Source organism: Diplocloster modestus, from assembly GCF_019042245.1.
Taxonomy (GTDB): domain Bacteria; phylum Bacillota; class Clostridia; order Lachnospirales; family Lachnospiraceae; genus Diplocloster; species Diplocloster modestus.
This window is the reverse complement of the sequence record NZ_JAHQCX010000014.1, coordinates 1-57671: the sequence shown is the minus strand read 5'-3', so window position 1 is coordinate 57671 and position 57671 is coordinate 1. Positions and strand designations below refer to the sequence as shown.

At 49.2% G+C, this 57671-nt stretch carries 49 protein-coding genes and 1 riboswitch (1 of these 50 running past the window's edge); of the genes, 36 read left to right on the top strand and 13 right to left on the bottom strand.

All coding sequences use genetic code 11. The features are described from left to right. Together KTH90_RS17740 and KTH90_RS17735 are read left to right on the top strand one after the other, a co-directional pair. Positions 1–319: the 3' portion of an RNA polymerase sigma factor gene (locus KTH90_RS17740; protein ID WP_238727167.1), read on the top strand. Its footprint begins 143 nt before the window's first position; 319 of the gene's 462 nt are visible here — the last part of the coding sequence; the start codon falls outside the window, past its left edge; the stop codon is at positions 317–319. A gap of 16 nt (positions 320–335) precedes the next feature. Then, positions 336–1889 carry a hypothetical protein gene (locus KTH90_RS17735; protein ID WP_238727166.1) on the top strand — a complete coding sequence of 518 codons (1554 nt, stop codon included), beginning with the start codon at positions 336–338 and terminating at the stop codon, positions 1887–1889. Between the two features lie 34 nt (positions 1890–1923). Here the strand turns inward: KTH90_RS17735 and KTH90_RS17730 are convergent, their stop codons facing one another. After that, positions 1924–3342 (bottom strand): MATE family efflux transporter, encoded by a 1419-nt coding sequence (locus KTH90_RS17730; RefSeq protein ID WP_238727165.1) that lies wholly within the window; start codon positions 3340–3342, stop codon positions 1924–1926. A gap of 437 nt (positions 3343–3779) precedes the next feature. Between KTH90_RS17730 and KTH90_RS17725 the strand changes: the two genes are divergently transcribed. From KTH90_RS17725 to KTH90_RS17710, 4 genes are all read left to right on the top strand, one after another. After that, entirely contained in the window at positions 3780–4670 is an 891-nt protein-coding gene (locus KTH90_RS17725) for an AraC family transcriptional regulator (RefSeq protein ID WP_238727164.1), read from the top strand. Between the two features lie 327 nt (positions 4671–4997). After that, the gene (locus KTH90_RS17720; protein ID WP_238727163.1) at positions 4998–6188 is read left to right on the top strand and encodes a coenzyme F420-0:L-glutamate ligase; all 1191 of its coding nucleotides are present in this window, start codon (positions 4998–5000) and stop codon (positions 6186–6188) included. A 125-nt stretch (positions 6189–6313) separates the two neighbouring features. Further along, positions 6314–7606: a glutamine-hydrolyzing GMP synthase gene (gene guaA / locus KTH90_RS17715; RefSeq protein ID WP_238727162.1), complete on the top strand. Its 1293-nt coding sequence runs from the start codon at positions 6314–6316 to the stop codon at positions 7604–7606. A gap of 312 nt (positions 7607–7918) precedes the next feature. Continuing rightward, a complete protein-coding gene (locus KTH90_RS17710; RefSeq protein WP_158353418.1) occupies positions 7919–8797 on the top strand; it encodes an AraC family transcriptional regulator in 879 nt (292 codons plus the stop codon). A gap of 91 nt (positions 8798–8888) precedes the next feature. Here the strand turns inward: KTH90_RS17710 and KTH90_RS17705 are convergent, their stop codons facing one another. After that, entirely contained in the window at positions 8889–12293 is a 3405-nt protein-coding gene (locus tag KTH90_RS17705; protein ID WP_238727161.1) for an EAL domain-containing protein, read from the bottom strand. 423 nt (positions 12294–12716) lie between these two features. Here KTH90_RS17705 and KTH90_RS17700 point away from each other — a divergent pair, with 423 nt between their 5' ends. Next, positions 12717–13430, top strand: a complete 714-nt coding sequence (locus KTH90_RS17700; protein WP_238727160.1) for an XAC2610-related protein — start codon at positions 12717–12719, stop codon at positions 13428–13430. 34 nt (positions 13431–13464) lie between these two features. Here the strand turns inward: KTH90_RS17700 and KTH90_RS17695 are convergent, their stop codons facing one another. Next, a complete protein-coding gene (locus KTH90_RS17695; protein ID WP_158353412.1) occupies positions 13465–14118 on the bottom strand; it encodes a trimeric intracellular cation channel family protein in 654 nt (217 codons plus the stop codon). Positions 14119–14267: 149 nt separating this feature from the next. On the opposite strand from KTH90_RS17695, the gene KTH90_RS17690 reads away from it, so the two are divergent. Beyond that, entirely contained in the window at positions 14268–15572 is a 1305-nt protein-coding gene (locus tag KTH90_RS17690) for a Na+/H+ antiporter NhaC family protein (RefSeq protein WP_238727159.1), read from the top strand. 9 nt (positions 15573–15581) lie between these two features. Here KTH90_RS17690 and KTH90_RS17685 read toward each other — a convergent pair whose 3' ends face one another. The 3 genes from KTH90_RS17685 to nagB are packed head-to-tail and all read right to left on the bottom strand — an operon-like array spanning position 15582 to position 18644. Beyond that, complete coding sequence (locus tag KTH90_RS17685; protein ID WP_238727158.1) at positions 15582–16730, bottom strand: M20 family metallopeptidase; 1149 nt, start codon at positions 16728–16730, stop codon at positions 15582–15584. 20 nt (positions 16731–16750) lie between these two features. Beyond that, positions 16751–17872: an N-acetylglucosamine-6-phosphate deacetylase gene (gene nagA / locus KTH90_RS17680; protein ID WP_238727157.1), complete on the bottom strand. Its 1122-nt coding sequence runs from the start codon at positions 17870–17872 to the stop codon at positions 16751–16753. Between the two features lie 40 nt (positions 17873–17912). Next, entirely contained in the window at positions 17913–18644 is a 732-nt protein-coding gene (gene nagB, locus KTH90_RS17675) for a glucosamine-6-phosphate deaminase (protein WP_158353404.1), read from the bottom strand. A gap of 201 nt (positions 18645–18845) precedes the next feature. Between nagB and KTH90_RS17670 the strand changes: the two genes are divergently transcribed. The 7 genes from KTH90_RS17670 (at position 18846) to KTH90_RS17640 (ending at position 26165) form a co-directional block, all read left to right on the top strand. Beyond that, positions 18846–19832, top strand: coding sequence for a sugar phosphate nucleotidyltransferase (locus tag KTH90_RS17670; protein ID WP_158353402.1), 987 nt, complete (start codon positions 18846–18848; stop codon positions 19830–19832). Between the two features lie 7 nt (positions 19833–19839). Next, positions 19840–20856 (top strand): UDP-glucose 4-epimerase GalE, encoded by a 1017-nt coding sequence (gene galE / locus KTH90_RS17665; RefSeq protein WP_238727156.1) that lies wholly within the window; start codon positions 19840–19842, stop codon positions 20854–20856. A gap of 71 nt (positions 20857–20927) precedes the next feature. Further along, entirely contained in the window at positions 20928–21803 is an 876-nt protein-coding gene (locus KTH90_RS17660; protein WP_158353398.1) for a hypothetical protein, read from the top strand. 140 nt (positions 21804–21943) lie between these two features. Continuing rightward, positions 21944–22042: riboswitch (SAM riboswitch) on the top strand. 218 nt (positions 22043–22260) lie between these two features. Then, positions 22261–23448, top strand: coding sequence for a methionine adenosyltransferase (gene metK / locus KTH90_RS17655; RefSeq protein ID WP_158353396.1), 1188 nt, complete (start codon positions 22261–22263; stop codon positions 23446–23448). Between the two features lie 266 nt (positions 23449–23714). Next, a complete protein-coding gene (locus tag KTH90_RS17650; protein WP_158353394.1) occupies positions 23715–24188 on the top strand; it encodes an RNA polymerase sigma factor in 474 nt (157 codons plus the stop codon). Further along, on the top strand, positions 24185–25291 hold the full coding sequence (locus KTH90_RS17645) for a hypothetical protein (RefSeq protein WP_238727155.1): 1107 nt from the start codon (positions 24185–24187) through the stop codon (positions 25289–25291). Before KTH90_RS17650 ends, KTH90_RS17645 begins: the two co-directional genes overlap by 4 nt. A 157-nt stretch (positions 25292–25448) precedes the next feature. Further along, entirely contained in the window at positions 25449–26165 is a 717-nt protein-coding gene (locus tag KTH90_RS17640) for a type I phosphoribosyltransferase (RefSeq protein WP_238727154.1), read from the top strand. Positions 26166–26184: 19 nt separating this feature from the next. Here the strand turns inward: KTH90_RS17640 and KTH90_RS17635 are convergent, their stop codons facing one another. From KTH90_RS17635 to KTH90_RS17625, 3 genes are all read right to left on the bottom strand, one after another. Further along, positions 26185–27057 carry an SIR2 family NAD-dependent protein deacylase gene (locus tag KTH90_RS17635; RefSeq protein WP_238727153.1) on the bottom strand — a complete coding sequence of 291 codons (873 nt, stop codon included), beginning with the start codon at positions 27055–27057 and terminating at the stop codon, positions 26185–26187. Positions 27058–27100: 43 nt separating this feature from the next. Next, positions 27101–27883 (bottom strand): protein-ADP-ribose hydrolase, encoded by a 783-nt coding sequence (locus KTH90_RS17630; RefSeq protein WP_238727152.1) that lies wholly within the window; start codon positions 27881–27883, stop codon positions 27101–27103. 569 nt (positions 27884–28452) lie between these two features. Then, positions 28453–29133 carry a Crp/Fnr family transcriptional regulator gene (locus KTH90_RS17625; RefSeq protein WP_158353385.1) on the bottom strand — a complete coding sequence of 227 codons (681 nt, stop codon included), beginning with the start codon at positions 29131–29133 and terminating at the stop codon, positions 28453–28455. A 393-nt stretch (positions 29134–29526) separates the two neighbouring features. On the opposite strand from KTH90_RS17625, the gene KTH90_RS17620 reads away from it, so the two are divergent. The 7 genes from KTH90_RS17620 (at position 29527) to asrC (ending at position 37539) form a co-directional block, all read left to right on the top strand. Continuing rightward, positions 29527–31020 carry an SLC13 family permease gene (locus KTH90_RS17620; protein WP_158353383.1) on the top strand — a complete coding sequence of 498 codons (1494 nt, stop codon included), beginning with the start codon at positions 29527–29529 and terminating at the stop codon, positions 31018–31020. Positions 31021–31278: 258 nt separating this feature from the next. Further along, a complete protein-coding gene (locus KTH90_RS17615; RefSeq protein ID WP_158353381.1) occupies positions 31279–32202 on the top strand; it encodes an NAD(P)/FAD-dependent oxidoreductase in 924 nt (307 codons plus the stop codon). 144 nt (positions 32203–32346) lie between these two features. Then, positions 32347–32658 carry a thioredoxin domain-containing protein gene (locus KTH90_RS17610; RefSeq protein ID WP_158353380.1) on the top strand — a complete coding sequence of 104 codons (312 nt, stop codon included), beginning with the start codon at positions 32347–32349 and terminating at the stop codon, positions 32656–32658. A 51-nt stretch (positions 32659–32709) separates the two neighbouring features. Next, a complete protein-coding gene (locus KTH90_RS17605) occupies positions 32710–34575 on the top strand; it encodes an aryl-sulfate sulfotransferase (RefSeq protein ID WP_238727151.1) in 1866 nt (621 codons plus the stop codon). A gap of 62 nt (positions 34576–34637) precedes the next feature. After that, positions 34638–35672, top strand: coding sequence for an anaerobic sulfite reductase subunit AsrA (asrA, locus tag KTH90_RS17600; protein ID WP_238727150.1), 1035 nt, complete (start codon positions 34638–34640; stop codon positions 35670–35672). Positions 35673–35691: 19 nt separating this feature from the next. After that, a complete protein-coding gene (asrB, locus tag KTH90_RS17595) occupies positions 35692–36483 on the top strand; it encodes an anaerobic sulfite reductase subunit AsrB (protein WP_238727149.1) in 792 nt (263 codons plus the stop codon). Positions 36484–36501: 18 nt separating this feature from the next. Continuing rightward, entirely contained in the window at positions 36502–37539 is a 1038-nt protein-coding gene (gene asrC / locus KTH90_RS17590) for a sulfite reductase subunit C (RefSeq protein ID WP_158353372.1), read from the top strand. A gap of 144 nt (positions 37540–37683) precedes the next feature. Here asrC and KTH90_RS25510 read toward each other — a convergent pair whose 3' ends face one another. Together KTH90_RS25510 and KTH90_RS25505 are read right to left on the bottom strand one after the other, a co-directional pair. Then, on the bottom strand, positions 37684–37767 hold the full coding sequence (locus KTH90_RS25510) for a putative holin-like toxin (protein ID WP_408626298.1): 84 nt from the start codon (positions 37765–37767) through the stop codon (positions 37684–37686). Between the two features lie 266 nt (positions 37768–38033). After that, entirely contained in the window at positions 38034–38117 is an 84-nt protein-coding gene (locus tag KTH90_RS25505; RefSeq protein WP_408626298.1) for a putative holin-like toxin, read from the bottom strand. A gap of 540 nt (positions 38118–38657) precedes the next feature. Between KTH90_RS25505 and KTH90_RS17585 the strand changes: the two genes are divergently transcribed. From KTH90_RS17585 to KTH90_RS17575, 3 genes are read left to right on the top strand one after another with little or no spacing between them, the layout of a single operon-like run. After that, complete coding sequence (locus tag KTH90_RS17585) at positions 38658–39719, top strand: ADP-ribosylglycohydrolase family protein (protein WP_158353370.1); 1062 nt, start codon at positions 38658–38660, stop codon at positions 39717–39719. Continuing rightward, positions 39716–40756, top strand: coding sequence for an ADP-ribosylglycohydrolase family protein (locus KTH90_RS17580; protein ID WP_238727148.1), 1041 nt, complete (start codon positions 39716–39718; stop codon positions 40754–40756). Before KTH90_RS17585 ends, KTH90_RS17580 begins: the two co-directional genes overlap by 4 nt. A gap of 58 nt (positions 40757–40814) precedes the next feature. Then, positions 40815–41741 (top strand): carbohydrate kinase family protein, encoded by a 927-nt coding sequence (locus tag KTH90_RS17575; protein WP_238727147.1) that lies wholly within the window; start codon positions 40815–40817, stop codon positions 41739–41741. On the opposite strand, the gene KTH90_RS25145 is transcribed toward KTH90_RS17575, so the two are convergent. Next, positions 41713–43011: a winged helix-turn-helix transcriptional regulator gene (locus KTH90_RS25145; RefSeq protein WP_330656076.1), complete on the bottom strand. Its 1299-nt coding sequence runs from the start codon at positions 43009–43011 to the stop codon at positions 41713–41715. The genes KTH90_RS17575 and KTH90_RS25145 overlap by 29 nt on opposite strands. Positions 43012–43261: 250 nt before the next feature. Here KTH90_RS25145 and KTH90_RS17565 point away from each other — a divergent pair, with 250 nt between their 5' ends. The 4 genes from KTH90_RS17565 (at position 43262) to KTH90_RS17550 (ending at position 47946) form a co-directional block, all read left to right on the top strand. After that, a complete protein-coding gene (locus KTH90_RS17565; protein WP_238727146.1) occupies positions 43262–44302 on the top strand; it encodes a BMP family ABC transporter substrate-binding protein in 1041 nt (346 codons plus the stop codon). 88 nt (positions 44303–44390) lie between these two features. Further along, complete coding sequence (locus KTH90_RS17560) at positions 44391–45938, top strand: ABC transporter ATP-binding protein (protein WP_238727145.1); 1548 nt, start codon at positions 44391–44393, stop codon at positions 45936–45938. Then, the gene (locus KTH90_RS17555; RefSeq protein ID WP_158353359.1) at positions 45913–46992 is read left to right on the top strand and encodes an ABC transporter permease; all 1080 of its coding nucleotides are present in this window, start codon (positions 45913–45915) and stop codon (positions 46990–46992) included. Before KTH90_RS17560 ends, KTH90_RS17555 begins: the two co-directional genes overlap by 26 nt. Then, positions 46993–47946: an ABC transporter permease gene (locus KTH90_RS17550; RefSeq protein WP_158353357.1), complete on the top strand. Its 954-nt coding sequence runs from the start codon at positions 46993–46995 to the stop codon at positions 47944–47946. A 578-nt stretch (positions 47947–48524) separates the two neighbouring features. On the opposite strand, the gene KTH90_RS17545 is transcribed toward KTH90_RS17550, so the two are convergent. Continuing rightward, a complete protein-coding gene (locus KTH90_RS17545) occupies positions 48525–49319 on the bottom strand; it encodes a sirohydrochlorin cobaltochelatase (RefSeq protein WP_158353355.1) in 795 nt (264 codons plus the stop codon). 111 nt (positions 49320–49430) lie between these two features. Between KTH90_RS17545 and hemA the strand changes: the two genes are divergently transcribed. The 7 genes from hemA to KTH90_RS17510 all read left to right on the top strand — a co-directional run. Then, on the top strand, positions 49431–50660 hold the full coding sequence (hemA, locus tag KTH90_RS17540) for a glutamyl-tRNA reductase (RefSeq protein WP_238727144.1): 1230 nt from the start codon (positions 49431–49433) through the stop codon (positions 50658–50660). Between the two features lie 115 nt (positions 50661–50775). Beyond that, on the top strand, positions 50776–51240 hold the full coding sequence (locus KTH90_RS17535) for a precorrin-2 dehydrogenase/sirohydrochlorin ferrochelatase family protein (protein ID WP_158353351.1): 465 nt from the start codon (positions 50776–50778) through the stop codon (positions 51238–51240). 88 nt (positions 51241–51328) lie between these two features. Beyond that, positions 51329–52219, top strand: coding sequence for a hydroxymethylbilane synthase (gene hemC / locus KTH90_RS17530; protein WP_158353349.1), 891 nt, complete (start codon positions 51329–51331; stop codon positions 52217–52219). Beyond that, a complete protein-coding gene (gene cobA, locus KTH90_RS17525; RefSeq protein ID WP_238727143.1) occupies positions 52216–53748 on the top strand; it encodes a uroporphyrinogen-III C-methyltransferase in 1533 nt (510 codons plus the stop codon). Before hemC ends, cobA begins: the two co-directional genes overlap by 4 nt. A 79-nt stretch (positions 53749–53827) precedes the next feature. Next, entirely contained in the window at positions 53828–54811 is a 984-nt protein-coding gene (gene hemB / locus KTH90_RS17520; protein ID WP_158353345.1) for a porphobilinogen synthase, read from the top strand. Next, positions 54811–56088, top strand: coding sequence for a glutamate-1-semialdehyde 2,1-aminomutase (gene hemL, locus KTH90_RS17515; protein WP_158353343.1), 1278 nt, complete (start codon positions 54811–54813; stop codon positions 56086–56088). The genes hemB and hemL overlap by 1 nt, the downstream gene beginning before the upstream one ends. A 412-nt stretch (positions 56089–56500) precedes the next feature. After that, a partial coding sequence (locus KTH90_RS17510; protein WP_275061431.1) for a pyruvate formate lyase family protein occupies positions 56501–57671 on the top strand: 1171 nt, incomplete at its 3' end.

Genomic DNA, 57671 nt, shown 5'->3' with positions numbered 1-57671 from the left:
GAATCAGTTAAAAAATCCGGATAAGTTCCGGCCGTGGATCATGAAAATCGTCGTTCATGAGTCATACAGAATAGCCAGGAAACGGGGAAGGACTGATTATCTGGAGGATGCGCCCGGTACCGATATCCCTGCCGAAGATTCCCACTATGAGCTGTGGGATTTGGTAAATACTCTGGATGAAGAATTCCGGGTGGTTACGATCCTCTTTTACTATGAAGACCTGAGCATAAAGGAGATCGGTATGATCCTGGACATTCCCGTTGGAACGGTGAAATCACGTCTGACCAGGGCCAGAGCGAAGCTAAAACGCCTTATTTAAGAAAGGAGAGGTTCTCATGCAGGATAGTTTAGATAAAAAGATAAAGGATATGGCGTCCAGAGAATCCATACGGGTTCCTAAGGGATTTGATGAGCGTATGGAGCGGATCAAAGTGAGCCTCCCGCAGGAACGGAAGGGTCAAAAGACGAAGAGGTTTCCGCTGCGGGCAGCTGTGATTTTGGCTGCGGCATTGGTTCTCTGTCTGTCCATCCCTGTGGTAGCGGATCAGATTAATCTCAATCAAATATTTAAAAATATATTTATGAAGCCGTCAGAGGAGCAGAATCCGGCTCCGGACACAGCCGCAGGTGGTTCCCCGACTCCAGCAATGGAACCTGTGGAGGCAGATAATCCGTTCCTGACCCAGGCGGGAAGCATTCTGTTCCAGATAGTGGAGAACGCGGGGTTATCCTATACGGCCAGAGGGATCGTCGGCGATGGGAATTCCCTGTATCTGGCTTTTGATGTGGAGACGCTGGACGGACAGCCGTTTGAGGGAGAGACCGCGGAAGAGATAAAACAGTTCCAGTTCGGAGAGATCTTCCTGCAGCTGGACGGTGCTGCCATGGGTCAATATTGCGGAGCTGCCAGGATCGATGACGGCAGTGTCCCCGGGAAAGCAACATTCCTGATCAAGGAAACCCTGAGATTTGAAGGGGTTGATTCCGTGGCGGGACATCAGTTGAAGATCAGTATTCAAGACCTGAGGGTTTCGGACGATTCCATGAAAGTATTTGATATGGAGGATCTGGCTGCCTTGAGCAAAAATTTCAATGAGGTTACACCGGATGACTACCTGGAGTGGGGCGCGACAGAGTCGGAAGGAGCCGACGGCGTCAGAGAACAGCACAATATTTATCTGCTGAAACGGACTGGAAAGAAGTTGAAGTTCAGTGATACCTATCCGGAGATGGAGATAGATAATATGGCGTTTATCGAGGGCGACCTGTATTTGAACCTGAATCTGAACGGGGCTGTCGATCCGAACGATGTGTCAGATATGAATATAGTGAACAGGAAAAATGGAGAGATCCTGAGTGTCCATGGCAGCGGTTATAACGCCATCAATCTGGATACTTTCGAGGGGATAGATCCTACGGCGGGATCTGATTATGTGAATGGGGAACAGATCGGGACCCGTATGCAATTCATCGGCCTGGGCAGCCCGGAGAAGTTAAAAGATGCAGTCCTGGCACTGGGCGGGGCGGGTTCCTACCGCACAGCTTATCAGGGAAGCTGGGAATTCGAGTTCCCGCTTGACTATGAAGATACCAGTGTCGTCTATGAGGACATGAATCAAACATTGGCGAATGGAATCGAGGTAGTACAGATGACCCTGTCGCCGATCTCTATGAAACTTACGATGAAGACAGAGGTAGATTCCTTCCATGATATGGCGCTGGAGCTGGATGACGGCAGCAGGATTACGTTAGATGACCTGCAGTGGGATGGGAAAGACGGAACCGTACAACTCCAGGCCATGTACCCGGCTGTCGTGGATATCGACCGGATCAGCGCAGTGATCATCAATGGAGAACGGCTGGCTCTATCCGCAGAGAAAGCTAAATAATACAGAAAAATATCGTTTATTCATCTGCCGGCAGTCAGGATACACTGTCCGCCGGAATACCTTGTTCTGCAAGACAGTCCTGATTCAGTTTTTTCATCTCATAGATGATAAAGACCAGGACGATCACCGCGGAGGTAAAGTCTGCCACCGGCCCCGCGTACAGCACCCCGTCCAGTCCGAAAAACATGGGCAGCAGCAGAATCAGAGGAATTAACAGCAGAAGCTGCCGCAGCATGGACAGAACTGAGGCCTTCATGGGCTGCCCGGTGGACTGGAAATAACTGGTTGAGACCACCTGGAAACCGGCGGTAAATATGCCCAGCATATAGATGCGCATACACTTAATGGCAAATACGGTAAAGTCGGTATTACCGGTACCAAAAAGCCTCAGGATCACATCCGGGATCAACTGGCAGGCAGCCCAGCCGATCACGGATGCCGCTGTGGCGGCGGCGATGGCGTACAGGTAAGTTTTGCGGATCCGTCCGGGATGATTGGCCCCTTTGTTAAAGCCCAGGATCGGCTGTGAACCGATACCGACCCCGATACAGACCGACAACAGGATCATACTGATTTTGGATACGATTCCCATGGCGCTTAGAGCCACGTCCCCTCCGATCGCGGTTCGGTTTCCGTAAAAAACCAGGGAGTTGTTGAGGACTACCTGAAGGATGGTTGCCGCGCTCTGGGTGATCCCGCTGGATACCCCCAGCGCAGTCATTCTGCCGCAGATCGGTCCCCGCAGCCGGAAATTGGCAGTCTTCAGCCTCATATTACTGAAGCGGATAAAATATACGGTCAGCACCACTGCAGAAATAATCTGAGAGGTAATCGTAGCGATAGCGGCTCCCACGACGCCCCAATGGAACACGAAGATATAGATCGGGTCCAGAATCGTATTCAGGACAGCGCCGATCACCATACTGTATGTGGCCAAGGTAGGATTCCCGTCAGTCCTTGCCATATTGCTCAGGATTACGCCCAGCATATTAAAAGGCGCGCCGATCAGCAGGATAGAAGTGTACTGCCTTGAATATTCCATGGTATTTTCTGTTGCGCCGAACAGCTTTAACATCGGATCTAAGAATATCAACCCCAGGACCAGCACGATGATCCCCATGACGATTCCCAGAATAAATACATTTCCCAGGCACTTTTCGGCGGTCTCCTCCTGCTTTTCCCCCAGTTTTATGGCCGCGAACGCGCTGGCGCCGGCGCCCAGAAGCGTGGATACAGCCAGGATAATCGTTACAATAGGAAATGCGATGGTAGTCGCGGCATTTCCCAGATACCCGATTCCCTGTCCGATAAAGATCTGGTCAACAATGTTATACAGCGAATTTACCAGCATGGAGATAATCGCGGGCAGCGCGAATCTCATGAGCAGCCGACCGATAGGCTGATAGCCCAACGGATTTTCCTTTTTCGACATAATCTGAACTTGTTCTTCCATAATAAAGCCTTCCTTTCTTTTGTATCTTTCGAAGTATTAAAATCTTTTAATCGAGTTTATGCGCAGATAATATAGCCGTCGGACAGCTATTCCGGGTGCGTTCCCAGAAGTATGGACTAATGAAGTGAAACTTCTAATAAACCAGATAGATCCCAGATACCTTTGAAAAACTAATCACTATTATAGCAATTTTTGGTTGCATATGCAACTGTGAATTTTTCATAAGTTATGGACACTGTGAATTTTTCATGGTTAAAATTTTCAATGAGAGTATGGTTACGACAGCTTATTTCAGTCATTTGACAGAGACGGAGTGAGCAGGTAGAATCGTAGTGTATTATGATTTGTGCATGTATGCATATTCGGACAATATTGTTCTTGAAATGACAGGAATTATTTCTTATTAAATACTATCATAAAGACAGGAGGTGAGAAAAATGGGCTGGACAGAAAGTTTACAGTTCGCAATCCGGTATATGGAAGATCATCTTCTCGACGATATCCGGACGGACGATATTGCGAAAACGATCTACATGTCCCCCTTATATTTTCAGAAGGGATTCAAGATTATGACCGGGTACTCCCCATCGGAGTATATCAGAAACAGGAGACTTTATCTGGCGGCACTGGATGCGATATCCGGAAATGAGAAGGTGATTGAGCTGGCATATAAGTACGGCTATGATACTCCTGAGAGTTTTACCAAAGCGTTCACGCGGTTTCATGGACTGTCTCCGATGCAGATCCGCAGTCAATTCGGAAGAATCAAAACTTTCTTACCTCTGAAAATAAGAATATCCATACAAGGAGGAGACGAGATGAATTACACAATTGAAAAGCTGCAGGGATTACAGGTGATCGGTTTTGAGAGGATATTTTCTTTTGAGACGTCTTATCAGGAAATACCGAAGTTCTGGGATGAGTTTTGCGGTCAGTATATGCAGTACCTCACGGGACAGGTAAAACCTGCGGATGCGATACAGAAAGCGGTATGGGATGATAAGATCGGTGAATATGGAATCTGTATCGATGATGTAGGTGAGGAAGGGAAGTTCCGGTATCTGCTGGCCGGGGCGTATACAGGAGGTGATGTGCCGGAGGGGCTGACTGTATATCGCTTTCCGGATATGGAGTGGGCGAAGTTCAGATGTGACGGACCGATGCCTGCCGCTCTCCAGACTGTAAATACGAAGATCTTTAAAGAATGGCTTCCGAACAATGCTGAATTTGAGATCGCGATGGGTGCAAACATCGAGTGGTATTCGAAAGGGGATATTACCGCTCAGGATTATGAAGCTGCGATATGGATTCCGGTTAAAAGGAAATAAGAGAGGGGACTGGCACATTCCGGCCAGAAACGTATTTGTTCAAAAAAGTTAGAGAGGAAGGGGCCTGTCCCCGGAAGCTGGCTTGAGCAGAAGGTACCTGTCTGAAGGACAGGGATTGGGCTTAAGCCGGCATCCTGGGACAGTCCCCTTTCTCTCTTGTTTGCTTGCAGGGTTTGTAATCTACCGAAAGGGGACAGTCCCCTCCCATCGCGAAAAATGTTGTAAAGAATCGAGAAAGTTTTTTACTTATGGAATGATTTATATTATAATGTCTTTGTGAGCCTAAATTTGAATACTCAAAATCTTAAAATAAGCGAGGGAATACAAATGGAAAGAAAAGTAGGGACAGTGTCCAGAGGAATTCGTTGTCCGATTATCCGTGAAGGGGATCAACTGGCTGATATTGTAGTGGAAAGCGTATTGGACGCGGCAAAATCAGAAGGGTTTGAGATACGCGACCGGGATGTCATCTCCGTCACGGAATCCGTAGTGGCGAGAGCCCAGGGGAACTACGCGCCCATCGAGGCCATCGCAAAGGATGTGAAAGCCAAACTGGGAGGCAAAACGATCGGCGTAATCTTTCCGATTCTGTCCAGAAACCGTTTTGCGATCTGTCTGCGAGGAATTGCCATGGGAGCGGAGAAAGTGGTTCTGATGCTGAGCTATCCCAGCGATGAGGTGGGGAATGAGCTGGTGACCCAGGATCAGTTGGATGAAGCCGGCGTGAATCCTTACAGCGACGTTCTGACATTGGAAAAATACAGAGAGCTGTTCGGCGAGAACAAGCATCAGTTTACAGGAGTTGACTATGTGGATTATTACAGCGGCCTGATCAAAGAAATGGGGGCCGATGTGGAAGTGATCTTCGCCAATAATCCCCGGGTGATCCTGGATTATACGAAGAGAGTGCTGAACTGTGATATACATACCAGAGCCAGAACCAAGAGAATCCTGATGGCAAACGGCGCAGAGGTCGTATGCGGGATGGACGATATTCTGAACGCGCCGGTGGACGGCAGCGGCTGCAATGAAAAATACGGCCTGCTGGGCTCGAATAAGTCCACAGAGAACACCATTAAGCTGTTCCCCAGAGACTGTACGGATCTGGTGATGCAGATCCAGAAACAGATGCTGGACAAGACAGGAAAGCATGTTGAAGTTATGGTTTACGGTGACGGAGCATTCAAAGATCCGGTCGGCAAGATCTGGGAGCTGGCGGACCCCTGCGTATCGGTTGCGAATACCCCGGGGCTCGAAGGGACACCCAACGAGGTGAAGTTAAAATATCTGGCGGACAATGATTTCAAGGATCTAAACGGCGAGGCGTTGACGAATGCCATTTCCCAGAGAATCAAGGAGAAAGATGATAATCTGGTCGGTAATATGGCCTCCCAGGGAACCACTCCCAGAAGACTGACGGATCTGATCGGTTCTTTATGCGACCTGACCAGCGGTTCGGGAGACAAGGGAACCCCGGTTATACTGGTTCAGGGATATTTCGATAACTTTACCAATTAACCCGGTATCGGCTGTATGACAGAGCGGATGGGTACGGCTTATGGAATGCGGCTAAATGAAGCAGGTAAAGGAAACAGGTAAAGAAGCTAAGAGAACGGAATGTTATAAATAAGGAGCAGGATAAGATGAAACAGGATATGATTGTAATATTGGACCTGGGCAGCACCCGGAATCCGGAGCTGGCCCGTGAGATCCGGGATCTGGGAGTATACAGTGAGATTTATCCCCATGATATCACGGCGGATGAGCTGAAATCGCTGGAAAATGTAAAAGGCGTGGTCTTAAACGGCGGGGAAAACAGAGTCGTAGACGGTATGCCGGTGGATATAGACACGGATCTCTACGGATGCGGCCTGCCCATGATGGCGGTGGATCATCCGGGAGCTAAGTGTGAGCTGGTGTATGATGCTCTTCCGGAAAAGGAAGTATTGAAGAGCTTTGTATTTGACACCTGTAAGGCAGAGGCCAACTGGAACATGAAGAATTTTATCGAGGACCAGGTAGAGCTGATCCGCCGTCAGGTGGGAGAGAAGAAGGTCCTGCTGGCGCTGTCCGGCGGTGTGGATTCTTCCGTGGTGGCGGCTCTGCTGTTAAAAGCTATCGGTTCCCAGCTGGTATGTGTCCATGTGAATCACGGCCTGATGAGGAAAGGCGAATCGGAAAGCGTCATCGAGGTATTCAAGAACCAGCTGAACGCCAACCTGGTCTATGTGGATGCTATCGAACGTTTCCTGGGAAAACTGGAGGATGTGGCTGATCCGGAGCAGAAACGGAAAATTATCGGCGCGGAATTCATCCGTGTCTTCGAGGAAGAGGCCAGAAAACTGGACGGCATCGAATTCCTTGGACAGGGCACGATCTATCCGGATATCATCGAGAGCGGAACGAAAACGGCCAAGATGGTGAAGTCCCATCACAACGTAGGCGGTCTGCCGGAAGATCTGCAGTTTGAACTGGTAGAACCTCTAAAGCAGCTGTTCAAGGACGAAGTCCGTGCCTGCGGTATCGAGCTGGGCCTGCCGGGCAGCATGGTTTACAGACAGCCGTTCCCCGGCCCCGGGCTTGGTGTGCGCTGCCTGGGCGCGATCACCAGAGAACGCCTGGAAGCCGTGAGGGAAGCGGATGCGATCCTGCGGGAAGAGTTTGAAAAAGCGGGACTGGATAAGAAGGTATGGCAGTATTTCACAGTGGTACCGGATTTTAAGTCTGTGGGCGTGAAGAATAACGCCAGATGCTTTGAATATCCGGTGATCATTCGGGCGGTGAATACGGTAGACGCCATGACTGCTACGATTGAGCAGTTAGACTGGCCTGTCCTGTTAAAGATCACGGACCGGATCATGAACGAGGTGGCGAATGTGAACCGGGTGTGCTATGATTTGTCACCGAAGCCTACGGCTACCATTGAGTGGGAATAAGAATGCTAAGTAGAAATAAGAATCGTCTTTTGATACTGATTTGATACTAACTCTTATACCAAAGTAATATTTAGATAGCGTGAAAACTCCCGTTTGAACCGTAAAGCTCAGACGGGAGTTTTTCATCGCTGCAAAAGACTGCCCGGGTCGCCGCCGGGATACGAACCGCCTGTAAGCCTGTGTTTCCGTGGAAGGGAAGGCGAAGACACACAAGAGTAAGACAAGATGGAGGGTAACATCAGACCGCACATAATATCATGAAGCCAGTCATGATTTCGTCTATTATGAACTTATGCGGAAAGGAGCGGACCAATGGAGTGGATCAAAGGAATACAGCGAGCGTTAGATTATGTGGAAGCCCATATTACGGAAACCATTGATTATGAAGAGGCGGCGAAGCAGGCCTATTCGTCCAGTTTTCATTTTCAAAGGATTTTCAGTATCCTCTGCGGTTTCACCTTAGGCGATTACATCCGGATGCGGCGGCTCTCCCTTGCGGGAAATGAGCTTGCGTCGTCGGATATCAAGGTGATCGACGCCGCGCTAAAGTACGGATATGATACCCCTGAGAGCTTCAGCCGCGCGTTCACCAAATTCCACGGGGTAACACCCTCCCAGGCGAAGCACGGCGGCGCAGCCCTCAAATCATTTTCTCCTCTTTCCGTAAAACTAAGTTTAGATGGAGGAAACACGATGAATTACAGAATCGAGACTCTGGGAGCATTCCCTATTATCTGCAAAAAGAAACAGGTATCCAGCAAGAAGGAGCTGACTACGGAGGAAATCTCCCGCTTTTGGCAATCCTGCGGCACAGACGGCACGATCATGGAACTTTGTAAGTATATTCCGGAGAACAACATTTTTCAAAACTGTATCGTTGGAGCCAGTTTTGGCAAGGACGCTGCCGACACGGAATTTCCATACGCCATCGGCGCACATTATAACGGCATGCCTGTTAGCGATGAGGACCTGACTGTGATACAGATTCCGGCCCATACCTATGTGGTATTTCCCTGTGTCGGAAAGATGCCGGAGGCGTTCCAGAAGCTTTACCAGCAGATATACAGCGAGTTCTTCCCGGCCAGTGAGTATCAGCCCTGCGGTGGAACGGATTTTGAAGCTTATCCTTCGGCGGATGTAGAAGACCCCGATTATAGCTGTGAAATCTGGGTTGCGGTTGAAAAGAAATAACACGGCAATAACAAAGGTTAATAGTAAAGGTTAATAGTAAGGGTGCCACAGAGGTACAGCGGTTTAGCCGTACGTCTGTGGCACCTATATTTTACCGGCTGCCCTTCCTGCCAACTGGATGGTTTACGGTGTGCGATTCTTTCCCGGGATTGGGTATGCCCTTTTCGAGCTGTTTCATTTTCTCCCGAAGCATTACCGTTTCTGTAATATCCATAACCACTCCCTGGAGAAACGGCTTACCCCGGTATTCCATATAACGGCTCTGATCGACTACCCAGATGTAACCGTGCTTACTGAGCATACGATATTCCAGATTTTCATTTCCGCGGTTTTTCTGGAGGCTGGAGACGCCGGCGTTTACCAGAGGACAGTCGTCCGGATGTACCATATTGAGGAATTTATCGTCAAACAGCTCCTTGATTTCCTCACGCGTATAGCCGAATATCTCCAGAAAGCGGTTGCTTATGTACATAAAATCATAGTCCTTTGTCTTGGCGCAGCGGTGATAGCCGCCGGGCATATCATTATATAGAAAGTTCAGTTCCTGATTCTGACGCAGAAGCAGAGCGTTGCGCTCGGCCAGCTGACGCTGGGCAGCCATGGTTTCGGAGATATCGGTGCAGGCGCTGACGATGGCCAGTCTCCCGTCCTCCGCCCGGATCACCTGCCCCTTATCCAGAGTCCAGAACCAGGAGCCGTCCTTTTTCGGCATTCGATAGGTGGTGGTATATTCCAGTCCGGGATAATATTCCGGACCGATATCACGGGCCACAGCTTCCCGGTCATCGGGATGAATGGTATTGATTACTTTCCCCTGGATCGCCTGTTCCAGTTCCTCATAGGAATCAAAACCCATCAGGCTTACGACGGCATTGTTGGCAAAATAGAGGGGGAAGCCGTCCTCGCAGTAACCGCCGATCATACCGCCGGGACTCATCTGCGCGAAAATCGAAGCGGCGGCCTGCCTGTTTTCCTCCGTCAGCTTCATAAAGGAAGAATCGTTTTCCGAGATATGAACCACAGCGGAAAGAGCACGCTGAGAGTTGATCAATTGCTGCTCCCGCTGCTTTTGAACGGTAATATCGCTGGCTGCCCCGTAGTACAGACTGTGTCCGTCCTGCTCTCTCAGGAAAAAGACCCGAAGCTTAAGCCATATGGTGTTCCCGTCTTCCCTGAGATACCGGATCTCACCCAGAGCGCCAACCGGAATATTTCTGCGGGCCTGCAGGAAGATTTCCATGATTTTGGCCTGATCCTCCGGATAGACATTTTCCAGCTCTGTTTTTTGTCTGCGGGTCAGCTCCAGCAGGTCGTCGCCGGTAATCCGGCAGTACTGCTCGTTGGCACGCAGCAGCTTCACCTGGTTCCCGGATACATCATAGAAGGCAATACCGCCTAGTATATTATTGATAATGGATTCGGTCATCATGTCCTCATTCAGAAGTTCTTTCAGGCTGAGACGCTGCAGATTCTGCGGCATGACTCCCCGAAAATCCAGGTTATTTTCATCGGCCAGAAGCGGTTCAAATACCTCGATGGGCATGGGTTTATAGAAATAATAGCCCTGGCCGTAGACACATCCCATATTTAACAGAAACTCAAGCTGATCCGCGGTCTCGATTCCCTCCGCGATGATCCGCAGCCCGATCAGCCGCGCCATACTGATGATCGATTCCAGGATACTGATACCCTTCCCGGCGCTCTGCTCGTCCATCGCCAGGAATTTCATATCGATTTTAAGAACATCCACATTGATGTCTTTGAGCATATTAAGGGACGAATAGCCGCTGCCAAAGTCGTCCATGAGCACCGTAAAGCCCAGGCTCCGCAGCTTGTCCACAACGCCTGTTATAATCTGGAACTCCTCGGCGTAAGCACTCTCCGTAATCTCGATCTCCAATAGTTCAGGCTTCAGATCGTAGCGTTCCACAAGATTCTGAAAAGACCCGGCTACATCCATAGTATATACATCCACACGGGAAACGTTCACCGAGATGGGAATAGGGCGGTGTCCGCTGTCAATCCAACGCCTTAAATTCATGCATACCTCTTCCCAGATATAGAGGTCCAGCTTGGCGATGAATCCATATTCCTCCAGGGTGGGAATAAATACACCGGGCATGACAACACCGTTTCGAGGATGATTCCAGCGCACCAGCGATTCCAGTCCTACGATCTTGCCGGTGGCAATATTACATTTTGGCTGGGCATAGAAGGTGAACTCATGGCGCTCCAGGCCTTTTTGGACCTGGGTGAGAAGCATATGGTCATTTTCCATTTTCAGAAACATACTTTCATCATACCAGCATACACGTCTAGCGTAATTCCCCTTAATTTTGGACATAGCAAGAGACGCGCGGTCGTACATGGTACTGACCGGTAAGGGCGGCTGATCTACGGCATACAGGCCAAAAGCGGGTAAAAACCCGGCATTGTCACCATATTGCAGGACGCAGCGTGTGATCTGATTCTGAAGTTTCTCCAAAAGCTCCGGGCGGTTCGGTACAAGGGCACCGAAATCATCCGCCCCCAGATAGCCGGCGACTACTCCGTCAGACTGGGCTTTTTTTAACTCTCCGGCAATCTCCTTTAAGAAGATATCGCCGGCCTCCATCCCGTACCATTCGTTGAACAGTTTGAAATGTTCGATATCAATGGCCATCAGGCACCAGGAAGTCTCATCCCCGCGATTTAAAACGGCGCCTGCCGCCCGGAAAAAATCAACCTTGTTATACAAGCCCGTCAGTGGTTCCAAAACCAACTGCGCCTGGGCAGCGTCTTCATTTTCCAGTTCCCGCAGCTTTTCCTCATTGATATCCTGAATAAAGCACATGAGGATCCGGTCGTCCTTCTCCCCCTGGCACAAGGGCACAACGGTCTGTAAAACCCAGCACCATGTCCCGTCCGTCCTCTTTTTGCGGAATTGTCCTCTTAACATATGATCCCGGCTGTCCTGTTCCATACGGGGCAATATATTCTCCAGATTCCAGAAAGACAGGAAGGCCTCCCGGTCATCGGGATGGATCATTCCCGCAACGACCTCCTGAATCATGGCTTCGAGCCGGCCCTCGGCCGCCGGTATCACATATTTTCCGTCCATATGATAGAGAATTTTATAGCTGTCGCTGGTCAGGTTCAGTTCGAATAGTTCATCATAAGTGGAGAGGTTCGTTAAATTAAAAAAAAGATTCCGGTTATCTTCTTTGATCTCCCTGGCCAGGATAATTCTGTAGTCATGATCCCTGGCTGTATCAAAGAGGGCAGTATTTACCTCCACCCACTTTTTCAGAGATTTGTTGTAAAAAATAGTGCCCTCCGTTCTTCCGGTAACGAGTGGACAGCCCGCGCAGGGTTGGCATTCCGCGCAGATGGATTCATAGCAGTATTCACCGGCGTGCAGATCAGGATAACATCTCTTTAATACGTGATTAAAGTAAAGAATCCTGAATTTGGAGTCGATAATGTAAACGGCCGCATTGTTTGTTTTATTATCCATAAAATCCCATCCCTGATACAACATCGGCCTGTTAAAACCGATCATATTTTAAAGCATCCATGAAAACAAAGCCGTTCCGGGTATGCTCAGGAGCAACCGGTTATACAACTCATAGCTATAATTATAGTGCTTTGTGGTGTGATTCGTCAATGAATTAAAGTCTTATAATCTATATTTTCATGAATCAGAAAATACTGGGACAGTCTTTGGAGGAATGATTTCAGCCATTTCTTAATAATCAGGATTTTAGCGATTCACTTTACGAACGGGAGAATGCGAAGTATAATGTAATGAAACCGCGAATCACAAAATTATAACCGTGGGAAAGAAGAATAATTATAATACGGACGAACCGATGTCCGTCTATACAGATATAAGCGGGAAAATGTACACATGGAGGCCGGGATGAACATGGAGGTCAGGATGAAAAAAAATATATTTATTATTTTGTATATTATCACATTGCTGTTTCTTTCAGCATGTAACCAATCCAATCAAGAGTTATCTGCCCATGAGGACAGCAGCCCCGCAACATATGATGTACAACCGGTCAGGGATGAGAATGCTGACTGGAAAGACATTACAACCATAACGGAAATGCAGATAACCGTGGCAGATAAAAATAATAAACCGATTCAGACCATGGTCTACAAGTATGATCTCAGCGGTGTACCAGCCGCATTTACCGGAAAAGTCCTGCTGGCGGATGTGAATTTTGATGGCTGCGGTGATGTTCTTCTGGATCTGGGCCGCTACGGAAACCAGGGTATAAAATACTATGCCTGTTATCTGTCAAATCCTGTTACCAAACAATATGAAGAAGCTCCGGAATTTCAGGAGATACAGAATCCGATCCTAAACACTGCGGCGCAGGAAATACTGTCCTCCTGGAGAAACAGCGCATCCAGCTATGGATACGCTAAATACAGGTGGGATAACGGCTCTCTGGAATTGGCGGCGCAGGTAACTGTAGACTATGATATTGAGACGGATGAAGAGCAAATTACAGAAGAGCAGTTGGAACATGGAAAAATGGTCCGGACCGATGCCGGCAAAGAAGCGATTCAAAATGAATGGCAGCTGGACACAGAAGTGTGGGCAGGAGACATAGCGGGAAAAGTACTATATGAAGAATAGGGAATGTTGGGGATTGAATAAGGAATGTGCCCCATTAGACAGAACCCTTTAGGCGCGGCAGGTTCCATTTATAATGAGCCGCCAGGAACCTAAGCAGGATCACCAGGGCGGAAGTGCCGAACATGGCCGTGACCTGTCCGAACGGTTCCTGCAGCAGGACGTAGAACAGAGCGCCGGCAAGCGAGGCGCAGGCGTATACATGTTTCACAAATATGTAGGGGGTTTCGCCTGCCAGGACATCACGCAGGATACCGCCGCCCACTCCGGTTATGGTACCGACAAATATTAGCAGGAACAGATTATCCTGATACCCGTTCTGCACCGCGGTGAATATACCCACGGCTGTAAAGATCCCAAGTCCCACGGCGTCGAACGCAAGCATTATTTTATCATAGGTTGCCCGGAAAGCTCCGGACAACCATTCTTTTTTTGCATATAAGATCCAGAACAGACAGCAGGATGTGACGATAGCCGCCAGCGCGTATACCGGGTCCCGGAACATGCCGGGCGGAGTTATTCCCAGTACCAGATCCCGGATCAGCCCGCCGCCTGTGGCGGTGACCACCCCCAGTACACTGACCCCAAAGATGTCCATGTTCTTTTCCACGGCCGTCATGGCGCCCGAGGAGGCGAAGGCTACCGTTCCAAGCATTTCCATGATAAATGTGATCAGATGCTGATAGTCCATAGGAGTACCTCGATTATGTCAATGATGGTAATATTATACCTCAAATTCCGGGACAAGAAAAGAGCGAAAAAGGGATCGTGCCCAGTTATTTCCCCTTGTAAACAGTAGGCACCTATAATAAAATAAAAATAAATATAAAGGAGAAACTTATGAATCGAAATGAAGAAAAGGGCAGGCTTATTGCCCTGCTTCCTATAGGAATATTCCTGCTTATTTTTCTGGGGGTGGGCTGGCTGACTGGAGATTTTTACCGGATGCCGGCGATCGTGGGCTTTCTGATCGCGCTGGTAGTGGCTTTCTGTCAGAACCCGAAACTGTCCTTTGCGGATAAGATACAAGTGATCTCAAAAGGAGTGGGAAATGAAAATATCGTCACCATGTGCCTGATTTTTCTGTCAGCCGGAGCTTTTTCCGGGGCGGTGACGAGAGCGGGAGGAATGGAAAGCACCGTCAATCTGGGTCTTAGTATTCTGCCGGCAGGAGTCGCTGTGGCCGGTCTTTTTTTGGTCGGATGTTTTATTTCCCTGTCCATGGGGACTTCCATGGGGACTATCGCGGCATTGACACCGATCGCGGTGGGGATCAGCGAAAAGACAGGCTTCTCTATGGCGATCTGCGTAGGAGCGGTGGTCTGCGGCGCCATGTTTGGGGACAACCTGTCGATGATATCCGATACGACCATCGCGGCGGTCAAAACTCAGGGCTGTGAGATGAAGGACAAATACAAGGCTAACTTTTTTATCGTGCTGCCCGCGGCGGTCCTGACACTGCTCTTTTTTGTCGCCATTACCTGGGGGAAGAATTATGTGCTGCCGGGTGAACATCCTTATCAGGTGATCCGTGTTCTTCCTTATCTGGGAGTATTGGCCGGGGCGCTGTTGGGCTTTAACGTGTTTCTCGTGCTGCTGTTCGGCACGGCTTTTTCACTGGTGGTTGGGGTCGGAACCGGCGCTTTTGCGGTCTCGGAGATTTTTACGGTAATTGGGGAGGGCGTGACCGGTATGTATGACATTACCGTAATTTCCCTGATCGTCGCCTGCATTGTGTCATTGGTAAGGGAATACGGCGGTATTCAGTGTATCATTCAATTCATTAAGAGGCGGATCAGGGGAAAGAAGGGTGCAGAGATGGGAATCGCGGCGCTGGCCGCGCTGGTAGACCTATGTACCGCGAACAATACGGTAGCCATCGTGATTGCCGGCCCGATTGCGAAGGAGATCAGTGACGTGTACGAGATTTCGCCGAAGAGATCGGCATCCCTGTTGGATATCTTTACCTCGGTCTGCCAGGGCCTGATCCCTTATGGGGCGCAGCTGCTCTCGGCCTCCAGCCTGTCGGGCCTCACCCCATTTGAAATCATGCCTTATCTGGTCTACCCTGTATTGATGGGAATCAGCGCATTGCTCTTTATCTTACTGAGAAAGAATGATAAAAAGCCGGTGCAGAGCGGTTAATCCGGAAAATCAGGCCCTATGGTAGAACCTTCGGTAGGTTTCCAGTGACTGCAGGTATTTCTGCACATCCACATATTCATTCGGTTTGTGACAAAGCTGCGGTTCTCCGGGACCGTAGAGAAGTACGGGGCAGTCGGGGAACTGTCTCAGTAAAATAGACGCATCCGTAAAGTAGTTGATGCCGGTATATTCAACCGGCAGTTCCTGCTCACGCAAAATTTCCTCAAACTGTCTGAGCCAACGGTCCTCTTTCGGGATCTCGATTCCCATCCGTTCGTTGCGAAGCTGCACGTCAAAGGTAACCTTTCCGTCCAGTCTTTGTGTATATTCTGCGCATAGCTGGTGCAGATGATGGAGCACCATATCCCGGGTGAGAGCGGGAACCATTCGGATATCAGCCAGAAATTCCGCATGATCCGGCGTCATGTTCGGCGCGATCCCGCCTTCGGCCATGGTGATCTGCATCGTAGAGATTCCCAGGATTCCATGGATATAGGAGTTGATATTGCGTTTCAATTCCTGCAGTACCTCGAAGCCGCCTTCCAGGGCGTTGCCGCCTTCTTCCGGGTTAGCTCCGTGGCTGGTCTTGCCGTTTACGGTCAGAGAGAGCCATAGACACCCTTTCTGGGCGATACCGAGTCTGCCTCCGGTAGGCTCCCCGATCAGCAGAAAAGCGGGCTGTTCTTCCGTGGCAATGGAAAGAAATGATTCCGCGCCAAGGCCGCCCTTCTCCTCATCACAGGTTCCGGCAAAGAGAATCGTGTCGTCGGGAATCACCTGATTTTCCGCCATCTTTGCGCATACATAGGCCATGGCTGCCAGACCGCTTTTCATATCACTGGCTCCGCGCGCATAGATCCGGTTCTCAAGCCGGACGGGAAGGGACGGGTCCGTATCCCACTCATCCATTTTCCCGAAGGGCACCGTATCCAGATGACCGTTCCAGACAACTGTCTGGTCCGATCTGCCAGGAATCCGTCCAATGACATTCGCATGCAGAGCATCGATGGGCTGCAGACAGGCCGCGATACCATGGGAGCAGAGATAATCACACAGAAATAAAGCCATGGCGTGTTCGCCGGCAGTGCCGTTTACACTGGGGACTGACAATACATCTGTCAAAAATTGAAGGGCTTCCTCCTGATACTTATTATTCATTTATTTCCTCATCTGGTTGATCAGATCTCTTTCCCGCGGAAAATTATTTTCTTTGTTTGTAAAGTATTTTCATCCAGCAGCACAAGATTGGCATACTTTCCTACTGTGATACTGCCATATTGATCGTAAATTCCGATGGATTTGGAAGGATTCACCGTAGCGCATTTTACTGCAGAAGCAAGAGGAATCCCCATCTTCTGTACCGCGGTACGCATGCAGTCCATCAGATTCGTGGCAGAACCGGCGATCGTTTTGTCGCAGACCAGAGTGGCCCGGTTCCCCACCACATGCACAGCCTGCCCGCCCAGGGAATATTCCCCGTCTTTTAATCCGGTGGCTTCCATGCTGTCGCTGATCAGGATGACCCGATCGTCCCCGAACATCTTAAAAGTAGTCCGCACCACCGCCGGGTGGATATGGATGCCGTCACAGATCAGCTCTGCCCCGCAGTGAGGAGCATCCACCGCTGCGCCGATTACGCCGGGTGCCCGGTGGGTAAAAGCCGGCATGGCATTATACAGATGAGTGATATGGCTGACACCCCGCCGGATCGCTTCACTGGCCGTATCAAAATCAGCTGTGGTATGGGCGATGGACAAGACCACCTCGCCATTAAGAGCTGAGATGAACTCCATGGCGCCCTCTTCCTCCGGGGCCAGATCTACCAGTTTGATCAGGCCGTTCGCCTCCTTTTGGAGCCGGCGGAACATTTCTATATCCGGTTTATGAATATATTTCGGATTCTGTGCCCCTTTTTTGGCCAGGGAGATGAACGGCCCTTCCATATTGATCCCAACCAGATCCGCGCCCTTTTGCCCGTTGACATGAGCGGCAGCGGCGCGGCAGATACCGGTCAGGGTTTCCTCGTCATAAGTCATGGTGGCAGGGCAGATGGCGGTGATGCCGTTGGCCAGCTGGTAATCCGCGATGGTCTGGATAGCTTCCTGTGTTCCATTGCAGAAATCCTGCCCCATACAGCCGTGAAAATGGATATCGGTCAGGCCCGGAATCGCGATACAGCCTGCGGCGTCGATACACACATCATCACCGGACGAATGGGAGATGTATTCTTTGCTGATACAAATATCCTTTTCTTCAAAGGTGCAGTCTTCTGTAAATACTTTCGCATTTATAATTTTCATATATCCTCCATGCGTGCGTTACCCAACACTGTTCGATCTTCTATAAATTAATTTTCGACAACGCGGCTTCGTCCCCTACCAGAGTAACATCCGGATGGAACTGCAGGATGGACGCGGGTACCTGAGGGGTTACCGGGCCGAAGAAAGCCTTCTGCACGATATCCGCCTTGGCTTCCCCGTTCACGACCACCAGAATTTTACGGGCGTTCATGATCGTCTGAATCCCCATGGTATAAGCCTGGCGGGGAACGTCGTCAGCAGACGCGAAGAAACGTTTGTTGGCCTCGATCGTGCTCTTTGTCAGGTCCACACAGTGAGTCCCTTTCGCGAAGGAATCTGCGGGTTCGTTGAAACCGATATGTCCGTTGTGTCCCAGTCCCAGCAGCTGCAGATCCACACCGCCAAGTGTCCGGATTATTTCATCATAGCGGGCACATTCATTTGCGCTGTCGGCAACCGTCCCGTCCGGGATATTGGTATTTTCTTCTTTTACATTAATAGACTTGAATAAATTCTGGTGCATGAAATAGTAATAGCTCTGGTCATTCTCTCTGGTAAGCCCTTTGTATTCATCCAGATTGGCGGTTTTTACCTGTGAAAAATCCAGATTTCCCTGCTGATACCCCTGAATCAGCTGCTGGTACAGACCAATCGGCGTCGAGCCGGTGGCCAGCCCCAGGACACAGTCCGGTTTTAAAATAACCTGAGCGGCGATGAGATTAGCCGCTTTACGGCTCATTTCCAGATAATCTTTTGCTTTCAGAATTCGCATAATGGAAATCCCCCTTTAGGATAATTGTTGTACATATACTCTATTTATATTCCTTATAAATGTATCAAACCACAGGAAAAAAAGCAATCGCAATTAAATTATTTATTGCCATTTGGGGGAAAGCTGACTATACTGGTAGTGATGAATTCAGCATTTGAAATGATGAAGTTAGGATTGCAGGAATTGATGGAGGATATGTGTATGGATAAACCCGTATTGGTGATCATGGCGGCGGGTATGGGCAGCCGGTATGGTGGATTAAAGCAGATCGATCCGGTGGACCGGGAAGGCCATATTATTATGGATTTTTCCGTTTATGATGCGGTCCGCGCCGGTTTTAAAAAGGTTATATTTATTATTAAGAGGGAGAATGAAGAAGTCTTCCGGGAAGTGATCGGTAACCGGCTGGAAGAGTATGTGGAAGTAGCGTATGCTTATCAGGAGCTTACGGATCTGCCGGCAGGATATCGGGTGCCGGAGGGAAGGGTGAAGCCCTGGGGGACCGCGCATGCGGTATTTAGCTGCCGGGATCTGATTCAGGGACCTTTCGCGGTGATAAACGCGGATGATTATTATGGGCCTAAGGCGTTTCGGATGATTTATGATTTTCTGGTCAGCCATGAGGATGGTCAGAAGTATACAAGCAGCTTTGCTGCGACCCAGTCCGAAGGGCATGCATTAAGGGATGCTGTAAAGTACCATTATGCGATGGTGGGCTATGTGCTGGAGAATACTCTGACGGAGAATGGTTCCGTAGCCCGGGGTGTATGTGAGATCAGCGGGGACGGCCATCTGGTGAGCGTGACGGAGCGGACGAAGATTCAGAAAATAGAGGGGGAGACCGCGTATTCTGAGGATAACGGAGCCACCTGGAGACCGCTGCCTGCGGACAGTACGGTTTCCATGAACCTGTGGGGATTTACCGAAAGTTTTTTGGATGAGATCCGGAAGGGTTTTGATGATTTCCTGCGGGAAGGGATTTCGGATAATCCGTTGAAATGTGAATATTTTCTTCCGACAGTCGTGACGAGACTGCTTCAGGAAGAGAAGGCGTTGGTTACGGTGCTGCGCTCGGAGGATAAATGGTACGGAGTGACTTATAAGGAAGATAAGGAAATGGTGGAACTGGCGATTCAGTCCTTTAAGGATCAGGGGAGATATCCCCAGAATCTGTGGACGGAAAGATGAGGAAAATATGTCGATTTTGGTTACAGGCGGCGCCGGTTATATTGGCAGCCATACATGTGTGGAACTTTTAAATGCGGGTTATGAAGTGGTGGTCGTGGATAATCTATGCAATTCAAGTGAAGAGTCTTTGAAGCGGGTGGAAGAGATTACTGGTAAGCTGCTTAAGTTCTACCGGGCGGATCTGCTTTGCCGGGAGGCTATGGAAGAGATTTTTGAAAAGGAGCAGATCGATTCGGTCATCCATTTCGCAGGACTGAAAGCGGTGGGAGAATCTGTGGAAAAACCGCTGGAGTATTATTATAACAATGTCACCGGGACACTGGTTCTATGTGATGTGATGAGAAATCACGGCGTAAAAGATATCGTGTTCAGTTCGTCGGCTACGGTCTATGGTAATCCGCACACTGTTCCGATCCGGGAGGATTTCCCGCTGAGCGTCACGAACCCCTATGGACGGACAAAACTTATGCTGGAAGAGATCCTGCAGGATCTTCATGTGGCGGACCCGGAGTGGAACGTTATCCTGCTCCGCTACTTTAATCCGATCGGTGCCCATAAGAGCGGCCGGATCGGGGAGAATCCGAAAGGAATTCCCAATAATCTGATGCCTTATATTACCCAGGTGGCAATCGGAAAACTATCCCGTCTCGGCGTTTTTGGAAACGATTATGATACGCCTGACGGTACGGGGGTCCGGGATTATATCCATGTGGTTGATCTGGCCGGAGGCCATGTGAAGGCGATTGGGAAGCTGAAAAGTAAAGAGGGCGTGTCCATCTATAATCTGGGTACCGGTAACGGCTATAGTGTTCTGGACATGGTGAAGGCTTTTGAGAAAGCCTCGGGCAGGGAGATTCCCTATGAGATGAAACCCAGACGGGCAGGAGATATCGCCACTTGCTATGCGGATCCCGCCAAAGCAAAAGCAGAGCTTGGCTGGGAAGCCCAATACGGGTTGGATGAAATGTGTGAGGATTCCTGGAGATGGCAGTCCCAAAACCCCGATGGGTATACACAACAGTAAATGCGGCTGTAGAGGAAACGGTTACACCATACCTGAACTAAGCCGCAGTAAATGCGGCTCTGGAGGATAAGATGAAAGTATCCCGGAAATGTAAAGCTTTTTGGAAAGCGATGAAGATGGAGCTGCGGGAACATAAAAGCTCATTTATCGTGTTTGTAATACTAAGAGCAGTAGTCATCCTCATGATGATCCTGCAGTTGTTTAACCGGAATTATGAAAATGTGTTTTTATGTGTCCTGACGCTGCTTTTGCTCATGGTGCCCAGCTTTGTCCAGATAAACCTTAAGATAGAGCTGCCGACGACCCTGGAGATTATCATCCTGCTCTTTATATTTTCCGCTGAGATACTGGGTGAAATCGGGGCATATTACATCAAATATCCTTTCTGGGATACCGTCCTCCACACCTTGAATGGTTTCCTCGCCGCTGCCATCGGTTTTTCCATGGTGGATATCCTGAACCGGAATGAACGCTTCTCTTTTCAGCTGTCCCCGGCCTTCATGGCTATCGTGGCTTTCAGTTTTTCCATGACGATCGGAGTGATCTGGGAATTCTTCGAGTGCGGCATGGATCTGTTCTTTGGCATGGATATGCAGAAGGATACGATTTTACATACGATCAATTCCGTGATGCTGGACCCGGCCGGAGGAAATCATCCTACAGCCATAACCGGTATACAGGAGGTCATGATTAACGGCCAGCCTCTGGGGCTGGGCGGTTATCTGGATATCGGTCTGTTCGATACCATGAAGGATCTGTTTGTAAACTTTATCGGCGCCGTTGTTTTCTCCGTTTTTGGCTTTTTCTATGTGAAAAACCGCGGAAAGGGCAAATTTGTCGGGCGCTTCGTACCCAGTCTCAAAAAAAAGGAGGCGGATTTCCTTCACATCGCAGAGGCTGAGGAACTGGCAGCGGAAGAAGTGGAGCAAAGGGAAAAGTTGGAATAACCCCTGTTCCACCAGAAATTAGCACTTGACAGTTCCAGTCAAAATGTTGTATTGTATTTGCGATGATAACATTTACCCTTCAGGTATATGGATATACTTTTAGGAACTGGAAGCAGAATAATTTCATATAGAGTATATTTCTCTTATTCAGAGTGGTGGAGGTACATAGGGCCTGTGAAACCCGGCAACCCCTAGCGATAGGAAGGTGCCAACCTGAGCGAGTAATCGAACGATAAGGGGATTTGATTATCAATTTTGTCGAGTCCGCTTTTGCGGATTCTTTTTTTATTCAACAGGCAAGTATGTGAATAGAATAAAAAAAGTCTTACGTAAAATTCCGGCGTCGACAACAGGAAATACCCTGCGGGTATACCTGAATGCCTTGCAATACAGGCAATAACACGGAAACTAAATTTGTAAACCGGCAGAGGCCGGATCATCCAAAGGAGGAAACAAGATGGAAAAAAGACTATTTACGTCCGAATCTGTGACTGAAGGACATCCCGACAAGATCTGCGACCAGATCTCCGATGCGATCCTGGATGCGCTGATGGCAAAAGACCCCATGAGCCGTGTGGCCTGCGAGACGGCCACGACGACAGGGCTTGTACTGGTGATGGGAGAAATCACGACTGAGGCTTATGTGGATATTCAGAAAATCGTGAGAGATACGGTCCGGGAGATCGGATATACTCGTGGAAAATATGGATTTGACGCGGACAACTGTGCGGTTGTGGTCGCTCTGGATGAACAGTCCAGCGATATTGCCCTGGGAGTGGACAAGGCCCTGGAGGCGAAGGAACATAAGATGAGCGACGCGCAGATCGAGGCCATCGGTGCAGGGGATCAGGGTATGATGTTCGGATATGCTACCGATGAGACCGAAGAACTGATGCCTTACCCCATCGCCCTTGCTCATAAACTGGCGCTTCAGCTGACGAAGGTCAGAAAAGACGGCACCCTTACGTATCTGAGACCCGATGGTAAGACCCAGGTTACGGTGGAATACGACGAGTCTGGAAAACCGATTCGTCTGGATGCTGTGGTTCTGTCCACCCAGCATGATGAGAAGGTCTCTCAGGAACAGATACACGAGGATATTAAAAAATACGTGTTTGACGTGATTCTGCCCCAGGAGATGGTGGATGAGAATACGAAGTTCTTTATCAATCCCACCGGACGCTTTGTGATCGGCGGACCTCACGGCGACAGCGGGCTGACCGGACGGAAAATTATAGTCGACACCTACGGCGGATATGCCCGTCACGGCGGCGGTGCTTTCTCCGGAAAAGACTGCACGAAGGTGGACCGTTCCGCGGCTTACGCGGCCCGCTATGTGGCCAAGAATATCGTGGCTGCAGGCCTGGCGAGGAAATGCGAGATACAGCTGTCCTATGCCATTGGAGTGGCACAGCCCACGTCCATTATGGTGGATACTTTCGGAACCGGAAAAGTGTCTGATGAGAAGCTGGTGGATATCATCCGTGAGAATTTTGACCTTCGTCCTGCCGGTATTATCAAGATGCTGAATCTGAGACGTCCGATTTATAAGCAGACAGCCGCATACGGACATTTTGGAAGAAATGATCTGGATCTGCCGTGGGAGAAACTGGATAAAATAGACCTGCTGAAGAAATATCTGTAAAGAGTTCCGGTTGAATTCCTGTTAGGCGGGAATGCATGAATGAAAAAATATAAGATGATAATGATAAAACATAAGATTATGCGGATATAATGGAATATCCGTCTGGGGCAGGTAATCTGTCCGGCAGCTGTTAAAGACTGCCGGGCAGTTTTTTCTTGCCTCCGATTGCTATATTATTTCGCGGCATGGAACCAAACCGCCTTCCGATTCCTCTAATTAGTGTAAATAAGATTTCAACGGCCGATGAAAGAAAGGATCTACGCAGTATGACAAAAGAAGCTTTTGCAAATGTGATTTTGGATAATGAGAGAAGCTTTTACCACATTTCCAAATCTATCCTGAAAAATGATGAAGACTGTGCGGATGCGGTACAGGAAGCAATAGCGGTCGCTTTCTCCAAGTTAGCGGGGCTTAAGCAGGACTGTTATGCAAAGACATGGTTTACGCGGATTCTGATCAATGAATGCTATCATCTGCTCAAAGACCGGAAACGGTACCTGCCGATGGAGCAGGAGGCGGACAGCGCGGCCGAGGCGGAGGAATACAGTGATCTGTATCTGGCGTTAGGGCAGCTCAAGCCCGATCTGCGCATAACCGTGGTTCTATATTATATCGAAGGATTTTCTGTGAAAGAGACCGCATTGATACAGAAGATTTCGGAAGGAACGGTGAAAAGCCGTCTCTCCCGTGGACGGGAAAAATTAAAACAGTTGTTAGAGGAACAGGAGGTACAGATATGAGATATGAAAAAAAACCGTTGTGGGATAATACATTTCCGGAAGTCCCGGAATGTTTTCACAGGACAGTGATACAGGAAATAGACCGGCAGGTACGGGATAAGAGCTGCCGAAGGAAAAAACATATCGGCAGAAAGGCTCTGCTGGTGTTAGCGGCCACCTTAATTTTGGGTACCACCGCGTTCGCGGCGGCAAGACATCTTTTGTTTGAACGGTTCGATATGGAACGGGATGAACGCAGGGAAAAAGCGGAAGATCTGCTTCAGACAGACATTACCCAGAAGACAGAAAAAAATGAGAACCCGACGGCTGGAGGAACCGCAGTCGAGGGATCTGAAAATTGGCTGCCGTTGGAGGACCAGTCTCCTCTATTACAGATCAGGGAAACCATATACGACGGAATGAAACTATACGTCTATGCCAACGCCACCGAAAACGGAAGAAAGTATGATCTGAACGCGGACCGCTTGTTTGCGGACGGAAAAGAATGCGGACCGGTGGATACTGTGGAAGAAAATGGAGAATATACATTCCGGGTAGATTTGTCCGAACAGGGGCTTCCAGATGATTTCGAGGTACGGATTCCGGTATCGGTATATCGTAAATCGACAGCGGAACCAGACTCAGATACCCAGAATCCGGAGGAAATCGTAAGGTACCAGAACCAGGACTTGATCTTCCGGGTGGCTTCTGACCAGCCCGCGCAGCGGCAGCAGGGTCAGATCATACAGCTGAAAGACTGCAGTGCTTCTTTAAACAACTGCGTCATCACCCCCATTTCCATGAAAATCGATTTTTCCTATCAGTTCTCGGGAGAAGGAGCGGAACAGAAGGCAAGAGATTTTGCATCAGGCACGGAATTCTTCTTCCGGGACGACCAGGGAAACGAATACGAATTTAAAAATGGAGAGGGTGGAAATTCCACGCTGGTCAATGTAGAGCAAACAGAAAATCAGGATTGGAGAGTAGACATCAGGTATGATATATCCGACGGCGCGGAGCAGATCACTGCCCTTGAGATCGTACCGATCCGTTTCCGGGAAATTCCGGACTCCGCAAGAGAGATCCTGGATGAATACGTATTTTCAGTACCTATTCATGACTGAGTATTGACGAACTCTTCTACCGGACCAAATAACAGAATACAACACAATAAAAATAAGAAATGACCGGGAAGAACATAGCCTAAGTTATTTACAGCAGCCGGGGAAAAATGATAGTATTTATATAAATAAGTATTTTGAGTGTCAGGAGGAGGTAATTATGCAGGAAAGGATCAAGATTCCATCGAAGGAGAACCCGGAGCTTCACCTTACCGTAACTCCTGGTCATTTTTCATCCGACCGCTTTCATGTCAATTATTATATAGATATGTCCAACCTGAAAATGCGTCAGAAGGAGGCTGAGATGGTGGCCAAGACGATGTCCCAGCGATATGTCAGCCGTGTGAATTTGACTCAGACCAATATGGGGGGAAGCGATTGTGCCTTTTTCTCGGAGATGGCCAGGTCGTTCGCGTCTAAGACTCCGATCGACACCATTATCTGTATGGATGGCTGTGAGGTGATAGGGGCTTATGTAGCGCAGGAACTGAGTAAGCTGGGGGTAAGTTCCCAGAACGAACACAAATCCTTTTATGTGGTAAGCCCTGAATTTGATTCCAGCGGCCAGATGGTTGTAAGAGACAATATACGAAGGATGATAAGGAACAAGCATGTGCTGGTCGTATTGGCTACCGCCATGTCGGGCCGGACGATTTATAAGAGTATCCGGTGTATTACATCCTACGGCGGTATCGTGGAGGGGATTTCGGTTATATTCAGCGTGATTGATAATATAGAGGGATATCCTGTAAATTCAGTATTCAAGGTATCCGATCTGCCGGACTTTAAGCTGTCCGAGCCGGATGACTGCGAGATGTGTAAGGCAGGCCTGCCGATGGATGCCATCGTGAACAGTTATGGGTACAGCGAACTTTAACGATATAAATGTTCCCCTTTCAGAAACCGCCTGGAAGGGGAGCATTCGTTTGCTTTAGAACCGTTCCAATATCATCGTCGATGCAGATTGACTTTTTACGTATTTCAGCGGGGGCAAAGGCTTCACCCAGATTGATACAGGCATAAGCAGCGTTCGGCCACTCATGAACCATGCGCCAGAAAGGAAATTTTATGATACCCGGCGTGTTCATTCCTGTGCCTAATTCAAGAAATAATGCCTGCCTATTTTTGTGCGTATCCAGAAATCCTCTGTAGCGTTCAGCAGCCAAATGCCAGCCTTCGTCCTCGACGAAGCTATTGTCTGAACGAAGATTCATACTCATGGGCTTACCGCAGACTGGGCAATGGGGAATCAGCCCGGTTGGAATTTTCATATCTAACTGACTTTTCAGCATCCGCAGAACCTGGGATTCATTGTCATAAGTTTTCCGGTGACAGGGCTTCGAACACTGAAACAGGCCGTAATCCCCCTGGGTATAGAACAGCCGGTGTTTATCAAAGCCTGCTTTTTGGAAACAATGATCTACATTTGTTGTGAGGACAAAGTAGTCCTTATCCTTTAACAGCCCGTATAAATCCTGATACACTGGTTTCGGCGGGTCCGTATAGCGGTTGATATAAATATACCTGCTCCAGTATGCCCAATACTCCTCTAAGGAAGCAAAGGGATAGAAACCACCCGAATACATATCCCGGAAATGATACTTTTCTTCAAAATCGGAGAAATACCGGTGAAAACGTTCACCATCATAGGCATATCCTGCCGAAGCTGACAGTCCTGCCCCCGCGCCGATGATCACCGCGTCAGCGTCTGCCAGGACCTCCCGCAGCTGTCCGATTATATCGGCACTCTCCCTGTTTAATATTGACATCTTAACCTCCTGCCGCGCATGGGCGGTGCTTAACTGTTTAACCTTATACACCCAGTAAATCCTCATAGATTTTCAAATCTTTATCCTTGAATACGTTAAAAATAACCTTTTCTATCCTCGTGTCGGAATCCAGGAATTCTCTCACAACAGCGATTGCTGTCTGGGCAGCCTCTTTGTTTGGAAAATGAAATTCCCCGGTCGATATGCAGCAAAAAGCAATGCTCAGGCATCCGTTCCCGGCAGCCAGTTCAAGGCAGGAACGGTAGCAGGAAGCCAGCAGTTCACAGTCCTTTTTCGTCACACGCTCATAGATGATCGGTCCTACAGTATGCAGGATATATTTACATGGAAGATTAAATGCCGGGGTGATTTTGGCTTTTCCGGTGGGCTCCCCGCCACCCTGCCGGTTCATAATAGCATCGCAAAGAAGCCTAAGCTGGATACCGCTGCGGGAATGCACGATATTATCGATGCAGGAGTGAAGCGGATAAAAACAACCGCGCAGAGCACTGTTCGCAGCATTCACGATCGCATCCACCCGGAGGGTGGTAATATCCCCCTGCCACAGAACGAGCCGTTCGTCAGACGAAAGAGGCGGCAGTAATTCCGCGTCTGTCACACCGGCCTTGTCGCGCTCCCAGCACAAATATTCATCCTGAATCCTTAAAAACTCTTTACCAATCTGTTTGGGCGGGCGGACATTCATCAAACTGCGAAGCAGGTCCTTTTGTCTCTGTTCATCTTCCGGTATCTCAATATCTTGTAAACGGGCATCCTCCGACAGCAGCTCTTGTATCAAATAAAATCTTTGTTCATCATGGGTCATATAACATTCTCCTTTTCCCATCAGACCAAAACATTCAATAATCTTCTTACACATTATTATAAATAAATACAGTACCTGTGTGAAGTACGCACCTTCCGGTATCATAGTTTCCGGCCGGTTACTATCAGAGTCCGCTAAGTACCACCTCAAATTGCAAATTCAAAACCATTCCATGGTATGTATGAAGCCGGCCAGGGCAATTGGAATCAGGCTCTTTTGAACTAAAGTAATAATAAGACAATAACACCCTCCTTCGCCACAACACTGATCCAGCCTGATTTAAAGCAGGGGCTTAAGTATCGGGGCAGCGCAAACCCTTCTGGAACGCCGGGTCCGGCCTCAGTGGCGGGGCAATAAGCCCATGGTTGAAAAAGCATGGCCGAATAGAGGAGGGAGACTCAAGGTAAAATGTCGGCCCACACGCCGACATTTTACCTGTTTTCAGAGGCTCCCAGATCTGTTCATGAGGTTGCTTTTTCAACCATGAGCTTATTGCCCCGCCACTGAGGCCGGACCCGGCGTTCCAGAAGGGTTTGTGCTGCCCCGATATATTAAGCCCCGGCCCCAAATCAGTACTCCACATCCTGCCCTGATTCGATAAATTCCCGGAGCTTTTCTTCATTTTCCAGCACAACACTGTGCCCATCCTTAGAGATAAACCCGTACTGCTTTAATTTACCCATGATACGGGAAACCGTTACCGGGTGGATACCCAGGTACTTGGACAGTTCAATATAATTAAAATATTTCGGCAGGGTCTTTCTGCCCTGTTTGTCTACAGAAAATTCCAGGATCAGACGGCAAAGCCTGACGGCGGCGGATTCTTCCTGGATCTGGTGATAACGGTCCAGAATATCCAGATAGTTTTTGGTCAGGATGCGCAGTAAAAACAGATTAAACTCCTGATCTTCTTTTACAAGACGGAAAAAATCGATATCATTGATGCGGTACAGGGTACAGTCTGTTTTGGCCACAATGGAAAAAGTTTTATACTGTGCGCCTTCTTCAGGGAGAAATAGCACGCGCTTCATAATCTGGGCAAAACCAATGATCCGTTTCGAATCAAAATAGAGATAAATCTTCTCCTCCCCATCCCGGGTCAGGCTCTGCAGGGCACAAAGCCCTTCTTCCAGAAGAAAAGCGCTGTGCTCATTGGTACCGCTGTTTGAATTATACAGATAGGTGTCTTTTTTAACCTGGACTTTCATACCATATTTATATAGTTTTTCAATATTTGTTTTCTCAAACATAATTTCCTCCAATGGTGCGTATTTTTGCACATATAGGTATGGGTGAACGTACTTTGTTCAACCGTTCCTCCAATGGTGCGTATTTTTCGTTCAACCGTTCCTCCATATACACGTTATTCAGTACGATAATTGGGGCTTTTCCAAGCGCTGTTATTTTATATTCTACCATATTTATTTCTGAAAAAATACTACAGAATTATAACCTGTGTTATTTTTTTGACGCTATTAATATGTTAATATCGACTTAATCTTTAGAAGTTTTATCGTGAATTTTTGTTAAAATTGTATGATCAGGGGAAGAAGAATCCGAAAAGATTTCGTCAATCTATTTTTTTTACTCCCGTTTGTTACAAAATTAACGATCCAAAATGTGTGATAAAGGAGATTAACGGTATGTCTAAACAAGTTCCCCAGAAGAAATCGATCAATACGACGGTAATCCATTCTGTGATCGGTGTCGCAATCATGATTCTGTTTCGGTTTTTGCCCATTTCTCTCCCGGAAGTTACGCCGGTCGGTATGGAAATTATCGGAATATTCATTGGTACATTATACCTTTGGACCACAGTAGATCCGCTCTGGAGCAGCCTGATGTCCGTAGCTATGATCGGCCTGTCCAGTTATAAGCCGATGTCGGCGCTGCTGGTAGAATTCATGGGGAATGTAACGATTATCCAGATGCTGTTTTTAATGCTCCTGGCAGGAGCATTAGTCACGAACAAAATTACGATGTACATAGGACGCTTTTTCCTGACACGAAAAATTACGAACGGCAGACCCTGGATGTTTACCATGATGATTTGTATCGGTTGTTTCTTGATGGCGGCCTTCGTATCCCCATTCGCCCCCATCTTCCTGTTCTGGCCTGTTTTGTATGACATTTTCGAGGAAGTCGGATATAAGCAGGGAGAGAAATATCCGAAAATAGCGCTGATCCTGGTAGTGATAGCCACGCTGATCGGCTTCCCGGTAGCTCCCTATATGAACAACGGGCTGGCCTTGATCGGTAATTTTAAGACGATCTCGGAAGCCGCTACCGGCACAGCTATTATAATAAATGACGGCGCGTATTTGTTTACCACATTGTTCATGGGCATATTGCTGATTATAGCCGTGATCCTTTTTTCCAAGTTTGTGTTCCGGCCGGATGTGGGTAAGCTGAAGTCTTTGAATGTAGAAATGTTAAAGAAGAATCCGCTTCCGCCTCTGAATGCCCAGCAGAAGGTGGTATCATGGGGATTCATTATTCTGATCATAGCGATGCTCCTGCCCAGCGTTTTGCCTAAGACGATTCCCGGAATGGCGTTCCTGGCGGAAAATACACCGGGTCTGGGTGTGTTGGTGGCAGCAGCGCTGGCAGCAATCCAGATTGACGGCAAACCGGCTTTGAATATTACCGGCGTATTCGCCAAGGACTTCAGCTGGTCGACCTTTTTCCTATGTTCGGCCGCCATCCTGATTGGAGGTGTGATGACAAATGAGTCTACCGGTATTACCGCATTCTTAAACCTGACGTTATCCCCGCTCTTTAACGGTATGAGTCCCATGGTATTCACGGTCGTAATCCTTATCGTTGCGGTGCTGCTGACCAATCTATGCAACAGCCTGGTAATCGGTATGATCCTGCAGCCAGTGATTCTCACATACTGTATGTCAACGGGGGCCAATGCGGTGCCGATCGTTATGATCATGATATTCTTTGTACTGCTCTCAGCGGCCATTACCCCTGCGGCATCACCGTTCGCAGCGATACTGCATGGCAATAAGGAGTGGGTTCCCTCCGGGGATGTATACAAATACACACTGACCTATGTGGGCCTGGAACTGGTCCTGGTCCTGATCATCGGTATTCCTGTGACTAATTTTCTGGCGGCTGTAATGAAATAACAGCGCCGGAAAACAGCCGCTAAGTGCTCATAGCACAAAAAATATTTTTCGACATTTAACACAGGTTATAGTAATTACCCCCGACTATAATATAATAGAATATGGTAACAGCAGTAAAGAAGGACGAAGGTTGAACAAAATGTTCATCCATCCCTTCGCGTAGCATGCGAAAAAAGGTACAGTGTACCTTTTTCCGTAGAATTTATGGCGCGGTAAACGCGCCGCTGGAGGAAAACATGAAAGAAAGGGGTTATTTTAATGGCACAGTATGATGTAGTAATAGTAGGGGCAGGTCCGGCGGGGATGACGGCAGCGATCTATGCGGCCAGAGCGGACATGAAGGTGTTAATGCTGGATAAACTGGCGCCGGGCGGACAGATTATCAACACCAACGAGATCCAGAATTATACGGGTGTAGGTTCTGTCAACGGCGCGGAGCTGGCTTATAAGATGTTCCAGCACACACAGGATTTCCAGGTGGAGTTCGACTATAAGACGGTTAAGGAGATCCAAAACGACGGTGACGAAAAAGTAATCTGCTGCGTGGAGGACGATACGGTCTACACGGCCAGTTCAGTGATTATCGCTACGGGAACCAGGCCGAGATGCCTGAACATACCGGGAGAAGATAAATTCCGCGGAAACGGCATCAGCTGGTGTGCGATCTGCGACGGCGCCCAGTATCGGGATAAAGATGTGGTAGTGATCGGGGGAGGAAATTCAGCGGTGGAAGAGTCTATTTTCCTGGCGGGTATCGTAAAATCGCTGACCATCGTTACTATGTTTGATCTGACCGCTGATCCCATGGCCTGTGATAAACTCAGGGCGATGGAGAATGTGAAGATTTATCCGTACCAGGACATTCTGGAATTCAAAGGTGAGAGTAAACTGGAGGGAGTTTACTTCAAATCTACCAAGACCGGAGAGGAAAATACGGCAGCTTGTGACGGAGTGTTTGAATACATAGGATTGACGCCCACGACGGAGTTCTTAAAAGATACCGGACTGTTGAATGATTATGGTTATGTAACTGTGAATGATAAGATGGAATCGAACGTTCCAGGTATCTATGGTGCGGGAGACTGTATTACGAAGAACTTAAGGCAGGTGATCACCGCATGCTCCGACGGAGCGGTCGCGGCACAGGAAGCTTCCCATTATGTGGAAAGATTAAGCAGATAAGATTTTCATTAGGCAGCACTGCCGGAGACGGTATGTACTGCCTTCTGCAAGAAAACACGGAACAGGCAACAATTAAGGAAACACCCTACGGGTATACCTGTATGTCTTAAAAAACAAGACAATAACAAGGAAAGGATGAAAATTATGTTAAAAGAAGTAAGCAGTGCAGAATTCAAAGAAACCGTAAACGATGGACTTGTATTGGCGGATTTCTTCTCCACCACCTGCGGTCCCTGTAAAATGTTATCCTTTGTATTAAACGATGTGGAAAAGGAATTTGGGGAAGATCTGAAAATATTGAAGGTGGATTTTGACCAGAACAAGGATCTGACCGCGGAATATGAAGTGACCGGGTACCCGACCCTGATTCTGTTAAAGGAAGGCTTAGAAGTTGCCAGAATGCAGGGACTTCAGCAAAAACCCGCTATTATCAAGATGATTCAGGAACAGAAATAAAACAAATGCGGCGTACAGCCGGGTGCAACAATTAAGAGGAGGATATTACCTATGTCTGAACAGATTACCTATAAGTTTACAGAACACCTTATTGAACAGCAATATGCAGCTGAGCAGGCGATGCTGGCTGAGCTGGAAGCGGGACATTATACCTTGGACAATCCGCTGGTCAAGTATAATGCATACCTTGTGAACCCGCTTTCCGCTGTTGTTCTGTTCAAAACCGACGAAGAAACAGCGATCAAAGTCACAGTTCTGGGAAAAACACCGCAGGCCAATATTTACCATACCTTCCCCAGGGCCAAGACCCATGTGCTGCCAATCGTAGGTCTGTACTCGGATTACACGAATAAAGTGGAAATCAGCGCATACCAGGGCGGATCTACAGTGGTTGAAATACAAACGCCCGACGTATATAATGGAGTTAAGCCGGTTTTTTCCATGGAGACCACACCTGAGTATCTGCAGGACAATATAATTCTGGTGTCTCCCGCCGGTGAAGATCTGGCATCCGGTTTTGACTATGCCGGCGATGCCCGCTGGCATATGAACATCGCCTGCGTATTCGACGTTAAGAGATTGAAGAACGGTAACCTGATCATGGGTTCCCATCGTTTGATCAAAATGCCGTACTACATGTCCGGACTTTATGAAATCAGCCCCTGTGGTAAAATTTACAAAGAATTCCGTCTGCCGGGCGGCTATCACCACGATGAATTCGAGATGGAAGACGGCAACCTTCTGGTGCTGACCGATGACTTCCAGAGAGACACCGTGGAAGACATGTGCGTGCTGATTGACCGTAATACCGGCGATATCCTGAAGACCTGGGATTATAAGAAATTTTTACAGCCGGGACTTGGAAAATCCGGGAGCTGGTCCGATGAGGACTGGTTTCACAACAATGCTGTATGGTATGACAAGAACACCAACTCCCTGACCTTCTCCGGAAGACACATGGATGCTATGGTGAACATCGATTACGACAGCGGGGAGTTAAACTGGATCATCAGTGATCCCACCGGCTGGCCCAAGGAATGGGTGGACAAATATTTCTTCAAGCCGGTTGGCGATAACTTTGAATGGCAGTATGAGCAGCATGCCTGTGTGATCACTCCGGACGGCGATGTGATGTGCTTTGACAACCATCACTACGGATCCAAGAACCGGGATGAATATCTGGCCGCCGGGGACAGTTATTCCAGAGGTGTCAGATATAAGATAAACGTAAAAGAAAGAACGATCGAGCAGGTATGGCAATATGGGAAGGAAAGAGGTGCGGAATTCTTCTCCCCTTATATCTGCAACGTAGAATACTACAACGAAGGCCACTATATGATTCATTCCGGTGGTATCGCGTACATGAACGGGGAGCCCTCCGAATTGCTGGGCGCATTCGCAAAACAGCAGGGCGGAGATCTTCGGACCATTACCGTAGAAATGTGCAATGGGAAGAAGGAACTGGAATTACAGGTACCCGGCAACTATTATCGGGCGGAAAAGTTAAAGCTGTATTCGGAGGGCATTAATCTGGAGCTGGGCAAGGGTCAGATCCTGGGTGAAATGGGCGTTACCCCTACGTTTGATACTGAAGTGCCTGCGGAAGTAACCGGCCAGCTGCTGCCCGTATCCTGCAATGCCAGCATGAACGAGGAATTTGACCGCTTTACCTTCAAATCCCGTTTTGAAAAAGGCCAGTTAGTCATGCTTCTGCTGGAAGCAGAGAATGAGACCAGAAGATACTTCATCTCTACCACAGCAGTTCCCCATCTGGCCATGTGCTGCGGAACCTTTCTGGACTCCGATGAGAGAAATACCAGAACTATGGTAAACAAGGCCGGCTTGTCCGGGACCTACGATGTGAGAGTCATCATCGACGATAAGAAATACGAAACCGGTATTCGGATCACTGTCTAGTGATCCGGTACCCGGCAGTCATCGTATGATTGCGAAACCGAAGAAATTAGGAGGATGTAAGAATGGGCTACAAAGTAAGCTTTGAACAGGCAAACAAGATCTTCGACAAACTCTGGGATAAGTATGATATCTATGCGCCAAAGAGATTCGAAGGCAGAGGACGTTATTCCGACACGGACATCGTCCGCTACGACAAAGTCAACACGGTGGAGGAGATCGTATTTGATGAGAAATCCGATTTCCCGGCCAAGGAAATCTTGGCGCCGATCAGCCAGACACTGTTTTATTTTACCGAGGACGAATACCGGGAGAGCAAATGCAGTACCCGGCCGATCCTGATTTTTATGCGTCCCTGTGACATCAACGCCATGCATCATCAGGAGAAGATCTACCTGGGCAACGGCGGATATACCGATCTGTACTACGAGAGAATGAACGAGAGAGTGAAGATCGTCATGATGGAGTGTACCGAGGGCTGGGACACTTGTTTCTGTGTCAGCATGGGAGCGAACAAAGCGGAAGATTACGCCGTGGCCGTCCGCTGTGAAAATGGGAGCCTTCTGGCAGACATCAAGGATTCAGATCTGGATGCTTACTTTGCGGAAGCGCCGGCTGCCGACTTTAAGCCGGATTATATTGAGAAGAATGAAATCGAACTTCAGATTCCTGAGATTCCGAACAGGGAAGTTCTTGCAAAATTAAAAGCTCATCCTATGTGGGAAGAGTACAACAAGCGCTGTATTTCCTGCGGTTCCTGTACCGTGGCCTGCAGCACCTGTACCTGCTTTACCACTATGGATATCATATATCATGAGAACGGAGAGGCCGGAGAGCGTAAGAGGACGACCGCATCCTGTCAGATCAAGGGCTTTGCGGACATGGCCGGAGGCCATACCTTCCGAACCACTGCAGCTGAGAGAATGAGATACAAAGTTCTACATAAATTCCATGATTATAAGGCGCGTTTCAAAGATTATCACATGTGCGTGGGCTGCGGGCGCTGTACCACCAGATGTCCGGAATTCATTTCTATCACTGCTACCGTTAATAAGATGTCCAAGGCGATCGACGAGATCATTGCCGCGGAAAACAACTGAGTAAAGGAGTGAAGAAAAGATGAATAATCCGATTAAACCAATCCCGTGTAAAATACTGGAAATCAAAAAAGAAACCGCATTAGAATATACATTCAAAGTAGAAACCGATATCAAACCGGATCATGGACAGTTCCTGCAGTTATCCATTCCGAAGATCGGGGAAGCACCCATTTCCGTATCTGCTTTCGGAGATGGATGGCTGGACTTTACGATCCGCGCCGTAGGAAAAGTAACCGAAGAGATCTTCGCCAAGAGACCAGGTGATGTGCTGTTCCTGCGCGGGCCTTACGGAAACGGCTGGCCGATGGAACAGTTCAAAGGCAAGAACGTGATCGTGATCGTAGGCGGGACCGGACTGGCTCCGGTCAGAAGTATGCTCCGTGTATTTGCGGAAAATCCCGGCTATGTGGAGAGCGTAACGCTGATCGCTGGCTTCAAGAATGAAGAGGGAATTGTGTTCCGTGGCGAACTGGAATCCTGGAGAGATAAATTTAACACCTTCTATACCCTGGACCGTGACAAGATCGACGATTGGAACGTAGGATTTGTCACCGAATATGTATCCAAGGTTCCCTTTGGAGATTTTGGAGATAATTACGAAGTGGTAATCGTTGGACCGCCGCCAATGATGAAATTCACCGGCATGGAAGCTGCCAAATGCGGTGTGCCGGATGAGAAAATCTGGGTGTCCTTCGAGAGAAAGATGTCCTGCGCCATCGGAAAATGCGGACATTGCCGGATCGATGAGGTCTATGTCTGTCTGGACGGCCCCGTTTTCAACTACACACAGGCGAAATACTTAGTGGACTAGGGAAGGAGTGTTAAGAGAATGAATCATGATATAGATATTAAGAAGACACGGATCAACTGTTTCCGCCAATCCAAGGTACCCGGGGAGTTCATGCTGCAGATGCGTGTACCCGGCGCAGTCATCGATGCCAAGTATCTGAAAGTTGTTATGGAGATCGCGGAAAAATGGGGAAATGGCACCTTCCATCTGGGAACCCGCCAGACCCTCAACGCCCCCGGCATCAAATATGAGAACATTCCGGCGGTAAACGCTTATATTAAAGATTATATCCATGACGTTGACCAGGAGCTGTGCGGCTGCGAGATGGAGGCGGATGAGACCGGTTATCCCACCATCGGCGCCCGTAATGTCATGGCCTGTATCGGTAATTCCCACTGTATCAAGGGAAACTGCAACAGTACCGAGCTGGCCCGCAAGATCGAGAAATTGGTATTTCCGTCCCATTACCACATCAAAGTGGCTGTGGCCGGCTGCCCCAATGATTGTGTAAAAGCCAACTTCAATGATTTCGGCATCATGGGAATCTATAAGATGGATTACAATTATGACAGATGTATCGGCTGCGGCGCCTGTGTGGATGCCTGTGAGCATCACGCCACCGGCGTTCTAAGCCTGAACAAAGACAACAAAGTGGATAAGGATACCTGCTGCTGCGTGGGCTGTGCGGAATGTGTTCTGGCATGTCCGACCAGTGCCTGGACCAGAAACCCCAAGAAGCTCTACCGGGTAACCCTGGGCGGCCGTACCGGCAAACAGAATCCCCGTGCAGGGAAGCTGTTCCTGAACTGGGTGACGGAAGATGTGCTGCTGGGTATGTTCGCCAACTGGCAGAAATTCTCCGCCTGGGCCCTGGATTACAAACCGGAATATCTTCATGGCGGCCATCTGATCGACCGCGCCGGATATAAAACCTTTGTGAAGCATATCTTCGAAGGTGTGGAGTTCAATCCGGAAGCCAAGATGGCGGATGATATCTACTGGGCAGAGAATGAGCAGCGCGCCAATATTCACGTAATGCCGCTCTCCAAGCACAAGACAGCCGGACCTCAGGAGTAAGCCGGGTGGCTTCGCAACAATTGACATATCCGTTTACGTAGACTATAATATACTCAACAAGACAGCCGGATGGTGAGCAGATCTCACCCGCTCCGAGTTATTTTAAGGAATAGTCGTCCTCAACTTTTGCTGGAGCCGGGACGACTATTTTTTATGGGTAAAATTCAGAATTGCTACAATCAGAGAAGCAAATGCTAAAATGATCATAAACTCTTCATATGTACTCATAAGCGCCACCCCCTTTTGTCTTGAAGCGGGTGGGAAATACGTCCCCCGGCTGCCTGGTTGAATATATTCAGTTATTTCATTGTGTTTAAATAGGAGAAACCAATCCTACCGGCTGATATTCCTGATGATTCCTGACAGATTAATTGACATGATCTTATTTAGGGATTATAATATACTCAACAAGACAGCCGGAAGGTGAGCATATCTCACCCGCTCCGAGTTATTTTAAGGAATAGTCGTCCTCAACTTTTGCGGAGCCGGGACGACTATTTTTTATGGGTAAAATTCAGAATTGCTACAATCAAAGAAGCAAATGCTAAAATGATCATAAACTCTTCATATGTACTCATAAGCGCCACCCCCTTCTGTCTCGAAGCGGGTGGGAAATACGTCCCCCGGCTGCCTGGTTGAATATATTATTCAAAAATGTCAGTTGTCTGCCGAAATTCTATTCATACAATAGGGAAAAAAGGAAGCGATAGCTTCAAAAAATTATAGAACGAAAAGATATAATTCAATATAACATAAATACCGTTATTAGACAAGGATAATCGCCAGATTTAGCCGATAGGTAATGTCGCCTGTTGCCGATAGGTAGGCGGCTTTTTCATAATCTTGGAATAAGGAAGAAAAAGAGGGATGTGCCGGCCCTGGTCATTGATTGGAAAAAGATCAATAATCAGGGGAAGGACCTTCCTCTTATCTTTATTTTGACACATCAGGTAAAATTTGCGGGCAGATTCTAGAAATGATTTAAAAAAGAAGTCTGTCCGGGCCAATTAGTTACCTCTTTGTAACTAATAGTTTCAAAGTGCTTACTTTACCAACGCATCTATTCCGTTTACAATTCGAATTAGAAGGAATACACCAAAATTCAAAGGAGATACCATATGGAGAGCAGAAAAAACAAGATTTTAGGGGGGCTTTTAGGAGCTGCGATCGGGGATGCCATGGGAGCTGCTACGGAGATGCGCACGACAGCCCTGATCAGACAGCGGTTTGGAGGCCTGGTGACGGACTTTGTAGAGCATCCGGATGACAATCTGTCCAGAGGGACGCCTTCAGGCTTAGTAACGGATGATTTTTCCATCGCTTACTTTACCGCGCAGGAAATGCTGGAGCGAAAAAGCAGGATAACACCTGAAATCGCGGAAGCCGCTATGCTGCGCTGGTCCACACATGAGGTATACCGCAGATTTGTGGGGCCTACTACGAATGAATATCTGGCTGTGCTGAAGGGGGAGGAGAAGCCGGCCCCTCTTCTTAAGATGCCAGTGCAGGTAGATCGGTTACTCTGCAACAATACCCGCGCGACCAACGGAGCCGGGATGAAATCCGGTCTGATGGGTCTGTTTAATCCCGGCGACATGGACGGCGCGATCGAAGAGACGATCGTCCAGTGCAGCGGGACCCATAATAATGTAATATCCCTGTCGGCAGCCTGCGCGGTCGCAGCGGCCACCGCAGCCGCTTTTCAGGATAACATTTCTTATCTGGAAATATTAGAGGCGGGAATCTATGGCGCACAAGAAGGATACCGGAGAGCGGAGAAGACCGCGCAGCCCGCAGCCGGCGGCAATATCGTGAAAAAAATCCGGTTGGCCGTGCAGATTGGAATGAGGCATCAGGGAGATTTTGAGAGGGCTATGGGGGAAATCACGGACATCATCGGCGGCGGCATTTATGCCTACGAAGCGATTCCGGCTGTTTTCGGACATATAGCGGCCTGCAAAGGCCGCGCTATGGATTCTGTCATTATGGGCGTTAACGCCGGAGATGATACGGATACCGTGGCCTGTATGACCGGATATATCACTGGTGTGATGCACGGGGCGGATGTTTTTCCGGTCAAACATCTGGAACTGATCGACAGGGTGAATCATTTTGATCTTCGGCAAATGGCGGCCGATATCGGCACTTTTTTGGATTCAGATAAGGAGGGAGCAGCATGACAAACCATTATGACAAAGTATACGGATGTCTGCTGGCGGCAGCCATCGGTGACGCGATGGGCTGTCCGCTGGAGACTCGTACGGTATCCCTGATCAAAAGGGACTTCGGGAACGGGGATTTCGTCTATGATTATATGACGCCGCTTCCTGATTCGATTGCTTATGATATGCCCAGGGCTTATGTGACGGATGATTTTTCATGCGCCTATTTATCAGGTAAGTATTTTGCGGCCGACAACGGAAGGATAACCAGGCAGGCAGCGGCGGACGCTTTGCTGGAATGGAAGAATTCCGAGGATACCCGTATCTTTTATGAGCGCTATTGTGGTCCGTCCACCAGACAGGGGCTGGAACAGTTGGAAGGAAAGTTAACGGATTCGTCCAGGGATTACCTGTTATGCAATAACCGAACCGCCACCAATGGCGGGGGCATGAAAGGATGGATCGTAGGACTGTTTGACCCGGGTAATGTGGATAAAGCCATCGATGATGCGCTGGTGATGTGCCAGATCACCCATTATAATCCGATCGCGCTGTCCGGTGCGGCGGCAGTGGCGGCGGCAGTATCGCAGTCAATGGTAAAAGGCGCGCGTCTGGATGAAGTATTGGAAGCGGGCCTGTACGGCGCAGGGGAGGGATACCGGCGGGCACAGCGGTTTGCGCAGCCCTCGGCAGGAGCCAGTGTGGAGAAACGAATGGATCTGGCAATACAGATCGGACTGAAATACGCCAACGATTTCGAAAAGTGTGTTGTAGAGATGACGGATCTGATTGTCTCTGGCCTGAACGCCAATGAATCGATTCCATGCGCATTCGGGTATCTGGCAGCTGGGGGGACGGATGTTATGCGTACTATTTATATGGCGGTTAATTCCGGTAATGACTCCGATACGACCGCGATTATGGCCGGTGCCATGGCCGGTGCTTTGAACGGCGGCAGCGGGATCGACAGTTATCATGCAGAGACACTTAAAAAAGCGAACCCATTTATCGATTTTGAAGGCTTCGCGGATGAGATCTGCAGAGTAACCAACTGATACAGATGGTAAGTGCAAACGTTCGTTATAAGCATAGCCGAAAAGAGAAGGTGCAGATATGATTCAGAATAGTTATATCGTTACAATCAGCGTACTCCACATGGACGAATATTATACAGCAGCCCGCTGGCCGCAGATGGGTGACAAAGCAATGCTTACACCGGCAGGCCGCACTCCCGGAGGGAGTGTGGCCAACGCTTCGTCGGTCTGCGGTGCACTGGGAGGCCGGGTCTTTTTTTACGATGTGTTAAGCCGCAGTGAGGTGAACGAATTCCTGCTGCAGGATATGGAACAGTACGGCATTGACACAAGCTTTGTAAATTTTACAGAAGAAAAAATAGATTCCAAATGTCTGATTATCGTGACCGGAGAAGAAAAGACGATTCTTTGCGCGATGCCACGCAAGCCGGTTATGGCTCTTGGGCCTGAACAGGCGGAGTTGTTCCGGAATGCATCCGTAATATATACCATGCTGGGTGCGGAATATATCATCCCGGATACGATGGCCGCGTTTGATGATTTTAAGCGCCATGGGGCCAGGATCGCGCTGGACGTGGAGTTTATCTGCGAATCCACGGAGCAGAGGAGGTTTCTGGAAGCGGCGGATATTCTCTTTTTTAATCAGTTCGGTTTCCTGCAAAACAGAGGAGATCTGGAAGAGGAGGAGTATCTGGAATATTTGCTGAATAAGGGAGTTAAGATCATAGTTGTCACCCTGGGCGGGAACGGATGCCGGATAAAAACCAGGAATGAGGATCTGAGAATCCCTGTCTACGACATCCGGGTGAGGGACACGAACGGAGCGGGTGATACCTTTAATGCGGCATTCCTGTATGGAATGCAGAAACATTGGACGGTTAAGGAGACGGGATTGTTCGCCACAGCCGCTGCGAATTATTGTGTGACCCAGGAAGGGCCCCGGGGCGGAGCCGTATCGGAATCTATCATCCGCCAGTTTATGGGTGAGCATTGTCTGTTGGGTTAAGCGGACCTTCATATGCCAGATCGTGAAGCACTTCTGCCTCATTTTCACCGAAGGATAAAGCGTGTTCCAAGAGACGTTCGTCGGTAATCTGTGGGAATTTGGAATTGATACGGATGAGACAGGCCCGCTCATTTTTGCGTGTAAAATCCTCGAAAGGCCTGCGTATGATATTTTGCAGCCGAAAGCCGGAACCGATTTCCAAAAACACCACTCTTTTTCCAAGAGAATGGTTCAAAAAGTTCAGAAAATCCTTCCGGTGTGCCAGACGGTCGGCACTGGCCAGTGACACATTTCTGCAGCGGTAATGATTGGGGACCAGATAGTCTCCGCAGGATGGGCAGCGGGGGATACTTTCCGGGCGGATGCCGATTCCACTGTCGGTATCCGCCAATATTTTTTCAATATAGGGCTGTGCATCATAGACTTTTTCTTCACAGGGAAATGCACATTGCAGATAAGAATAACTACCCAAAGGCAGATAGATATGTTTCAGATCCAGCCCCGTCTTTTCCAACTGGCCGTCGGCATTGGAAGAAACCACGAAGTGGGACTTGTCCTTCAGAATATGAAACAGGTCCAGATGAGCCTGGGATGCCGGATGCCGGTAACGGAATTCCCAGAGGTATTCGGACCAGAAATCCCAGTAGGCCAGTTCATTTTCCGGCGATATCTGTGAAAATGCGTTTATCATATCGTCAATACAATTAAATCCCTGTTCATAGTAGGCCGGAAACAAGCGTTTTGCGGTCTTTTTGTCGAATAAATTTATATTGGATGCCACATTGATCCCGGAGCCTGTCCCCGCGATGATATAGTCCGCTTCCGCCATAAGCGCTTTGGCTGTTTGGATACGGGTCTTGTAATCCGGCAGATCCACGGTGACGGCGGCCGATGACGTCTTGTAAAAGGCGGCGGCTTCCGCTTGTCTGGGTGAGCGCTCTATGTTCTCAACGGTGGTGATATAGTTTGCGTAACAGCTGGTCATAGTCCGCAGCAGGGCGGTCATCTCATAGCCTAAGGCGGTCAGAGAGTATTCCACGTGCAATGTGACTTCCGGATAAACAACACGGTGGATCAGGCCATCTTCCTCCATGGTGCGCAGAGCATCTGTCAGGACTTTCTGGGAGATGTCACCCAGGGAACGCCTGAGGTCGCCGAAACGTCTGGGACCTGCCGTCAGTTCCCGCATAATCATCAGTTTCCAACGTCCGCCGATTAATTGAATCATACCGGTTAACGGATCTGTAGAAGTAGTCTCATGATAGCTCATAGTTATGCCTCCTTATCCTATAGCCACAGTTGCTGCTTTGACAAATATTATAGCAAAGCGTGTTCCCCTAATGAAAGAAGTTTCATAAAAGTAACTACCCACATCAAAGTGCTTAATTTACTTTGACCAGGCATTCACTTATATTTAAATTATCAGTGATGCTTTGTGAAAAAGCAATAAATTCTTCGAAGAATAAAAAAGAAAAAAGGAAATAATTACCAGTGAATTGAAGGAGAAAGGAGAAGAAGTTATGCGAAGCTTACAAAAATGGATGGCGGTTTTCGTGGTGATTGTTGTATTCACGATGCTGATGACGGGATGTGGAAAAAAGGAGGAGTCTGCTGCTGATCGCGGGGGTTCTCCGGGTGAAACCTATAAAGCGTGTTTTATCACCGATGGAAATCTGGGAAATGATTTCGTGGATTTGATCTGGAAAGGATTCCAGAATCTGGAACAGGAAGGATGGGAGATCAAGTGCATCGAGGCAACGGATAACTCGGAATTTGCAGATGACATCCGTTCCATGGCGTCGGAAGGCTATCAGGTGATCATGACCTGGGAAGACAATGTGAGTCAGGCGGCCCTTAATCTGGCAGACGAGATCTATAAGAATTATCCCAATACCCATATGTTTTTGCTGGATACCTATGTGGATCACGACAAACCAAACTGTACTTCGGTGTCGGTTGATCCGTTTGAATCCTCCTTTGTGGCCGGGTTTGTGGCGTCGAAAATGACACAGACAAAGACCATCGGATGGATCGGCCACACAGATGTCTTGAAGATCAGGCGTTTCCGGGATGGATATATCGCCGGGGCCGCTTATGGCGATCCGGAAGTGGAGGTGGTCTATTCTTTCACGGGGGATTATCTGGATCCCACCAAAGGCCAGGAAGCGGGAAGTGCGATGATCGCCAATTATCCGGTGGATATCATATACCAGTCCTGTTATCTGGCTGGCCCGGGAGTCATTAAGGCCTGTTCGGAAGGCGGTATCAAATGCATCGGTGTGGATGACTGGCAGGGCGATCTGGACCCTTGTGTGTTCTGGTCGGCGATTAAACCCATGGATGTGGCGGTAACGCAGGTGGCTCTGGATTATAAAGAGGGAAAAGAACTGCCCAAACAGATGGACTTTAATATCGCAGCCGGTGGCGCTGTCTATGACGAAAGAGATCTGCAGAATATCCCGGAAGAACTTCAAAAGGAAGTAAAACAATTGGTTGAGGATATCTCAACCGGTAAGGTGGATGTATACAAGAATTTTGAAGAGTACCGCCTGGAATATTAAGTGAAGGCTGAACAAAAAGATGTTCATCCATACCTGTATGTGCGGGAAAACGCACGTATGGAGGTGAAAAGGAAGGGATCAGATCTGTATGGCAGAAACGGATTATGTATTGGAATTAAAGAATATCAGAAAAACATTTGGCACACTTGTCGCAAATGATAATATAAACCTGCGGGTAAGGCGGGGGAGTGTACACGCTGTAATAGGGGAAAACGGAGCAGGTAAAAGCACCCTGATGAACATTATCACGGATCTTTATGAGCCGGATGGAGGAGAGATCCTGCTGAATGGGAAAAGAATCCGGTTCAAAGATCCGATGGATGCCACCAGACATGGAATCGGCATGGTGTACCAGGAATTCATGGTGTTCGGTGACCTGTCGGTCCTGGATAATATCATGATGGGATTCGAGGAGAAGAAGTGGGGAATATTTCTGAACCGCACGAAAGCACGGATGAGAATAGAAGAAATATGCCGGGACTATCACTTTAACATTCCGCTGGATGCCAGAGCGGACACCCTTCCGGTGGCGGTTCTGCAGCAGGTGGAGATCGTAAAAGTCCTGTATCGCGGCGCTGACATCCTGATCCTGGATGAACCCACTTCCGTACTTACGCCCCAGGGGATACAGGGCCTTTTTGAGGCGATCCGGTTTTTGAAAGCGATCGGCAAGACGATACTGATGATCACCCATAAGCTCAGAGAAGTATTTGAGGTTGCCGATGAGATTACAGTATTAAAGAATGGGAAGGTAACTGGGAATGTGCTTCCGGATGAGGTGACGGAAGAGCAGCTGGCGAACCTCATGGTAGGCCGGGAAGTCATCTTACAGGCCCATAAGTTAAATAGCAGGATAAAATCTCCAGTGCTGCAGCTTCAGAATGTGTCCGTAAAGGAAAATGGGGTCCAACGCCTGAAAAATCTGAACCTGGAAGTCCGAAGCGGAGAGATCGTCGGTATCGCAGGGATCGCCGGGTCCGGCCAGCAGCAGCTGGCCGGGGCGGTCGTGGGTCTTACCCGGGTGGAAAAAGAAAGCAGGATCCGCATCGCGGGAATCGAGGCACAGGAAAAAAGTGTGCGGGAACGCAAAAAGATGGGAGTGGGCTATATCCCTCAGGACCGGATGAAAGAGGGGGTAAATAAGGCGGGCAGCGTATGGGAAAGCGCTGTGATGGGGTATCAGACCGTGCGGGGATTCCCCAGGAAATATCTGCTGGACAGGAAGCTGGCGGAGGATTTTACGAATCAGATCATACGCGAATATTCGGTAAAAACGAAGGGAATCCATGAAAAGGTGATAAACCTGTCGGGTGGAAATATTCAGAAACTGGTGGTCGGCAGGGAGATTACTCTTTGTGATAAGCTGCTGGTCATAGAGGACCCTACCAGAGGGATCGATGTGGGGGCGATTGAATTTATTTGGGAAAAGATACTGCGCATTGCGGCTGCAGGTGCCGGAATCCTGCTGATCAGCCACGAATTAAATGAAGTGATGCAGCTGTCGGACAGAATTTTTGTTATGTACAATGGCACACTGGAGTACGGCGGCGTCCATGGAGAACTGAAAGAGGAAGAGATCGGGCTGTTGATGACCAGAGGAGGGGATGCGGATGAAAAAGAAATGGAAAATCAATGAGGAAGCGGAGTCCAATTTGATCCGATATGCGGCAGCCCTCCTGGCCGTATTACTCATCGGCACAGTATTAATCGCTGTTCAGGGGGAAAACCCGGGAACGGCATTTGCAGAAATCCTAAAAGGCGCTTTCGGATCGAAGATCAATATCGGAAACACACTGCGCCACACAATGCCCTGCATTTTGACCGCTATCGCGGCTGCAGTCGCGTTCAAGTCCGGTGTAAACAACCTGGGGCTGGAGGGGCAGATCTATTTTGGAGCGCTGACAGCCGCGGTGCTGGGCTATGCGTTTAAGCTTCCGCCGGGAGTGCATGTAATCGTCTGCCTGCTGGCATCCGGGGCGGCAGGAATGCTGTATGCGCTTCTGCCCGCAATGCTGAAACTGATCTTCCGGGTGGATGAATTGATCAGCACATTAATGTTTAATTTTATTGCTGTTTTGCTGACGGAATATATCACCATGTGGTGGATCATGGGCGGAAGGGGAAGCGACGGATCAAATGCGATCTCCACTCCGCCGATGGCCGCTTCCGCAAGGCTGCCTGGACTGATTCAGGGCAGTTCCGCAAGTCTTGGCATCGTGTTTGCTCTCCTGGTGGCCGTTCTGGTCTATCTGTTTTACCGCTATACCGTAAAAGGGTATGAGCTAAAACAGGTGGGGGAAAATATTCGGTTTGCCCGGGCCTATGGCATTCCGGTGGCCAGGACCTTTCTGGGGATATTCCTTATGTCGGGATTTATCTCCGGATTATGCGGCGGAATCGAGATGAGCGGTTCTTACGGCAGTTTTACGGCGAAGTTTATTACTAATATGGGATGGGACGGCATTCTGATTGCCTATATTGCCAGACAAAATCCCATCGCAATTGTCGTCGTATCCTTCTTATGGGGGGCTCTGCGGGCCGGCTCACTGCAGATGGAGAGAATGACCAGCCTGAATAAGCTGACGGTTAACATCATTCAGATGCTGTTTGTCCTGTTCGCGGCGATCGATTATAAGGCGTTGTTTGACCATATGCGGGGGAAATACATGAGAAGCAGGGAGGCGGGATAAATGCAGGAGATATTACTTGCAGTCATCAGTCCGGTAGTATTTGCGGGAGCCGTTCGGATTGCGGCGCCGTTGATCATCGGTTCTGTCGGAGGATGCTTTACGGAAAAATCGGGAACTTTCGTGCTGGCTTATGAGTGCTTTATGCTTATTGCGGCCTTTTTTGCCACATGGGGCAGTTATGTGAGCGGCAGCGCAGTAGTGGGTTCCCTGATTGCAGTGGCGGTAAGTATTCTTGTGGGAATCCTGTTCGGAATCCTGGTTTTCCGGTTCCAGGCGAACGGGATGATCGTGAGTATCGCCCTGATCTATGGGGCCTGGGCGGTTACGACCCTGCTGTTGGTTACGATCTTTCAGGTGAGGGGTTCTTTTATCAGCCCGGATATCATCAGTTACCAGACCGTATCGATACCATTTCTGAACCGGGTCCCGGTGCTGAATGAGGTGCTGAATAATAAAATTGGTCCGGTGTATCTGGCCTTTATTCTGGCAGGAGCTGCCTATGTGGTCATGTATAAAACACCTTTCGGACTGCGGCTGCGGGGCGTGGGGATGAATGCCACGGCAGCGCAGACGGCCGGAACAAATATCCGAAGGTATAAGTGGACTGCGCTGATCATCATGTGCGCATGCTGCGGGCTGGCGGGATCTGTTATTCCGCTGTCCGGGGTATCTATGTTTACAGAGAATATGACTTCCGGGCGTGGGTTTTTGTGCCTGGCTGCCGTTCTGGTGGGAGGGGGAAATCCTATAAAAACCAGTATTGTGGCATTCCTGTTTGCCTATACGGACGCGCTTTATCTGACGCTTACCTCGTTTGGGCTGCCGACTCAGCTGCTGTCGTGTATCCCTTATGGGGCAGTGATTCTGGTGCTGATTGTTTCTAAACTGCGTGGACGCCGTACGGCGGCTTTGGGGACGAGACGGTCGGGGCGGCGGAAGAAACTTACTGTTTAATTCATGGGGGAAGCGGCGGTATTGTAAAATTGGACAGATTAGTCGGAGTCATTCATTGACAATCGTACTGTGATTGCTTATAATATACTCAATAAGACAGCCGAAAGGTGAGTGCCGCTCACCTGCTTCGGTTTAAGTATTACTAAATAGCCGTTCGTACTTTACTGGAGCAGGACGGCTATTTTTTATGTGTATAATTCAGAATGGTTATTAAGGATGTAATAGATATTATGATCATATAAATTCCTCATATGTACTCATGAGAACCACCCCCCTTAGATTAATGAAGCGGGTGGAGCCCGTCCCTCGGCAGCCTGATTGAATATAGTAAAAGTAATCCCTATCCTTAATGCCAAATAGAGTGAAACTTGTGGTTTGTTGTACAGGTTGGATTTTTATTTGGGGATAATTGTAGTTAAGACAAATGACAAGATTTTAAAGATTGTATCTAATATAACATAAAATAAATCAAAAATCCAATGGTAAAATGAGAGGTGCCGGAAAAAAATGAGAGGTGCCGGATACCTCTCAAATCTAACGTGCGTTATTTCTTTAACACTTCCCAAATGGTAAAATAATTATAAGGAAGGCCATTTTTTAGCTGCCTGGATACAGCTTGACGTGATTTGCTCCTGAACATAGGGATATTCCCCGAGGCCCTTGGCTGTATAGGATACCAGAAAACCGGCGGCCTCAAGCCTGCTTTTCCAGGAGGAGGGATCGGAACCGATCATATCCCGGGCTACATGGCGCCCGGCTATCAGCAGAAAAGGCAGGAGCCGGACTTTGTGGTAACCATCCCGCTGCCATTGCTCTGCGGTTGCTTTGGCCATGCTCCAGTCACGCATCGTTCCGATGAAAATATTGGGGTGTCCGGTTAAGAGAAATTCTTCTGTTAACCTATGGTATACATGGTTATCGCCGGTCTCCGAGCCGTGTCCCATGAGCAGCACCACTTCATCTTCAGCCGGCGCAGGAAATTCCTGCCAGACGGCCTCTGCCAGTGCGGCATAATCCCAGTCATCGCACAGAATAGGCTTACCCAGAGAGATATGGGGGAAGCGGCTTTGATACATTTCCAACCCGGATCGGAGCAGATCATAACCGGTTCCAGTGGTCAGGAGCAAGGGCTGTACGATCAATTGGCTGATGCCCAGTTCCGCTAACTGGTCCAGAGCTTCGGTCAACGAGTTTTCCGAAGTGTTGGAAGCCCGGTATTTTTTCAGAATATAACTGCTGAGCAGGCAATGGCATATATAGCAGCCCGGTATGGCTGTGCAAAGCCTTTTCTCTAACGGTTCCAGCACCCGTGCCATAGCACTTTTATCTGTTGAGCCGAATAAAGGGAGCAGAATTGCTTTGTCATGAATCATATGTGAACCTCCGAAAAAAGCAAACCTGACAGGATACTTCTCATATCATAACACTTGTCTGGACATGTGGAAAGTGTTAAGATTTTATAGACGCAAAGGAGAATAGAAACGATGAACATATCGATGGTAGGGATAGATTATCGAACAGCAAGTATTGAGGTGAGGGAGCAGTTTTCGTTTACGAAAACCCAGGGGATGGAATTCTGCGAACAGGCGGCGTCCAGACATGAGATGGCTGGCTGCATCCTGATTTCTACCTGCAACCGGACAGAACTGTGGTGCAGCGATGCCTGGGAATCCCCTTTTTCTATTTTGATGCAGGAAAGAGGAGCGGATGGGGAAAAATACGCAGAACATTTTACAAGCCGGCAGGGAGATGAGGCGGTTAATTATCTGTTCGAACTGGCCTGCGGGATGCATTCCCAGATTTTTGGGGAGGATCAGATATTAACGCAGATCAGGGAAGCGCTGGGCCGCTCCCGGGAATGCGGCTGCGCAGATTCCGTGTTGGAGACACTTTTTCGCAGCGCCGTAACAGCTGCGAAGCAGGTGAAGACGGAAGTGCGGCTGACAGCCAGGGACATGTCCATTCCGGAAGGCGCGGCGGCTCTGCTGGAAGACCGGTACGGCCCCCTGGAAGGCAGACGGTGCATGGTTATTGGAAATGGAGAGATGGGGCGGCTGATGACCAGGATCCTGATTGACCGCGGTTGTCAGGTGGCCATGACACTCAGGCAATATAAAAAGCATGACGTTGTCATTCCCAAAGAGTGCGAAGTCATCTTATATGAGGAAAGATATCAGCATCTGAGGGACAAGAATCTGATTTTCAGTGCTACGGTAAGCCCGCACTATACGATAGAGGCTGAAAAAGTATGCCGTGCCATGGATCCGGACAGAAGCTACCTGTTCGTGGATCTGGCTGTTCCAAGGGACATCGAGCCGGCTGTGGGCCGGCTGTCCGGTGCGGTTCTCTATGATACGGATATGCTGGGGATGGTCAATGGCCATGATGAACGGCTGGTGGCACGGGCGAGAGTGATACTGAAGGAACATATGGATGAGTTCAGAACCTGGTATTATTTCAGAGAATGGATACCAGCGGTACAAAGGATCGGAAAGACGGCCGGCAGAATCACCAACGCCAAGCTTACGAAGGTTTACCGGGAGATAGATCAGGCCCTGGAGGAACCTGAGGAGTTGAAAAGAAATGTGAGAAAAGCGGCGGAGAAATCCGTTACAAAAATTCTCTATGGTTTGAAAAATCATTTATCCCCGGAACAATGGAAAGACTGTATCACCGCATTGGAGGAAGCCGCGGGGGACTGTGAAGATTCCTGAGAATCCCGGTTCGCTATGGCAATAGGGAATTATCCGGGAAGATAAGATCTGTGATATCGAAAGTGGATATGGGGAAGGGGCAGCTACCTGTCCTGTGTCCGGAAGGGAGGGGAGAATGCGATTTCCTGTATATATAGAAATGGAAGAGAAAAAAGTCCTGGTGTTTGGCGGCGGAACCATTGCCACCAGGCGGATACATACTCTGCTGCCTTTTGGATGCCGGATCACCGTGATTGCACCGGAGATATCTGACGAATTGAGGAAGGAAACTGTGGCCGGCCGCCTGATTTGGCATGAACGCCGCTATCAGGAGGGAGACTGCGGGGATGCGGATCTGGTACTGGCAGCTACCGATTTAAGGCAGGTGAATCAGTCCATTTACAGAGAGGCGAAGAGCAGGCAGATTCCGGTGAATGTCTGTGACTGTAAAGAAGAGTGTGATTTTTATTTTCCCGGAATCGTTACAGAGGGCGGGCTGGTCATCGGCGTGACAGCCAACGGGTCCGACCACCGGTTGGCCAGGGAGGCTGCTGAAAAAATAAGAAGCTTATTTGTGCCGAAGGAATCACCGGGAAAGTAAAATCTGGGAAACAGAACCGGCAATATATAGGATATGAACGAATAAAACTGGCAGATGCCGCGCGATGCCGGCAGGAATGGAGTTGTAGATGAGACGTAAAATCATTGTGGGAAGCAGGGACAGCAAACTGGCCGTGATGCAGACAGAGCTGGTGATGGAGGCTATCCGCAGAGCCAATCCGCAGATAGACCTGGAACTGATTACGCTGAAAACGACTGGGGATATGATCCTGGATAAGACTCTGGATAAGATCGGCGGCAAAGGTTTGTTTGTCAAAGAACTGGATCAGGCATTGGCAGACGGCCGTATCGATCTCGCGGTACACAGTCTGAAAGATATGCCGATGGAGACCAATGAGGAACTTCCGATCGTTGCCTGCGCCAGGCGCGGAGATCCCCGGGATGTGCTGGTGCTGCCAAAGGGAGCGAAACCGGGTTCCTATTATCTGGCGAAGGTCGGCTCCTCCAGCCCGAGACGGCAGCTGCAGCTGCAGATCTTATATCCGATCATCCACCTGGAAAGTGTGCGGGGAAATATTATGACCAGGCTGAAAAAACTGGACGACGGGGAGTATTCGGCGCTGGTGCTGGCGGCCGCGGGGCTGCAGCGGGCCGGTCTTCAGGAACGGATCTATAAGTACTTTTCCACCGATGAGATGATCCCCGCCGCCGGGCAGGGGATTCTGGCGGTACAGGCCAGAAAAGATCTGGATGTTGCTTTTTTAGCCGAGGTCAATGATCCGTTAACGGCCCTTGCAGCAACAGCGGAACGAAGCTTCGTAAGAACCCTGGACGGCGGCTGTTCTTCCCCCATCGCGGCTCATGCGGTGATTCGGGACGGTGAGATGAAGCTCAAAGGACTTTATTATAGAGAAGAAACGCAGGACTATAGAACCGGCGGGATCAGCGGTCCGGCGGAACGGGCGGAGAAGCTGGGAGAAGAACTGGCGCTGCGGCTTAAGGAGGAATTAGGAGGATGAGTACTGGAAAAGTATGGCTGGTAGGGGCGGGCCCTTCCGATCCGGGATTATTTACCCTGAAGGGAAAGGCCGTGCTGGAACAGGCGGACGTAGTGGTTCACGACCGGCTGATCGGACCTGGGGTTTTGCAGATGATACCGCCGGCAGCCAGAAGGATCGATGTGGGGAAGCAGGCTGGCAATCACAAGGTGGTACAGGACAGGATCAATCAGATCCTGCTTGACGAGGCGCTGGCCGGAAATAAGGTAGTGCGTTTAAAAGGAGGGGATCCGTTCCTGTTCGGCAGAGGGGGCGAAGAACTGGAGCTTTTAAAGGAGCATGGAGTTCCCTTTGAGATCGTACCGGGGATCACTTCCGCTGTCTCGGTTCCGGCCTACGCCGGAATTCCGGTGACGCATCGGGATTATACACCATCTGTGCATATTATTACCGGACATCGCCGGCAGGACAGCCGGAATAGCAGGAATGAGGCGGACAGCCAGGACAGCCGGGCGGGTATCGACTACGCAGCTCTGGCCGGGCTGGGGGACGTGACGTTAATATTTCTGATGGGAGTCAGCGCATTGCCAGAGATATCAGCAGGGTTAATCCGGGAAGGAAAAGATCCGGATACACCCGCGGCCGTATTAGAGCGGGGCACCACCGCCAGCCAGCGCAGGGTAGTCTCCACCCTCCAGAAACTGCCGTCTGACGCTGTGGAAGCGATGATCGGCACGCCCGGGATTATCGTGGTTGGAAAAGTGTGCGCGCTGGAGGAAGAATTCCACTGGGCGGAGGACAGAGTGCTGGGCACAGCCCGGGTGATTATTACCAGGCCCAGGGAGAAGCAGTCGGGGCTTTCGCAACAACTGGCTATGCTGGGCGCTGAGGTGATTGAGCTGCCGTCCATTGAAACGGTCCCGCTCAGTGACAAAGGGCACTTGGATGAATTGAACTTTAAAGATTATCAGTGGATGGTGTTTACCAGTGAGGCTGGCGTCCGTTATTTCTGGGAATATTTAAGAGAGAGACGGATTGATGTGAGAAGTCTGGTTCATGTCCGGTTCGCTGTGGTAGGATCGGCGACACGAAAGGCGTTGGAAGAACGGGGAGTCCGGGCGGATTATATGCCGGCTGTATTTAACGGGAATGCCCTTGGAGAAGGATTGGCCGGGCGATTACGGGAAAATGAGCGGGTTCTGGTACTTACGCCGGCCGATACTCCCAGTGATTGTGCCGAAGTCTTGAGGAAACAAGGATTTTTTGTGGCTTCGGCTCCCATTTACCGTACCCGGTATCTGCCGCAGGAGGCGGTCGAACTTCGGCCTGAGGATTATGTGGTATTTACCAGCGCTTCCACGGTAAAAGGGTTTGTGCAATCCATGGATCTGGATGATTTCCATGAGGTTACGGCTGTATGCATCGGTGAAAAAACTGCGGCGGAGGCAAGGGGATATCAGATGCGAACAGTAGTGTCTGACGAAGCGACTATCGCCAGCCTGATAGATAAAGTAATTCAGCTGCATAAAGAAAATTCAAAGCAGATATAGGAATATCTGGTCGAAGAAGAATGACGGATGATCTCCAAACGGCAAAGTTAAAGTAGAAAGAAGAAAGAGGGAAATAGAAATGGAACTGACAGAAAGACCCAGAAGGCTCAGAAGCACTCCTGCTTTGCGCAAAATGGTCCGGGAAACCAGAATCGATAAATCGTCCCTGATCTATCCGATGTTTGTAAAAGAAGGGAAAGGTCTAAAGGAGGAAATACCTACGATGCCCGGACAGTTCCGCTACAGTGTGGACATGCTGCCGGCAGCGCTTGACGAGGTATCGGCCGGTGGGGTTTTGTCCGTTATGCTGTTCGGCATTCCGGATAAAAAGGATGAATGCGGTACAGGGGCCTGGATGGAAGACGGTATTATCCAGAAGGCTTTAAAAGAGGCGAAGCGGACCCATCCGGAGATATATTTTATTTCTGATGTCTGTATGTGCGAATATACTTCTCACGGGCATTGCGGCATACTGAACGGGCAGCAGGTGGACAACGACCGGACACTGCCTTATCTGGCGAAGATCGCGCTGTCTCATGTACAGGCAGGCGCGGATATGGTGGCTCCCTCCGATATGATGGACGGCCGGGTAGCGGCTATACGGGCGGTCCTGGACCAGAACCAGTATGAGAATATCCCGATCATGTCTTACGCGGCAAAATATGCCTCCTCTTTTTACGGCCCGTTCCGGGATGCCGCAGGATCGGCTCCGGCGTTTGGTGACCGTAAAGCTTATCAGATGGATTATCATAACAGGAGAGAAGCGCTCAAAGAGATCCTGACAGACTGTGAGGAAGGCGCTGATATCATCATGGTAAAACCGGCTTTGTCGTATCTGGATGTGATCCGGGAGGCGGCGGATCAGATCCTGCTGCCGGTGGCGGCATACAGCGTAAGCGGCGAGTATGCCATGATCAAGGCGGCCGCGCAGGCGGGATATGTCGATGAGGCGGCAATGATCTGTGAGACGGCAGTGAGTATCTACCGTGCCGGCTGTGGTATTCTGCTCAGCTATTTTGCAAAAGAGATCGCAGGATTTATAGAGGAAGGGAGGATCGGCTGATGTTCCGGTCAGAACAGCTTTTTGAGAGGGCGGTAAAGGTAATGCCCGGCGGTGTGAACAGCCCGGTCCGCGCCTATCAGTCCGTAGGCAGCACTCCGAGGTTTATCCGGAAAGCGGAGGGCGCTTACGTATATGATGTGGATGATAACCGTTATATTGACTATATCTGTTCCTGGGGGCCTATGATCCTGGGACATAACAACATGAAAATCAGGGAAGCGGTGATCCAGGCGTCCTATGAGGGCCTGAGCTTTGGCGCTGCTACTGAAATGGAAGTGGAGATGGCGGAACTGATCTGCCGTCTGGTTCCATCCATGGAAATGGTCCGTATGGTGAATTCCGGGACTGAGGCGGTGATGAGTGCGATCCGTGCGGCCAGAGGTTATACCGGACGCAATAAAATTATAAAATTTGAGGGATGTTATCACGGACATTCAGATTCCCTGTTGGTGAAGGCCGGATCAGGTGTGATGACGGCAGGTATTCCTGACAGCTCCGGCGTACCAAAAGGCTGCGCCCGGGATACGCTGACGGCTGTCTATAATGACTGTGACAGTGTGGCCCGGCTGTTTGAGGAAAATAAAGGGGAGGTCGCCGCGCTGATCGTGGAGCCGGTGGCTGGGAATATGGGCGTGGTGGAACCATGCCCGGGATTCCTCCAGGGTCTTAGGAATCTGTGTACGGAGCATGGCGCGGTGCTGATCTTTGACGAAGTGATCACCGGATTCCGCTTAAGCCTCCAGGGGGCCCAGGGATTCTATGGGATTACACCGGATCTGACCACGTTCGGAAAGATTATAGGCGGCGGGATGCCCGTGGGCTGCTACGGCGGCCGCAGGGAAATTATGCAGACCATCTCTCCCTGCGGAAGCGTCTATCAGGCCGGTACCTTAAGCGGCAATCCCATCGCCATGGCCGCTGGGCTTGCGGGACTGACCCAGCTGGAAGAAAACCCGGATGTCTATGTGCGCCTGGAGGAGTTGGGGAACTATTTCCGGGAGCGCTTAAGAGATATTCTGAAAGCGGCAGGTAAATCTTATCAGGTGACCGGCGTCGGGTCTTTGAGCTGCCTGTTCTTTACGGAGCAGCCTGTTAGAAACTACCAGACGGCTAAGAAGTCTGATACGGCAGAATTTGCCCGTTATTTTAACTGGATGCTGGAACATCACATCCACCTGGCGCCTTCCCAGTTTGAAGCGATCTTTTTGTCGGCAGCCCACACGAAGAAGGATGTGGATGAGACTTTGGCGGCTGTTGAGGAGTTTTGGATGAGATAAGGGAGGGCTTCCCAGCTTTGGTGAACGTTTCGTCTGACTTTAGGGTACTGATGATGTTAATAGATGTCAATAAAAGTTTCCATTGAGCCAAGCTATCTGAAATACGAGTTTTCAGATGGCTTGTTTTCTTTATTCTTTTTAGAACAGTTTTTTATAGCTATGAGCTATGGGCACGTAAGCGGCTGTTTTCCAGCCGCTTACGTGAGGTGCATGCAAAATAGTCAGCGGGGATTTTTCAAGCGCTGCTATTTTTTATATTCTTAAAAATAGTACACTTATAACCAAAGATCATCGGTTTCGATCTGGATGGGGGAAATGCTAAAATAAGAATGCAGGAAAAAATCAGCTGCGATACACAGTTAAAGAAAACAGGATGGAATTGAAAAATTGAACAAATTGGGGAGGTTATGTAATGGCAATTAAAGATTCTTATCAGATCTCTACTGAGCCGGTTCGAACGAAACGGATCGACAGACTGCATCGCTATATCACGTCGTCGCAATACGGTATATGCGTGGAACGAGGCAGGTTGTTGACGGAATATTACAGGACACACATGGATCAGGTGCCGATTAAGCGCAGGGCAAACGCGATGGACCACGTGCTGCAAAATATGAGCATATACATTCTACCGGGAAGCTTGTTCGCGGGCAATCAGGCGTCCCATCCGCGTTGGGCGCCGCTGTTTCCGGAATTTGACATGGAGTGGATGGAAAGCGAGATGCTGAACGGCGATCCGTATTTTCCGGACAAGCGTCCGGAGGACCGGTACATAATCCGGGAAGAGGACAAGCCGGTCATTCAGGAAATATGCGATTTCTGGCGAGGGCAGACCGTGACTGATATGCTGCGAACAAGGCTGCCGAAAGAGGCGCTTGCCACCCATTTTCAGATTAAGGCGGCTGATATTGGCGCTTATTTCCAGGGGGGTGACGGACATTTTGCGCCGGATCATCCATGGCTGATTCAGAACGGTCTGCAGACAATCATTGACCAGTGCCAGGAGGGGCTGTCTGAGATAGATTATAAGAACGACCCCGAATGTGTAAAGAAAAAAGACTTCTATGAAGCGGCGGTCATCAGCGCCAACGCAGTCATTCAATTTGCCGCGCGCTACGCGGACCTTGCCGAAAAGATGGCGGCAGAGGAAACTGATGAGGGAAGAAAACAGGAGCTTCTGGAGATGGCCCAAATATGCTGTCATGTGCCGAAGCATCCCGCGCGCAATTTCCGGGAGGCATTACAATTCCTTATATTCATCCATATTTGCATTCAGATTGAGGATAATGGAGCCGGTATTTCCTTTGGCCGTTACGACCAGTTTATGCAGCCGTATTATGCAGCCGGATTAGAGGACGGGTCTTTGACAAGGGAGCTTGCGGTTGAGTTGACGGAGAATTTCTTTTTACAGATTTATACATGCAATAAAGTCCGCAGCTGGGTTGACACCGACTTTTTTCGGGGCGTGCCTATGTTCCAGAACCTGACGATCGGCGGCGTGGACCATGAGACCATGGCAGACGCCACCAACGATATGAGTTATATCGCGCTGGACGCTACTTATCATACGAGAGTACCGCAGC

Bases quoted from the DNA above. Each gene is read 5' to 3' on its own strand.
- KTH90_RS17565 (WP_238727146.1), top strand. From the start codon at position 43,262: ATGCGAAGCTTACAAAAATGGATGGCGGTTTTCGTGGTGATTGTTGTA.
- KTH90_RS17670 (WP_158353402.1), top strand. From the start codon at position 18,846: ATGGATAAACCCGTATTGGTGATCATGGCGGCGGGTATGGGCAGCCGG.
- asrB (WP_238727149.1), top strand. From the start codon at position 35,692: ATGAATAATCCGATTAAACCAATCCCGTGTAAAATACTGGAAATCAAA.
- metK (WP_158353396.1), top strand. From the start codon at position 22,261: ATGGAAAAAAGACTATTTACGTCCGAATCTGTGACTGAAGGACATCCC.
- KTH90_RS17690 (WP_238727159.1), top strand. From the start codon at position 14,268: ATGAATCGAAATGAAGAAAAGGGCAGGCTTATTGCCCTGCTTCCTATA.
- KTH90_RS17725 (WP_238727164.1), top strand. From the start codon at position 3,780: ATGGGCTGGACAGAAAGTTTACAGTTCGCAATCCGGTATATGGAAGAT.
- nagA (WP_238727157.1), bottom strand. From the start codon at position 17,872: ATGAAAATTATAAATGCGAAAGTATTTACAGAAGACTGCACCTTTGAA.
- KTH90_RS17685 (WP_238727158.1), bottom strand. From the start codon at position 16,730: ATGAATAATAAGTATCAGGAGGAAGCCCTTCAATTTTTGACAGATGTA.
- hemA (WP_238727144.1), top strand. From the start codon at position 49,431: ATGAACATATCGATGGTAGGGATAGATTATCGAACAGCAAGTATTGAG.
- nagB (WP_158353404.1), bottom strand. From the start codon at position 18,644: ATGCGAATTCTGAAAGCAAAAGATTATCTGGAAATGAGCCGTAAAGCG.
- KTH90_RS17695 (WP_158353412.1), bottom strand. From the start codon at position 14,118: ATGGACTATCAGCATCTGATCACATTTATCATGGAAATGCTTGGAACG.
- KTH90_RS25505 (WP_408626298.1), bottom strand. From the start codon at position 38,117: ATGAGTACATATGAAGAGTTTATGATCATTTTAGCATTTGCTTCTTTG.
- KTH90_RS17585 (WP_158353370.1), top strand. From the start codon at position 38,658: ATGGAGAGCAGAAAAAACAAGATTTTAGGGGGGCTTTTAGGAGCTGCG.
- KTH90_RS17720 (WP_238727163.1), top strand. From the start codon at position 4,998: ATGGAAAGAAAAGTAGGGACAGTGTCCAGAGGAATTCGTTGTCCGATT.
- KTH90_RS17705 (WP_238727161.1), bottom strand. From the start codon at position 12,293: ATGGATAATAAAACAAACAATGCGGCCGTTTACATTATCGACTCCAAA.
- KTH90_RS17605 (WP_238727151.1), top strand. From the start codon at position 32,710: ATGTCTGAACAGATTACCTATAAGTTTACAGAACACCTTATTGAACAG.
- KTH90_RS17730 (WP_238727165.1), bottom strand. From the start codon at position 3,342: ATGGAAGAACAAGTTCAGATTATGTCGAAAAAGGAAAATCCGTTGGGC.
- KTH90_RS17625 (WP_158353385.1), bottom strand. From the start codon at position 29,133: ATGTTTGAGAAAACAAATATTGAAAAACTATATAAATATGGTATGAAA.
- KTH90_RS17700 (WP_238727160.1), top strand. From the start codon at position 12,717: ATGAAAAAAAATATATTTATTATTTTGTATATTATCACATTGCTGTTT.
- hemC (WP_158353349.1), top strand. From the start codon at position 51,329: ATGAGACGTAAAATCATTGTGGGAAGCAGGGACAGCAAACTGGCCGTG.
- KTH90_RS17735 (WP_238727166.1), top strand. From the start codon at position 336: ATGCAGGATAGTTTAGATAAAAAGATAAAGGATATGGCGTCCAGAGAA.
- KTH90_RS17550 (WP_158353357.1), top strand. From the start codon at position 46,993: ATGCAGGAGATATTACTTGCAGTCATCAGTCCGGTAGTATTTGCGGGA.
- KTH90_RS17555 (WP_158353359.1), top strand. From the start codon at position 45,913: ATGAAAAAGAAATGGAAAATCAATGAGGAAGCGGAGTCCAATTTGATC.
- guaA (WP_238727162.1), top strand. From the start codon at position 6,314: ATGAAACAGGATATGATTGTAATATTGGACCTGGGCAGCACCCGGAAT.
- KTH90_RS17645 (WP_238727155.1), top strand. From the start codon at position 24,185: ATGAGATATGAAAAAAAACCGTTGTGGGATAATACATTTCCGGAAGTC.
- hemB (WP_158353345.1), top strand. From the start codon at position 53,828: ATGGAACTGACAGAAAGACCCAGAAGGCTCAGAAGCACTCCTGCTTTG.
- KTH90_RS25145 (WP_330656076.1), bottom strand. From the start codon at position 43,011: ATGAGCTATCATGAGACTACTTCTACAGATCCGTTAACCGGTATGATT.
- KTH90_RS17635 (WP_238727153.1), bottom strand. From the start codon at position 27,057: ATGTCAATATTAAACAGGGAGAGTGCCGATATAATCGGACAGCTGCGG.
- KTH90_RS17610 (WP_158353380.1), top strand. From the start codon at position 32,347: ATGTTAAAAGAAGTAAGCAGTGCAGAATTCAAAGAAACCGTAAACGAT.
- KTH90_RS17535 (WP_158353351.1), top strand. From the start codon at position 50,776: ATGCGATTTCCTGTATATATAGAAATGGAAGAGAAAAAAGTCCTGGTG.
- KTH90_RS17560 (WP_238727145.1), top strand. From the start codon at position 44,391: ATGGCAGAAACGGATTATGTATTGGAATTAAAGAATATCAGAAAAACA.
- galE (WP_238727156.1), top strand. From the start codon at position 19,840: ATGTCGATTTTGGTTACAGGCGGCGCCGGTTATATTGGCAGCCATACA.
- KTH90_RS17545 (WP_158353355.1), bottom strand. From the start codon at position 49,319: ATGATTCATGACAAAGCAATTCTGCTCCCTTTATTCGGCTCAACAGAT.
- KTH90_RS17575 (WP_238727147.1), top strand. From the start codon at position 40,815: ATGATTCAGAATAGTTATATCGTTACAATCAGCGTACTCCACATGGAC.
- KTH90_RS17640 (WP_238727154.1), top strand. From the start codon at position 25,449: ATGCAGGAAAGGATCAAGATTCCATCGAAGGAGAACCCGGAGCTTCAC.
- asrA (WP_238727150.1), top strand. From the start codon at position 34,638: ATGGGCTACAAAGTAAGCTTTGAACAGGCAAACAAGATCTTCGACAAA.
- cobA (WP_238727143.1), top strand. From the start codon at position 52,216: ATGAGTACTGGAAAAGTATGGCTGGTAGGGGCGGGCCCTTCCGATCCG.
- KTH90_RS17630 (WP_238727152.1), bottom strand. From the start codon at position 27,883: ATGACCCATGATGAACAAAGATTTTATTTGATACAAGAGCTGCTGTCG.
- hemL (WP_158353343.1), top strand. From the start codon at position 54,811: ATGTTCCGGTCAGAACAGCTTTTTGAGAGGGCGGTAAAGGTAATGCCC.
- KTH90_RS17710 (WP_158353418.1), top strand. From the start codon at position 7,919: ATGGAGTGGATCAAAGGAATACAGCGAGCGTTAGATTATGTGGAAGCC.
- asrC (WP_158353372.1), top strand. From the start codon at position 36,502: ATGAATCATGATATAGATATTAAGAAGACACGGATCAACTGTTTCCGC.
- KTH90_RS25510 (WP_408626298.1), bottom strand. From the start codon at position 37,767: ATGAGTACATATGAAGAGTTTATGATCATTTTAGCATTTGCTTCTCTG.
- KTH90_RS17620 (WP_158353383.1), top strand. From the start codon at position 29,527: ATGTCTAAACAAGTTCCCCAGAAGAAATCGATCAATACGACGGTAATC.
- KTH90_RS17580 (WP_238727148.1), top strand. From the start codon at position 39,716: ATGACAAACCATTATGACAAAGTATACGGATGTCTGCTGGCGGCAGCC.
- KTH90_RS17650 (WP_158353394.1), top strand. From the start codon at position 23,715: ATGACAAAAGAAGCTTTTGCAAATGTGATTTTGGATAATGAGAGAAGC.
- KTH90_RS17660 (WP_158353398.1), top strand. From the start codon at position 20,928: ATGAAAGTATCCCGGAAATGTAAAGCTTTTTGGAAAGCGATGAAGATG.
- KTH90_RS17615 (WP_158353381.1), top strand. From the start codon at position 31,279: ATGGCACAGTATGATGTAGTAATAGTAGGGGCAGGTCCGGCGGGGATG.